The 54270-nt window shown below is 64.6% G+C and carries 60 protein-coding genes (2 of these 60 only partly in view); 51 read left to right on the top strand and 9 right to left on the bottom strand.

Annotated elements, in window-relative coordinates; all coding sequences use genetic code 11:
• From PTT45_RS13905 to flhB, 26 genes are all read left to right on the top strand, one after another.
• Positions 1–121: the 3' portion of a flagellar protein FlaG gene (locus tag PTT45_RS13905; RefSeq protein ID WP_273813946.1), read on the top strand. 245 nt of this gene lie to the left of the window's left edge; the window shows 121 of its 366 coding nt (coding positions 246–366); its start codon lies beyond the left edge, outside the window; its stop codon occupies positions 119–121.
• Between the two features lie 76 nt (positions 122–197).
• Positions 198–1961: a flagellar filament capping protein FliD gene (gene fliD, locus PTT45_RS13900; RefSeq protein ID WP_273813944.1), complete on the top strand. Its 1764-nt coding sequence runs from the start codon at positions 198–200 to the stop codon at positions 1959–1961.
• A gap of 2 nt (positions 1962–1963) precedes the next feature.
• Positions 1964–2365: a flagellar export chaperone FliS gene (fliS, locus tag PTT45_RS13895; protein ID WP_273813942.1), complete on the top strand. Its 402-nt coding sequence runs from the start codon at positions 1964–1966 to the stop codon at positions 2363–2365.
• Positions 2366–2460: 95 nt separating this feature from the next.
• Positions 2461–2841 (top strand): flagellar export chaperone FliS, encoded by a 381-nt coding sequence (gene fliS, locus PTT45_RS13890; protein ID WP_273813940.1) that lies wholly within the window; start codon positions 2461–2463, stop codon positions 2839–2841.
• A 27-nt stretch (positions 2842–2868) separates the two neighbouring features.
• Entirely contained in the window at positions 2869–3165 is a 297-nt protein-coding gene (gene fliT, locus PTT45_RS13885; protein WP_273813939.1) for a flagellar protein FliT, read from the top strand.
• Positions 3166–3344: 179 nt separating this feature from the next.
• Positions 3345–4820 (top strand): sigma-54 dependent transcriptional regulator, encoded by a 1476-nt coding sequence (locus PTT45_RS13880; protein ID WP_273813937.1) that lies wholly within the window; start codon positions 3345–3347, stop codon positions 4818–4820.
• Positions 4821–4978: 158 nt separating this feature from the next.
• The gene (locus PTT45_RS13875; protein ID WP_273813936.1) at positions 4979–6193 is read left to right on the top strand and encodes a sensor histidine kinase; all 1215 of its coding nucleotides are present in this window, start codon (positions 4979–4981) and stop codon (positions 6191–6193) included.
• A 3-nt stretch (positions 6194–6196) separates the two neighbouring features.
• Positions 6197–7633 carry a sigma-54-dependent response regulator transcription factor FleR gene (gene fleR / locus PTT45_RS13870; protein WP_273813934.1) on the top strand — a complete coding sequence of 479 codons (1437 nt, stop codon included), beginning with the start codon at positions 6197–6199 and terminating at the stop codon, positions 7631–7633.
• A gap of 134 nt (positions 7634–7767) precedes the next feature.
• Positions 7768–8097: a flagellar hook-basal body complex protein FliE gene (gene fliE, locus PTT45_RS13865; protein ID WP_273813932.1), complete on the top strand. Its 330-nt coding sequence runs from the start codon at positions 7768–7770 to the stop codon at positions 8095–8097.
• A gap of 17 nt (positions 8098–8114) precedes the next feature.
• A complete protein-coding gene (fliF, locus tag PTT45_RS13860; protein WP_273813931.1) occupies positions 8115–9902 on the top strand; it encodes a flagellar basal-body MS-ring/collar protein FliF in 1788 nt (595 codons plus the stop codon).
• Entirely contained in the window at positions 9895–10911 is a 1017-nt protein-coding gene (gene fliG / locus PTT45_RS13855; RefSeq protein WP_273813930.1) for a flagellar motor switch protein FliG, read from the top strand. Before fliF ends, fliG begins: the two co-directional genes overlap by 8 nt.
• A 3-nt stretch (positions 10912–10914) precedes the next feature.
• A complete protein-coding gene (gene fliH, locus PTT45_RS13850; RefSeq protein WP_273813928.1) occupies positions 10915–11697 on the top strand; it encodes a flagellar assembly protein FliH in 783 nt (260 codons plus the stop codon).
• Complete coding sequence (gene fliI / locus PTT45_RS13845) at positions 11687–13045, top strand: flagellar protein export ATPase FliI (RefSeq protein WP_273813927.1); 1359 nt, start codon at positions 11687–11689, stop codon at positions 13043–13045. Before fliH ends, fliI begins: the two co-directional genes overlap by 11 nt.
• A 3-nt stretch (positions 13046–13048) precedes the next feature.
• Entirely contained in the window at positions 13049–13498 is a 450-nt protein-coding gene (gene fliJ, locus PTT45_RS13840; RefSeq protein WP_273813925.1) for a flagellar export protein FliJ, read from the top strand.
• Positions 13499–13568: 70 nt separating this feature from the next.
• Positions 13569–13874, top strand: a complete 306-nt coding sequence (locus PTT45_RS13835; protein ID WP_043310566.1) for an STAS domain-containing protein — start codon at positions 13569–13571, stop codon at positions 13872–13874.
• A gap of 5 nt (positions 13875–13879) precedes the next feature.
• Positions 13880–15568 (top strand): fused response regulator/phosphatase, encoded by a 1689-nt coding sequence (locus PTT45_RS13830; protein WP_273813924.1) that lies wholly within the window; start codon positions 13880–13882, stop codon positions 15566–15568.
• Between the two features lie 85 nt (positions 15569–15653).
• Positions 15654–16004 carry an Hpt domain-containing protein gene (locus PTT45_RS13825; protein WP_273813923.1) on the top strand — a complete coding sequence of 117 codons (351 nt, stop codon included), beginning with the start codon at positions 15654–15656 and terminating at the stop codon, positions 16002–16004.
• Between the two features lie 79 nt (positions 16005–16083).
• Positions 16084–17385 carry a flagellar hook-length control protein FliK gene (locus tag PTT45_RS13820; RefSeq protein WP_273813922.1) on the top strand — a complete coding sequence of 434 codons (1302 nt, stop codon included), beginning with the start codon at positions 16084–16086 and terminating at the stop codon, positions 17383–17385.
• A 212-nt stretch (positions 17386–17597) separates the two neighbouring features.
• A complete protein-coding gene (fliL, locus tag PTT45_RS13815; RefSeq protein WP_273813921.1) occupies positions 17598–18137 on the top strand; it encodes a flagellar basal body-associated protein FliL in 540 nt (179 codons plus the stop codon).
• An 11-nt stretch (positions 18138–18148) separates the two neighbouring features.
• Complete coding sequence (fliM, locus tag PTT45_RS13810) at positions 18149–19120, top strand: flagellar motor switch protein FliM (protein ID WP_273813919.1); 972 nt, start codon at positions 18149–18151, stop codon at positions 19118–19120.
• 121 nt (positions 19121–19241) lie between these two features.
• The gene (fliN, locus tag PTT45_RS13805) at positions 19242–19715 is read left to right on the top strand and encodes a flagellar motor switch protein FliN (protein WP_273813918.1); all 474 of its coding nucleotides are present in this window, start codon (positions 19242–19244) and stop codon (positions 19713–19715) included.
• A gap of 5 nt (positions 19716–19720) precedes the next feature.
• Positions 19721–20158, top strand: coding sequence for a flagellar biosynthetic protein FliO (gene fliO / locus PTT45_RS13800; protein ID WP_443218195.1), 438 nt, complete (start codon positions 19721–19723; stop codon positions 20156–20158).
• The gene (gene fliP, locus PTT45_RS13795; RefSeq protein ID WP_273813914.1) at positions 20155–20910 is read left to right on the top strand and encodes a flagellar type III secretion system pore protein FliP; all 756 of its coding nucleotides are present in this window, start codon (positions 20155–20157) and stop codon (positions 20908–20910) included. The genes fliO and fliP overlap by 4 nt, the downstream gene beginning before the upstream one ends.
• An 11-nt stretch (positions 20911–20921) precedes the next feature.
• Positions 20922–21191, top strand: coding sequence for a flagellar biosynthesis protein FliQ (fliQ, locus tag PTT45_RS13790; protein WP_273813912.1), 270 nt, complete (start codon positions 20922–20924; stop codon positions 21189–21191).
• Positions 21191–21967 (top strand): flagellar biosynthetic protein FliR, encoded by a 777-nt coding sequence (fliR, locus tag PTT45_RS13785; protein ID WP_273813910.1) that lies wholly within the window; start codon positions 21191–21193, stop codon positions 21965–21967. Before fliQ ends, fliR begins: the two co-directional genes overlap by 1 nt.
• Before the next feature lie 12 nt (positions 21968–21979).
• A complete protein-coding gene (gene flhB / locus PTT45_RS13780; RefSeq protein ID WP_273813908.1) occupies positions 21980–23116 on the top strand; it encodes a flagellar biosynthesis protein FlhB in 1137 nt (378 codons plus the stop codon).
• Between the two features lie 44 nt (positions 23117–23160).
• Here flhB and sodC read toward each other — a convergent pair whose 3' ends face one another.
• Positions 23161–23682, bottom strand: coding sequence for a superoxide dismutase [Cu-Zn] SodC (sodC, locus tag PTT45_RS13775; RefSeq protein ID WP_273813907.1), 522 nt, complete (start codon positions 23680–23682; stop codon positions 23161–23163).
• A gap of 181 nt (positions 23683–23863) precedes the next feature.
• On the opposite strand from sodC, the gene flhA reads away from it, so the two are divergent.
• The 15 genes from flhA to PTT45_RS13700 all read left to right on the top strand — a co-directional run bounded on the left by flhA (position 23864) and on the right by PTT45_RS13700 (position 38626).
• Positions 23864–25987: a flagellar biosynthesis protein FlhA gene (gene flhA, locus PTT45_RS13770; protein WP_273813905.1), complete on the top strand. Its 2124-nt coding sequence runs from the start codon at positions 23864–23866 to the stop codon at positions 25985–25987.
• A 12-nt stretch (positions 25988–25999) separates the two neighbouring features.
• Positions 26000–27325 carry a flagellar biosynthesis protein FlhF gene (gene flhF, locus PTT45_RS13765; protein ID WP_273813903.1) on the top strand — a complete coding sequence of 442 codons (1326 nt, stop codon included), beginning with the start codon at positions 26000–26002 and terminating at the stop codon, positions 27323–27325.
• Positions 27326–27422: 97 nt separating this feature from the next.
• A complete protein-coding gene (gene fleN / locus PTT45_RS13760) occupies positions 27423–28256 on the top strand; it encodes a flagellar synthesis regulator FleN (protein ID WP_273813902.1) in 834 nt (277 codons plus the stop codon).
• Positions 28253–28999, top strand: a complete 747-nt coding sequence (gene fliA, locus PTT45_RS13755; RefSeq protein WP_273813901.1) for an RNA polymerase sigma factor FliA — start codon at positions 28253–28255, stop codon at positions 28997–28999. Before fleN ends, fliA begins: the two co-directional genes overlap by 4 nt.
• A gap of 84 nt (positions 29000–29083) precedes the next feature.
• The gene (locus tag PTT45_RS13750) at positions 29084–29458 is read left to right on the top strand and encodes a chemotaxis response regulator CheY (RefSeq protein WP_171016308.1); all 375 of its coding nucleotides are present in this window, start codon (positions 29084–29086) and stop codon (positions 29456–29458) included.
• Positions 29459–29477: 19 nt separating this feature from the next.
• A complete protein-coding gene (locus PTT45_RS13745; protein ID WP_273813898.1) occupies positions 29478–30266 on the top strand; it encodes a protein phosphatase CheZ in 789 nt (262 codons plus the stop codon).
• A 29-nt stretch (positions 30267–30295) separates the two neighbouring features.
• Positions 30296–32527, top strand: a complete 2232-nt coding sequence (locus PTT45_RS13740; RefSeq protein WP_273813895.1) for a chemotaxis protein CheA — start codon at positions 30296–30298, stop codon at positions 32525–32527.
• A 39-nt stretch (positions 32528–32566) separates the two neighbouring features.
• The gene (locus tag PTT45_RS13735) at positions 32567–33679 is read left to right on the top strand and encodes a protein-glutamate methylesterase/protein-glutamine glutaminase (RefSeq protein WP_273813894.1); all 1113 of its coding nucleotides are present in this window, start codon (positions 32567–32569) and stop codon (positions 33677–33679) included.
• Positions 33679–34419: a flagellar motor protein gene (locus PTT45_RS13730; protein WP_273813893.1), complete on the top strand. Its 741-nt coding sequence runs from the start codon at positions 33679–33681 to the stop codon at positions 34417–34419. The genes PTT45_RS13735 and PTT45_RS13730 overlap by 1 nt, the downstream gene beginning before the upstream one ends.
• A 2-nt stretch (positions 34420–34421) precedes the next feature.
• The gene (motD, locus tag PTT45_RS13725) at positions 34422–35309 is read left to right on the top strand and encodes a flagellar motor protein MotD (protein WP_273813891.1); all 888 of its coding nucleotides are present in this window, start codon (positions 34422–34424) and stop codon (positions 35307–35309) included.
• A gap of 52 nt (positions 35310–35361) precedes the next feature.
• Positions 35362–36150 (top strand): ParA family protein, encoded by a 789-nt coding sequence (locus PTT45_RS13720; RefSeq protein WP_273813888.1) that lies wholly within the window; start codon positions 35362–35364, stop codon positions 36148–36150.
• Positions 36151–36234: 84 nt separating this feature from the next.
• Positions 36235–37083 (top strand): CheW domain-containing protein, encoded by an 849-nt coding sequence (locus PTT45_RS13715; RefSeq protein WP_273813887.1) that lies wholly within the window; start codon positions 36235–36237, stop codon positions 37081–37083.
• A gap of 74 nt (positions 37084–37157) precedes the next feature.
• The gene (locus PTT45_RS13710; protein WP_068830747.1) at positions 37158–37637 is read left to right on the top strand and encodes a chemotaxis protein CheW; all 480 of its coding nucleotides are present in this window, start codon (positions 37158–37160) and stop codon (positions 37635–37637) included.
• A 3-nt stretch (positions 37638–37640) separates the two neighbouring features.
• On the top strand, positions 37641–38045 hold the full coding sequence (locus PTT45_RS13705; protein WP_273813884.1) for a DUF2802 domain-containing protein: 405 nt from the start codon (positions 37641–37643) through the stop codon (positions 38043–38045).
• A 119-nt stretch (positions 38046–38164) separates the two neighbouring features.
• Positions 38165–38626 carry a rhodanese-like domain-containing protein gene (locus PTT45_RS13700; RefSeq protein WP_273813883.1) on the top strand — a complete coding sequence of 154 codons (462 nt, stop codon included), beginning with the start codon at positions 38165–38167 and terminating at the stop codon, positions 38624–38626.
• Here PTT45_RS13700 and PTT45_RS13695 read toward each other — a convergent pair.
• Entirely contained in the window at positions 38586–38924 is a 339-nt protein-coding gene (locus PTT45_RS13695) for an EscU/YscU/HrcU family type III secretion system export apparatus switch protein (protein WP_273813881.1), read from the bottom strand. The genes PTT45_RS13700 and PTT45_RS13695 overlap by 41 nt on opposite strands.
• Positions 38921–40468 carry a flagellar hook-length control protein FliK gene (gene fliK / locus PTT45_RS13690; protein WP_273813879.1) on the bottom strand — a complete coding sequence of 516 codons (1548 nt, stop codon included), beginning with the start codon at positions 40466–40468 and terminating at the stop codon, positions 38921–38923. Before fliK ends, PTT45_RS13695 begins: the two co-directional genes overlap by 4 nt.
• Positions 40469–40617: 149 nt before the next feature.
• Between fliK and ccmA the strand changes: the two genes are divergently transcribed.
• Genes ccmA through PTT45_RS13640 form a run of 10 tightly spaced genes read left to right on the top strand, consistent with a single transcriptional unit; the run spans position 40618 to position 47825 of the window.
• The gene (gene ccmA / locus PTT45_RS13685; RefSeq protein ID WP_273813878.1) at positions 40618–41253 is read left to right on the top strand and encodes a cytochrome c biogenesis heme-transporting ATPase CcmA; all 636 of its coding nucleotides are present in this window, start codon (positions 40618–40620) and stop codon (positions 41251–41253) included.
• On the top strand, positions 41250–41921 hold the full coding sequence (gene ccmB, locus PTT45_RS13680; protein WP_273813877.1) for a heme exporter protein CcmB: 672 nt from the start codon (positions 41250–41252) through the stop codon (positions 41919–41921). Before ccmA ends, ccmB begins: the two co-directional genes overlap by 4 nt.
• Before the next feature lie 13 nt (positions 41922–41934).
• Positions 41935–42693 (top strand): heme ABC transporter permease, encoded by a 759-nt coding sequence (locus PTT45_RS13675; RefSeq protein ID WP_273813876.1) that lies wholly within the window; start codon positions 41935–41937, stop codon positions 42691–42693.
• Positions 42690–42866 carry a heme exporter protein CcmD gene (ccmD, locus tag PTT45_RS13670; RefSeq protein WP_192320659.1) on the top strand — a complete coding sequence of 59 codons (177 nt, stop codon included), beginning with the start codon at positions 42690–42692 and terminating at the stop codon, positions 42864–42866. Before PTT45_RS13675 ends, ccmD begins: the two co-directional genes overlap by 4 nt.
• Positions 42863–43318: a cytochrome c maturation protein CcmE gene (gene ccmE / locus PTT45_RS13665; RefSeq protein WP_273813874.1), complete on the top strand. Its 456-nt coding sequence runs from the start codon at positions 42863–42865 to the stop codon at positions 43316–43318. Before ccmD ends, ccmE begins: the two co-directional genes overlap by 4 nt.
• A gap of 11 nt (positions 43319–43329) precedes the next feature.
• A complete protein-coding gene (locus PTT45_RS13660; RefSeq protein WP_273814256.1) occupies positions 43330–45303 on the top strand; it encodes a heme lyase CcmF/NrfE family subunit in 1974 nt (657 codons plus the stop codon).
• Positions 45300–45833 carry a DsbE family thiol:disulfide interchange protein gene (locus PTT45_RS13655; RefSeq protein ID WP_273813873.1) on the top strand — a complete coding sequence of 178 codons (534 nt, stop codon included), beginning with the start codon at positions 45300–45302 and terminating at the stop codon, positions 45831–45833. Before PTT45_RS13660 ends, PTT45_RS13655 begins: the two co-directional genes overlap by 4 nt.
• Positions 45830–46312 carry a cytochrome c-type biogenesis protein gene (locus PTT45_RS13650; protein ID WP_273813872.1) on the top strand — a complete coding sequence of 161 codons (483 nt, stop codon included), beginning with the start codon at positions 45830–45832 and terminating at the stop codon, positions 46310–46312. The genes PTT45_RS13655 and PTT45_RS13650 overlap by 4 nt, the downstream gene beginning before the upstream one ends.
• Positions 46312–47508 carry a c-type cytochrome biogenesis protein CcmI gene (gene ccmI / locus PTT45_RS13645; protein ID WP_273813870.1) on the top strand — a complete coding sequence of 399 codons (1197 nt, stop codon included), beginning with the start codon at positions 46312–46314 and terminating at the stop codon, positions 47506–47508. The genes PTT45_RS13650 and ccmI overlap by 1 nt, the downstream gene beginning before the upstream one ends.
• Positions 47508–47825, top strand: a complete 318-nt coding sequence (locus tag PTT45_RS13640; protein WP_273813869.1) for a hypothetical protein — start codon at positions 47508–47510, stop codon at positions 47823–47825. The genes ccmI and PTT45_RS13640 overlap by 1 nt, the downstream gene beginning before the upstream one ends.
• 165 nt (positions 47826–47990) lie before the next feature.
• On the opposite strand, the gene PTT45_RS13635 is transcribed toward PTT45_RS13640, so the two are convergent.
• The 6 genes from PTT45_RS13635 to gcl form a co-directional block, all read right to left on the bottom strand.
• A complete protein-coding gene (locus PTT45_RS13635) occupies positions 47991–48896 on the bottom strand; it encodes an urea transporter (protein WP_273813868.1) in 906 nt (301 codons plus the stop codon).
• A 4-nt stretch (positions 48897–48900) separates the two neighbouring features.
• The gene (gene pyk / locus PTT45_RS13630; RefSeq protein ID WP_273814255.1) at positions 48901–50316 is read right to left on the bottom strand and encodes a pyruvate kinase; all 1416 of its coding nucleotides are present in this window, start codon (positions 50314–50316) and stop codon (positions 48901–48903) included.
• The gene (locus tag PTT45_RS13625) at positions 50316–51587 is read right to left on the bottom strand and encodes a glycerate kinase type-2 family protein (RefSeq protein ID WP_273813866.1); all 1272 of its coding nucleotides are present in this window, start codon (positions 51585–51587) and stop codon (positions 50316–50318) included. The genes pyk and PTT45_RS13625 overlap by 1 nt, the downstream gene beginning before the upstream one ends.
• A 195-nt stretch (positions 51588–51782) precedes the next feature.
• The gene (locus tag PTT45_RS13620) at positions 51783–52679 is read right to left on the bottom strand and encodes a 2-hydroxy-3-oxopropionate reductase (protein WP_273813865.1); all 897 of its coding nucleotides are present in this window, start codon (positions 52677–52679) and stop codon (positions 51783–51785) included.
• Between the two features lie 15 nt (positions 52680–52694).
• Entirely contained in the window at positions 52695–53477 is a 783-nt protein-coding gene (hyi, locus tag PTT45_RS13615; protein WP_273813864.1) for a hydroxypyruvate isomerase, read from the bottom strand.
• 48 nt (positions 53478–53525) lie between these two features.
• Positions 53526–54270, bottom strand: the final stretch of a protein-coding gene (gcl, locus tag PTT45_RS13610; RefSeq protein ID WP_273813863.1) for a glyoxylate carboligase. Its footprint extends 1031 nt past the window's final position; the window shows 745 of its 1776 coding nt (coding positions 1032–1776); its start codon lies off the right edge, out of view; it ends in the stop codon at positions 53526–53528.

Here is a 54270-nt window from a genome sequence, read left to right as displayed (position 1 = left end):
GGTCAAGGTCACCGACGCCGATTCCGGCAATGTGATCCGGCAGATTCCTTCCGAGGAGGCTCTCCAGTTGGCTGAGAGTCTGGAGGAGGTACGCAGTCTGTTGTTCAAGGCCGAGGCTTGACGCTAAGCGTTGGCATGGCTTTTGACTGTTAAGCGCTCACAAGGTGTTTAAAGTCATTTTTTTGGCGAGGTGATATATGGCAGGAATCCTGGGCGTTGGATCGGGCATTACCGATATCGACAGCATAGTGACCGCGCTGGTGGCGGCCGAAAAGGCACCAAAGAGCCAGCAGCTAGATCGCCTCGAGACCAAGACCACCTCGCGCTTCTCTGCCTTGGGCTCGCTTAAGGGCTCGCTCAGCTCGTTGCAGACGGCTATCCAGAGCCTCAACAAGGCTTCTGTTTTCGAGAGCCGAACTGCTACTAGCACCAATACCAGTGTGATCACTGCCAAAGCTGGCACGTCTGCAATCGCTGGTAAGTACAGCATGCAAGTGCAGCAACTCGCCACCAGCAGCAAAGTGGGGTTGCAGTCGGTTGCTTCCAGCTCAACCACCTTCAATAGCGGAAAACTGACTATTTCGGCGGGTTCATCCAGCTTCGATGTGAATGTGACCGACGATAACAACACTCTCGCGGGGTTGCGTGACAGTATTAACTCGGCAGGCAAGAGTGCGGGTGTTTCTGCCACTATTGTCTCCGACTCCTCCGGCTCTCGTCTGGTATTGAGCTCCAGCAAGACAGGAGAGGGCAATGACATCAAGGTAGTGGCTACCGAAGATGGCGTGACTAGCGGTACTGCAGCCCTGACCACGCAATCCTTCCAGCCCTCAGTCAGTCTGCAGCTCCCTGCTATCGCCGGTGGCGCAACCACCACCTTCCAGGCTGGTGATCTCTCCATCAATGCTGGCGATGTCAATTTGAATGTGTCCATTCCGGATGGCTTCACGCTTGAAGACGTCCGCGACATGATCAACATCAATGGCAACTCGCAAGGTATCTCTGCAGCCATTCAGACCGACTCTTCGGGGGCTCGGTTGGTGCTGAGCTCTACTAACGGTTCTTCCTTGACGACCAGTGTCACTTCCAGTGGTGGCAGTGTTGGTAGTACGGCATTGACTGCGCTTAATCCGGCTACTGGAGCTGTAGCTACCAGCTCGGGGCCCAACTCGACTAGCGGTGCGGCAGGGGTCATCAGTCAGGCAAAGTCAGCTGTGCTCTTTGTTGATGGATTGAAGGTTGTCAGTGATAGCAACTCGGTAACGACCGCTATCGATGGCGTGACCCTGAATCTGGTGAGTGCTCAGAGTGAGTCCGACATCTTGGCGGGCAAGACTGTAGATATCACCGTTGGGGTCGATAAGGCCACGGTCAAGACCAATCTGCAGAAATTTGTTGATGCCTATAACAGCCTGATGACTACCGTAGGGCAGCTGACGGCAGTGGTCCCCATGGGGGAGGACGAGGCGCCAGTTGCTGGTGCACTGGTTGGCGATGCGACTACTCGTGGGCTTGTGTCAGGGCTGCGCAGCGAACTGGTTAAAATGGCTGGCTCGGGCGGAATTCAGGCATTGGCTCAGCTGGGTATTACCACTCAGAAAGATGGCACGCTGAAGATCGACGACACTACGTTTTCCGCTGCTCTGGATAGTGATTTCGATAAGGTCGCCGAGTATCTGGCAGGTGATAATGGCCTGATGGGGCGTTTGGAAGCGAACGTCAACAATTACCTTAAGAGCGACGGCATCCTCGATCAGCGCACTAAGGCACTTCAAAGCACACTGACTAATATCGATGACCAGCGCGAGGCTCTCGATCTGCGCATCGCGAAGGTTCAGGAGCGCCTGGTGGCCCAATACACCGCCATGGATCAACTGGTCTCTACCCTGCAGAGGACCAGTGAAAGCCTTACCAATCAATTGGCAAGCCTGCCCGGCTTCGTGAAGAAGAGTTCTAGCTAGCTATGAGCAAGAAACCCATCGATACCTACAAGCAGATCAAGACTAGCCAGGAGGTCTCGCCCTATCGTGCGGCTCAGTTGCTGCTTGAGGGGGCTCTGGAGCGCGTGCTACTGGCTCGTCAGGCTCAAGCCGAGGGTAATGTAGAAATCCGCGGCATGGCTGTAGGCACTACCATCACTATTATCGGCGTGCTGCAGTCGAGCTTGGATCATGAGCTTGGGGGGGAGATCGCCGGTAATCTGGATGCGCTCTATGACTACATGGCTCGCCGCCTCGCGGGAGTTGCTCTGGATGACACCCCGCGGAGCCTTGATGAGGTGTACCACCTGCTCTCGCAGATCAAGACGGCTTGGGATGCTATTGGTCCAGAGGTAGAGCCGACAGCCGCTCCCCAAGAGCGATAGCCCTGACTGCTAACTTTCTGCCGTTGCGACACTAAAGCCACCGATGTCATTGCCGATACAGAGAGTGTTCCCAGGCAATACTCAGTGGAGTGATCATGAACGCAATGGCGGCCCTCAGGCAGTATCAAACCGTCAATACCCATGCCCAAGTGAGCGATGCTAGCCCGCACCGGCTAATTCAGATGCTCATGGAGGGCGGCCTCTCACGCCTGGCGCAGGCCAAAGGAGCCATGTTGCATGGCCAGCAAGCGGGTAAAGGCGAGCTGATCAGCAAGGCCATTGGTATTATTGGTGGCCTGCGCGAGAGCTTGGATCTGCAGAAGGGTGGCGAGGTTGCCGCTAACCTGGATCGCCTATACGAGTACATGGTCTCGCGCCTCCTAGAGGCCAACATCAGCAATGACGCAGCATTGATCGACGAAGTGGCGGAGTTGCTGCGCAACGTAAAATCCGGTTGGGATGCTATCAGTCACTGAGCATCTGCGTGTGAAGGGGAAGTACCCATGAGTTCATCCGTCCAGCTTCTTGAGGCCACTGGCAACGCCCTGCGCGATGCGCTCGCACGCCGTGATTGGGCAGCCATCGGCGAGCTCGATATGCAGTGCCGTCAGGCTGTCGATGAGGCTATGGTTGAGGCGGAACGCGACGAAGGTACGCTGCGTGATCGTATGCAGACACTGCTTGATCTCTATCGCGAGTTGGTGATGACCTGTCAGGCGGAACAGCGCCGTCTGGCCGGTGAGCTGGTGCAGCTCAACCAGTCTCAGCAGGGCGCCAAGGTCTACCAGCTGTTCACTTGATGCGTCGCGCGCCTCTTTAGTCCCTCAGGGCCTCTGCACACGCAGTAGAGGCCCGCATGAATCATAGAAAAATTACGCCATAAAATTGACTCTTGTCTGATTTTTGACTTTACTAGTGGCCAATTGCCGTTTCTGCTCGGCGACCTCCTTCTCCAGCCCGCGAGCCAGACCAGAATAAGATGTGGCGTGAAACCAAGATTCTCCTGATTGACGACAATGCCGAGCGCCGCCGTGACCTGGCGGTGATTCTCGGTTTCCTGGGCGAAGACCACCTGGCCTGCGGCAGCAATGACTGGCGTCAGGCGGTCGACAAGCTCGAGTCCAGCCGTGAAGTACTCAACGTTCTGCTCGGCGAGGTTTCTGCCAAGGGCGGTGCTCTGGAGCTGGTCAAGCAGATCAGTGCCTGGGACGAGAACCTGCCGTTGCTGCTGATCGGCGATCCTGTGCCTACCGACTGGGCCGAGGATCTGCGCCGCCGTGTGCTGGCCAGCCTGGAGATGCCGCCCAGCTACAACAAGCTGCTCGACTCGCTGCATCGCGCCCAGGTCTACCGCGAGATGTACGATCAGGCCCGCGAGCGCGGCCGCCAGCGTGAGCCCAACCTGTTCCGCAGCCTGGTCGGCACCAGCCGTGCCATCCACCAGGTTCGCCAGATGATGCAGCAGGTGGCCGACACCGAGGCCAGCGTGCTGATCCTCGGCGAGTCCGGCACTGGCAAGGAAGTAGTCGCGCGCAACCTGCACTATCACTCCAAGCGCCGTGACGCGCCCTTCGTGCCGGTCAACTGCGGCGCGATCCCGGCTGAGTTGCTGGAGAGCGAGCTGTTCGGCCACGAGAAGGGGGCCTTCACCGGCGCCATCACCAGCCGTGCTGGTCGTTTCGAGCTGGCCAACGGCGGCACGCTGTTCCTCGACGAAATCGGCGATATGCCGTTGCCGATGCAGGTCAAGCTGCTGCGCGTGCTGCAGGAGCGCACTTTCGAGCGCGTCGGCAGCAACAAGACCCAGTCGGTGGATGTGCGCATCATTGCTGCCACCCACAAGAATCTGGAGAAGATGATCGAGGAGGGGACCTTCCGCGAAGATCTCTACTATCGCCTCAACGTCTTCCCCATCGAGATGGCGCCGCTGCGTGAGCGTGTCGAGGATATCCCTCTGCTGCTCAATGAGCTGATCTCGCGCATGGAGTTCGAGAAGCGCGGCTCCATTCGCTTCAACTCCGCTGCCATCATGTCGCTGTGCCGTCACGACTGGCCGGGCAACGTGCGTGAGCTGGCCAACCTGGTCGAGCGCATGGCGATCATGCACCCCTACGGCGTGATTGGCGTTGGCGAGCTACCGAAGAAATTCCGTCACGTCGATGACGAGGACGAGCAACTGGCCATCAGCATCCGCGAGGAGCTGGATGAGCGTGCTGTGATTGGTGCGGGTCTGCCGGGCATCTCCAATACCGCGATGCTGCCGCCGGAAGGGTTGGATCTGAAGGATTACCTGGGCAACCTCGAGCAGGGGCTGATCCAGCAGGCGCTGGACGACGCCGGTGGCGTAGTAGCGCGGGCCGCCGAGCGCCTGCGTATCCGCCGTACCACGTTGGTGGAGAAGATGCGCAAGTACGGCATGAGCCGTCGCGACGAGGAGGGCGGTGACGAGGACTGATCCTTCGTTCACCCGCCACAATAAAGCCGGAGCTTTGACGCAAGCTCCGGCTTTATTTTTTAAGTCATTGAAAAATATGAATTAATTTTTAGGCACGGGGATTGCTATGTCTCTCTCGACCGACCGTTTACCGACGGTTCGACAGTTGAGAGAAGAACATGAGCCAAGCCGCCCCGTTGCCCGCCACCCCTGAAGCCGCTGCCGACGCGCCTGTCGAGCAGGCCAGCCGTGCCAGCCTGGAGCAGGCCTTCGCCCTGTTCAATCAGATGTCCACGCAGTTGAGCAGCTCCTACAGCATGCTCGAGGCGCGGGTGAACGAGCTCAAGGGCCAGTTGGCGCTGGTCAGCGCCCAGCGTATGCAGGAGCTGGCGGAGAAGGAGCGTCTGGCCCAGCGCCTGCAGAGCCTGCTCGACCTGCTGCCGGGTGGTGTCATCGTCATCGACGGTCAGGGCGTAGTGCGTGAGGCCAACCCGGTGGCGCGCAGCCTACTCGGACGCCCCCTGGTGGGCATGCTTTGGCGCGAGGTTATCGCGCGCAACTTCGCGCCGCGCGAGGATGACGGTCACGAGATTTCCCTCAAAGATGGGCGCCGCCTGTCTATCGCTACCCGTTCGCTGCAGGGCGAGCCGGGCCAGCTGGTGTTGCTGACCGACCTGACGGAAACCCGTCGCCTGCAGGACCAGCTGGCTCGCCACGAGCGGCTGTCTTCGTTGGGGCGCATGGTTGCCTCGCTGGCTCACCAGATTCGTACGCCGCTGTCTGCTGCTTTGCTCTATGCCAGCCACCTGGCGGAGCAGGAGCTGCCGTTCGAGCAGCAGCAGCGCTTCGCTGGGCGTATCAAGGAGCGCCTGCACGAGCTGGAGCATCAGGTGCGCGACATGCTGGTGTTCGCCCGCGGCGAGCTGCCGCTGCCGGACCGCATTGCGCCAAATGCCTTCTTCGATGCGCTGCGTCGTGCTGCCGAGCCACATGTGCTGGGCATGAGCGTGCGCTGGCAATGCGACGCTCGTCTGGGTGAGCTGCTGTGCAATCGCGACACCTTGGTCGGCACCGTGCTCAACCTGATCGAGAACGCCATCCAGGCCGCTGGCCGGGAGGCGCGTCTGAAGATCCATCTCTATGCGCGCGGCAACAGCCTGCGCCTGTGCGTCAGCGACAACGGCCCGGGTATCGACAAGGCCACCCTAGCTCGCCTCGGTGAGCCTTTCTTCACCACCAAGACCACCGGCACCGGGCTGGGTCTGGCCGTCGTGCAGGCGGTAGTGCGCGCCCACCAGGGCGAAGTGAATTTGCGTTCGAGTGTCGGTCGCGGCACCTGCGCCACCCTCGTACTGCCGCTGATCAACGCGGCACAACCGAATATTCAGGAGTAAGCCATGACCGCCAAGGTTCTGCTGGTCGAAGACGACCGTGCGCTGCGCGAGGCCCTCGCCGATACCCTGCTGCTGGGCGGCCATGATTTCCGCGCCGTGGAGTGTGCCGAGGATGCCGTCGAGGCGCTGGCTGAGGAGGCCTTCAGCCTGGTGATCAGCGACGTCAACATGCCGGGCATGGACGGCCATCAGCTGCTCGGCCTGATCCGCAGTCGTTACCCACAACTGCCGGTGCTGCTGATGACGGCATACGGCGCCGTCGAGCGCGCCGTCGATGCGATTCGCCAGGGCGCAGCCGATTACCTAGTCAAGCCCTTCGAGCCGCGCACGCTGCTCGAACTGGTGGCTCGCCATGCCTTGGGGCGGTTGAGTGCGAGCGAAAGCGACGGCCCTGTGGCCAGCGAGCCTGCCAGTCGCCAACTGCTGGAGTTGGCGGCGCGGGTGGCGAAGAGCGATTCCACCGTGCTGATCTCCGGCGAGTCCGGTACCGGCAAGGAAGTGCTGGCGCGCTATATCCATCAGCAATCCACGCGTGCGGACGGTCCGTTCATCGCTATCAACTGCGCGGCGATTCCGGACAACATGCTCGAAGCCACGCTGTTCGGGCATGAGAAGGGCGCGTTCACCGGCGCCATCGCTGCCCAGCCAGGCAAGTTCGAGCTGGCCGATCGCGGCACCATCCTGCTCGATGAAATCTCCGAGATGCCGCTGGGCCTGCAGGCCAAGCTGCTTCGTGTGTTGCAGGAGCGCGAGGTGGAGCGCGTTGGCGCGCGCAAGCCGATCAGCCTGGACATCCGCGTGCTGGCCACTACCAACCGCGATCTGGCCAGCGAAGTGGCCGCCGGGCGTTTCCGCGAAGACCTCTACTATCGCCTGTCGGTGTTTCCGCTGGCCTGGCGTTCCCTGCGGGAGCGGCCTGCCGACATTCTGCCGCTAGCGGAGCGCTTGCTGGCCAAGCACGTCAAAAAAATGAATCACGCAGCCGTGCAGCTTTCGCCGCAGGCCAGTGCTGCTCTGGTGGCCCATGCCTGGCCGGGCAATGTGCGTGAGCTGGACAACGCCATCCAGCGCGCGCTCATCCTCCAGCAGGGCGGCCTGATCCAGCCGCATGACCTGTGCCTGACCGCGCCTATCGGCATGGCGCCGATGCCGGCCATTCCGGTCGTGAGCCTGGTGGCTTCCACGCCGACGGTCAGCCATCCTGTCAGCGGGGCGCTGCCGGTCGAGGAGGCGTTCGCCGCGGCGGACAATGCTGGCGCACTGGGCGAAGACCTGCGGCGCCGCGAGTTCCAGATGATCATCGATACCCTGCGGGCCGAGCGCGGCCGGCGCAAGGAGGCTGCCGAGCGCCTCGGCATCAGCCCGCGGACCCTGCGCTACAAGCTGGCCCAGATGCGCGACGCCGGCATGGACGTAGAGGCTTATCTCTACGCCAGCTAAGCGCCGCCGCAGGTCTTTCCCGAACCCTCTCTTGGCCCGCCTCGTGCGGGCCTTCTTTTTTGGCACTGTGCTTGCACATACCCCTGCAAAGGCCGCGTAGCGTCAAAAAACTGCGGCTGTTGGAGGAAAGGGTCATGAGCCAGGGTGTCGAATTCAATCGCCTGATGTTGGAAATGCGCTCCATGCAGATGGAGGCCATGGCCAAGCAGAAGCCTGCCGTCAGCGCGCCGGAGCCCGGTGCGCCGAGCTTCTCGGAGATGCTCGGGCAGGCGGTGAACAAGGTGAGCGAGACCCAGCAGGCCTCCAGCCAGCTGGCTACTGCCTTCGAGATGGAGCAGGGCGGCGTCGACATCACCGACGTGATGATCGCCTCGCAGAAAGCCAGCGTTTCCTTCCAGGCCATGACCCAGGTGCGTAACAAGCTGGTTCAGGCCTATCAAGACATCATGCAGATGCCGGTTTAACAGGGCGGATTTGAAACATGGCTGAAGCTGTCGCTGCAAACGTACCCGCCACCACCGGCGCCGACGAACCGAAGAAGCCGCTGCTCGGGCTGGCATTCCTGGAGAATCTCTCGGAAATGTCCATGCTGCGTCAGATCGGCCTGCTGGTCGGCCTGGCTGCCAGCGTGGCCATCGGCTTCGCCGTCGTGCTCTGGTCGCAACAGCCGGACTACAAGCCGCTGCTGGGCAACCTGGCGGGTATGGACAGCAATCAGGTGATGGACGTGCTGAATGCCGCCGACATCACCTACACCGTCGAGCCGAACTCCGGTGCGCTGCTGGTCAAGTCCGAAGACCTCGGCCGCGCGCGCATGAAGCTGGCCGCCGCTGGCGTGGCGCCGAGCGACGGCAACGTCGGCTTCGAGATTCTCGACCAGGAGCAGAGTCTGGGCACCAGCCAGTTCATGGAGGCCACTCGCTATCGCCGTGGCCTGGAAGGCGAGCTGGCACGCACCATCTCCAGCCTGAACAACGTCAAGGGTGCCCGCGTGCACCTGGCCATCCCGAAGAGCTCGGTGTTCGTTCGTGATGAGCGCAAGCCCACCGCGTCCGTACTGGTCGAGCTGTACCCGGGCCGCACCCTTGAGCCGAGCCAGGTGATGGCCATCGTCAACCTGGTGGCGACCTCTGTGCCGGAGCTGACCAAGTCCCAGGTCACCGTCGTCGACCAGAAGGGCAACCTGCTGTCTGACCAGCAGGAGCTGTCCGAGCTGACCATGGCTGGCAAGCAGTTCGATTACACCCGCCGCATGGAAACCCTGTTCACCCAGCGTGTGCACAACATCCTGCAGCCTGTGCTGGGCAGCGGCCGCTACAAGGCTGAGGTGTCCGCCGATGTCGACTTCAGCTCGGTGGAGTCCACCTCTGAGATGTTCAACCCCGACCAGCCGGCGCTGCGCAGCGAGCAGCAGGTCAACGAACAGCGCTCCAGCAGCCTGCCGCCGCAGGGCGTGCCGGGCGCGCTGAGCAACCAGCCGCCGGGCGCCGCCAGTGCGCCGGAGCAGGCCGCTGCCGCTCCGGCTCCGGCCGGCCCGGTCGCCGCCGGCCAGCCGCTGCTGGATGCTAATGGCGCGCAGATCATGGACCCTGCCACCGGCCAGCCGATGCTGGCGCCGTATCCGGCGGACAAGCGCGAGCAGTCCACCCGCAACTTCGAGCTGGACCGCTCGATCAGCCACACCAAGCAGCAGCAGGGCCGCCTCAAGCGCCTGTCGGTCGCCGTGGTGCTGGATGACAAGGTCAACATCAACGCCGAGACCGGCGAGGTCACCCGCGCGCCGTGGGGCGCCGATGACCTGGCCCGCTTCACCCGTCTGGTACAGGACTCGGTGGGCTTCGATGCCAGTCGCGGCGACAGCGTCAGCGTGATCAACGCGCCGTTCTCCGTCGAGACCGGCGAGGAAAACATCGAAATTCCGTTCTATTCGCAACCTTGGTTCTGGGACATCGTCAAACAGGTACTGGGCGTGCTGTTCATCCTGGTTCTGGTGTTCGGCGTGCTGCGTCCGGTGCTGAACAACATCACCAACCCGGCTCGCGCCGGCGGTGCCGAGGGTGGCGATGGCGACGTGGAGCTGGGCGACATGGGTGGCCTGGAAGGTGAGCTGTCCTCTGATCGCGTGAGCCTGGGCGGACCGCAGAGCATCCTGCTGCCCAGCCCCTCCGAGGGGTATGATGCACAACTGAACGCCATCAAGAGTCTGGTGGCGGAAGATCCGGGTCGCGTGGCCCAGGTAGTCAAAGATTGGATCAACGCCGATGAGTGACAATCGCACCGCCGTCAAGCTGAACAAGGTCGACAAGGCCGCCATCCTTCTGCTGTCCCTCGGCGAGACCGATGCCGCGCAGGTGCTGCGCCATCTCGGGCCGAAGGAAGTGCAGAAGGTAGGCGTGGCCATGGCTGGCATGCGCAACGTGCAGCGCGAGCAGGTCGAGCAGGTGATGGGCGAGTTCGTCGAGATCGTCGGCGACCAGACCAGCCTGGGCGTCGGCTCCGATGCCTACATCCGCAAGATGCTCACCGCCGCGTTGGGCGAGGACAAGGCCGGCAACCTGATCGACCGCATCCTGCTCGGCGGCAGCACCAGCGGCCTGGACAGCCTGAAGTGGATGGAGCCGCGCGCCGTGGCCGACGTGATCCGCTACGAGCACCCGCAGATCCAGGCCATCGTGGTCGCCTACCTCGACCCGGACCAGGCCGGCGAGGTGCTCAGCCACTTCGATCACAAGGTGCGCCTGGACATCATCCTGCGCGTTTCCTCGCTGAACACCGTGCAGCCGGCGGCGCTCAAGGAGCTCAACCAGATCCTCGAGAAGCAGTTCTCCGGCAGTGCCAACACCACCCGCGCCAACCTGGGCGGCGTGAAGCGCGCGGCGGACATCATGAACTTCCTCGACAGTTCGGTGGAGGGCCAGCTGATGGACTCCATCCGCGAAGTGGACGAGGACCTGTCCAGCCAGATCGAGGACCTGATGTTCGTCTTCGACAACCTGGCCGATGTCGATGACCGTGGCATCCAGGCGCTGATGCGCGAGGTGTCCTCGGACATCCTGGTGCTCGCGCTCAAGGGCGCCGACGACGGCATCAAGGAAAAGGTGTTCAAGAACATGTCCAAGCGTGCCGCCGAGCTGCTGCGCGACGACCTGGAGGCCAAGGGCCCGGTGCGCGTCAGCGAAGTCGAGACGGCGCAGAAGGAAATCCTCACCATCGCCCGGCGTATGGCCGAGTCCGGCGAGATCGTCCTCGGTGGCGCCGGCGGCGAGGCGATGATCTAAGTCATGGCTCCCAAGGACGCACAGAGCGAGCTGATTCGCGCCAAGGACGTGTCGGCGTTCGACCTCTGGTCGCTGCCCAGCTTCGACCCGGAGGTCGAGGCGCCGCCGGAGCCGGAGCCTGCGCCTGTTGTCGAACCCGAAGTGGCCGAGCAGCCGCAGGTCGAGGAGGTGGCGGTCGAGGACGTCAAGCCGCTGACGCTGGATGAACTCGAGGCGATCCGCCAGGACGCCTACAACGAGGGCTTTGCCACCGGCGAGAAGGACGGCTTCCACGCCGGCCAACTGAAGGCCAAGCAGGAGGCGGAACTCGCCCTGGCCGACAAGGTGGCCCAGCTGGAACAGGTCATGGCGCACCTGCTGGAGCCCATCGCCGAGCAGGACCAGGAGCTGGAGAAGGCGCTGGTCAACCTGGTCAGCCAGATGACCCGTCAGGTGATCCAGCGCGAGCTGGCCACCGACTCCAGCCAGATCCGCCATGTGCTGCGCGAGGCGCTGAAGCTGTTGCCCATGGGCGCGAGCAATGTGCGTATCCATATTCACCCGCAGGACTTCGAGCTGGTGAAGGCCCTGCGTGAGCGTCATGAGGAGACCTGGCGCATCCTCGAGGACGACTCCCTGCAACCCGGCGGCTGCCGGGTCGAGAGCGAGCACAGCCGCATCGACGCCAGCGTCGAGACGCGCATGGCCATGGCCCTCAAGCAGCTGTTCGAGCAGCAGCGGGCGCAGGTGAGCAACCCGCCGGAATCCGATATCCAGGTCGACCTGGAGTCCCCCGATGCGCCTTGAGCGCACCAGTTTCGCCAAGCGACTGGCTGGCTACAGCGAGGCCGTCGAGCTGCCGACGCAGCCGGTGGTGGAGGGTCGCCTGCTGCGTATGGTCGGCCTGACCCTGGAGGCCGAAGGCCTGCGCGCCGCCCTCGGCAGCCGCTGCCTGGTGATCAACGACGACAGCTACCACCCGGTGCAAGTAGAGGCCGAGGTGATGGGCTTCGCCACTGGCAAGATCTATCTGATGCCGGTCGGCAGCCTGGCCGGCATCGCCCCTGGCGCCCGTGTGGTGCCGCTGCCGGACACCGGCCGTCTGCCCATGGGCATGTCCATGCTCGGTCGCGTGCTGGATGGCGCCGGCCGCGCTCTGGATGGCAAGGGTGGGATGAAGGCCGAGGACTGGGTGCCGATGGACGGCCCGACCATCAACCCGCTCAACCGTCACCCGATCAGCGAACCACTGGACGTCGGTATCCGCTCCATCAACGGCCTGCTTACCGTTGGCCGCGGCCAGCGTCTGGGCCTGTTCGCTGGTACCGGCGTCGGTAAGTCAGTGCTGCTGGGCATGATGACGCGCTTCACCGAGGCGGAAATCATCGTTGTCGGTCTGATCGGCGAGCGGGGCCGCGAGGTCAAGGAGTTCATCGACGAGATCCTCGGCGAAGAAGGCCTCAAGCGTTCCGTAGTGGTTGCTTCGCCGGCAGACGAGGCGCCGCTGATGCGCCTGCGCGCCGCGCAGTACTGCACGCGCATCGCCGAGTACTTCCGCGACAAGGGCAAGAACGTCCTGCTGCTGATGGATTCGTTGACCCGTTACGCCCAGGCCCAGCGCGAGATCGCCCTGGCCATCGGCGAGCCGCCGGCGACCAAGGGTTATCCGCCGTCGGTGTTCGCCAGGCTGCCCAAGCTGGTGGAGCGTGCCGGTAATGCCGAGGAGGGTGGTGGTTCGATCACCGCCTTCTACACCGTGCTTTCCGAGGGCGACGACCAGCAGGACCCGATCGCCGACGCCGCACGTGGCGTGCTCGACGGCCACTTCGTGCTGTCCCGGCGCCTGGCCGAAGAGGGACACTATCCGGCCATCGATATCGAGGCTTCGATCAGTCGGGTCATGCCGCAGGTGGTCAGCCCCGAGCACCTCAAGCTGGCCCAGCGTTTCAAGCAGCTGTGGTCGCGCTACCAGCAAAGCCGCGATCTGATCAGCGTCGGCGCCTATGTGGCCGGCGGCGATCCTGATACCGACCTGGCCATCGCGCGCCAGCCGGCCATGGCCCGCTACCTGCGCCAGAGCCTGGGCGAAAGCGTGTCCATGAACGACAGCGTCGGCCAGTTGGCGCAGGTGTTCAATCCGCAGGCGCAGGCCTGATAGATGGCCAACAGTCGTGCCGCGCGCCTGGCGCCGGTGGTGGAGATGGCCGAGCGCGCCGAGCGCGAAGCGGCCCGGCAGATGGCCCACATGCAGGGCCTGCTGGCCAAGGCCGAGGCCCAGCTGGGCGAGCTGGAGCGCTACCGCGGCGACTACCAGCAGCAGTGGATCACCGAAGGCAGCAAGGGCGTTTCCGGCCAGTGGCTGATGAACTACCAGCGCTTTCTCAGCCAGCTGGAAACGGCCATCGGCCAGCAGCTGCAGAGCATCAACTGGCACCGCCAGAACCTGGAAAAGGCGCGGGCCATCTGGCAGCAGCGCTATGCTCGTGTCGAAGGGTTGCGTAAGCTCGTGCAACGCTACCTGGATGAGGCGCGCGCCGCCGAGGACAGGCGCGAGCAGAAGCTGCTCGATGAGCTTGCACAACGTCTACCTCAACGCGATCAGGGTTGATCGCGGTTGCCGCCGTCATCGGCGGGTGCTAAATCTTCTTTCTGCACAAAGAACCAACAAGGAGTGCTACATGGCTATCACCGCGCTGCCCTCGGGCGACGGACAGGAGCTGACCATTCAGATCCAGGGTCGCTTCGATTTTTCCGCGCACCAGGAATTTCGTGATGCCTACGAGCGAGTAAGCGCTACTCCCAAGCGCTATGTGGTGGATCTCAAGGGGGCCACCTACCTGGACAGTTCGGCACTCGGCATGCTTTTGCTGCTGCGTGATCACGCCGGCGGCGACCATGCCCGTATCAGCCTGGTCAACTGCAATCCCGATGTGCGCAAGATCCTGTCCATCTCCAACTTCGAACAGCTGTTCCAGATCGGCTGATCGCCATGCCCAGTCGCCTGTCCATTCTGATCGCCGAGGACAGTGCGGCGGACCGCATGCTGCTGTCCACCATCGTCAGCCGCCAGGGCCACCGCGTACTCACTGCGAGTAACGGCCTGGAGGCAGTGGCGCTGTTCGAGCAAGAGCATCCGCAGCTGGTGCTGATGGACGCCATGATGCCGGTGATGGATGGCTTCGAGGCGGCGCGGCGGATCAAGGAAGCGGCCGGCGAGGCGCTGGTGCCGATCATCTTCCTCACCTCGCTGACCGAGAACGAGGCGCTGGTGCGCTGCCTGGAGGTCGGTGACGACTTCCTCGCCAAGCCCTACAACCAGATCATCCTGCAGGCCAAGATCAGCGCGATGGACCGGTTGCGCCGCCTGCAGCAGACGGTGCTGCAGCAGCGCGACCTGATCGCCAAGCACAACGAGCACCTGCTGACCGAGCAGCGGGTGGCCAAGGCGGTGTTCGACAAGGTGGCCCACTCCGGCTGCCTGAGCGCCGCCAACATCCGTTATCTGCAGTCACCTTTCGCCCTGTTCAACGGTGACCTGCTGCTGGCCGCGTTCAAGCCCTCCGGTGGCATGCACGTGTTGCTCGGCGACTTCACCGGCCATGGCTTGCCGGCGGCCATCGGTGCCATGCCCCTGGCCGAGGTGTTCTACGGCATGACCGCCAAGGGCTTCTCCATGGCGGAAGTGCTGCGCGAGATGAACGCTAAGCTCAAGCGCATCCTGCCGGTGGGCGTGTTCTGCTGCGCCACCATGCTCAACCTGAGCTTCCAGCGCCGGGTGGTGGAGGTGTGGAACGGCGGCCTGCCCGACGGCCACCTGCTGCGTGCGGCGAGTGGCGAGCGGGTGCCGCTGGTATCGCGCCACTTGCCCCTGGGGGTCTTGGACCCGGCGTCGTTCAACGAGTCTTATGAGGTACACCCGCTGCAGCTGGGGGATCGTATCTTCCTGCTGACCGATGGCGTGCTGGAGACCCGCGATGCGGCCGAGCAGCTGTTCGGCGAGGAGCGCCTGCTGCAGGTGTTCGCCGCCAGGCATGCGCCGGAGCGCCTCTTCGATGAGATCCAGGCGGCGCTGGTGGCCTTCCGTGGCGAGGCGCAGGACGACGTCAGCATGATCGAGCTGAGCATGATCGACGACGTCGCGCTGGCTCGGCCGCCGCTGGCCTTCTCCGACAGCGGCCAGAGCAGCCCGCTGGACTGGTCTGCAGGGTTCGAGTTCCGGGCGGCGGCGCTCAAGCGTTTCAATCCGCTGCCGTTCCTGCTCCAACTGCTGATGGAGGTGCGCGGCCTGCGCGCGCAGGGCGGTGCGCTCTACACGGTCATGGCCGAGCTCTACTCCAACGCCCTGGAGCATGGCGTGCTGGGGCTGGACTCGGGGCTCAAGTCGGATGCGCAGGGCTTTGCTCAGTACTACCGCGAGCGTGGTCAGCGCCTGTTGGCATTGACGGACGGCTTCGTGCGTTTCGACCTGGAGCTGCTGCCGGAGGAAAACGGCGGCTGCCTGCGGATCCGCGTGCAGGACAGCGGCGCGGGCTTCGACGTGGCGCGGGCCATGGCCAAGGATCGGGGCAGCGAGTGCCTCAGTGGCCGCGGTCTGCACCTGATTCGCCAATTGACCGATCAGTGCCAGTGGTCGCCGGATGGCCGCGGCGCCATGGTGGAGTTCCGCTGGTCGGCATGATGGGAGCGACCGGCGCTGATGGCGTATGGCCAATACGCGCTTGTTCTCAGGCATAATCGCCGCTTCCCGATCATGGAGTGAGCCGGTGTCCGATATTCACCTCGATCAGAACGTGTTGGCTGCCCTGCTGGATGTCATGGGGGAGGAATACCCCGTGCTGCTGGATACGTTCGTCGTCGATTCGGAAGAGCGCCAGCGCCACATCCACGAGGCCATGATCGCTGCCGACCCGCAGGCGCTGCGCCTGGCCGCCCATAGCTTCAAGGGCAGCTGCAGCAACATGGGCGCGCCGCTGCTGGCCGGGCTGTGCAAGCAGCTGGAGGAGGCGGCCCGTCGCGAGCTGCTGGAGGAGGCGCCTGCCCTGATCGAGCAGATTGGCCGCGAGTTCGCCATCGTCCGTATCCTGCTCAAGTCCGAGCGCCAGCGTCATAGCTGAGTGCTCGACGGGCCATTTGCAAAGTTGGCCCGCGCCTTGCTCTGTCCCCGGTACGATCCATCCCTAACGGAGAGTACCCATGTCCGTTGCACCCGATTTCCTTCTCCAGTCCGCGCCCGAGGTACGGCCCAAGGCGGCTGCCGCCAAGGCGCCTGCCAGTGCGCCGGAACCCAGTAACAATGAGGCTTCCAGCTTTGCCGAGGTGTACGCCAAGGAGCGTCAGGCCAAGGCGGCCGAGCGCAAGGAGGCCAGCGCCAAGGCAGCCGAGGAGCGCTCCGCCGATGCTAAGCCGGCCGGCGAGCCCAAGGCCGATGCTGCCGCTGAAGAGCCTGCGGTTGCCGAAAGCGGCAAGGGCTTGCCGGAGGAAACCGCCGATGCAGGTGAGGAGGGCGTCGACCCGCTCCTGCTGATGGCGATGACCGGCCAGCTGCCCACTGCCGAGAGCGTCGACCCGGCGCTGACCGGTGAAGCTGATGCCACGGGTAGCGAGACCGATCCGTTGCAGCAGGTCAGCCTGCTGCTGAGCGCCAACGCTGCGCCCGCGGCTTCCACCGAAACCGGAGCAGAGCCTGAGGTGGATCTGTTCGCCGGCCTGCCAGGCGCGAAGCTGGCCCTTGACCTGGATGCACAGGCTCAGGCTTCGGCTCAGCAGCAGTTGAGCCCCGGGGCGGTGGCCGCGGAGAAGTCGGCGAATGCCAGCCAGGGCTTCGCCAATGCCATGGCGGCGTTCGCAGGTGACGCGGTACCCAGCGAGGAAGCTCCTACGGAAAGCCTGGAGAGCGATTTGCTCGGCGAAGGTCTGGATACCGTGAGTAGCGCCCGCGAAGGGCAGAGCGATGCCCGCGCCGAGGCGTTCGCCAGCAAGCTCAGCGCGCTGAGTCAGGCCATCAACCAGCAGGCCAATGCCGCCCAGCGCTTGCCGTTGGTGCCTGGTCAGCCGGTGCAGGTCGGTCATCCGGGTATGAGCGAGGCGGTGGTCGACAAGGTGATGTGGCTGTCGAGCCAGAACCTCAAGTCCGCAGAGATTCAGCTCGATCCCGCCGAGCTGGGGCGCTTGGAAGTGCGCATCGAGCTGAACAAGGATCAGGCCGCCCAGGTCACCTTCGTCAGCGCCAACCCCAACGTGCGTGATCAGCTGGAAGGCCAGGCGCACCGGTTGCGCGAGCTGTTCGCTCAGCAGGGCATGAACCAACTGGATGTGAACGTCTCCGACCAGTCCATGGCACGTAGCTCCCAGGGTGGCGGTGAGGAAGGCCAGCGTCGCTCTGGTGGTCGCGGCCTGAGCGGCTCCGGCGATGAGGAAGTGCTCAGCGGTGTCAGCGAGATCCGTACGTCGTCCGGCGGTGCTGCGCCGCGTGGTTTGGTGGATTACTACGCCTGACGTATTTGCTACAGGCATGCAAGAAGCTGCGCCCCGTGCCGATAAAAGCACGGGGCGCAGTCGTTTTCGGGTGACAGGCGGTCGTTGCCTTGGTATATCGGCAGCCTGTGTCGGGGCGTGCAGGAGGGACTATCTTGTTTACAAGGTGGCATAACACTTGCTCCTAAGCCCTTGACTGTGGACAAAACACCGAAAAACGACGGATTTCTGGCATGGCAAAGAAACAGGCTCCTAAACCCCCGGCGGGCGATGGCGGCGAAAAAGCCGGCGGTAAGGGCAAGCTCAAACTCATCATCCTGATCGTCGTCATACTGTTGCTGGCAGTCGGTGGCTCGGTGGGCGCGACCCTGTTCTTCCTCGGCAAGGACAAGGGTGCGGAAGAAGAGAAACCGGCAGAAGAGGCGAGCAGCGAAAGCGCCGCCCCGGTCAAGCTGCCGGCGCTGTACGAGGCCATCGCCCCGGCCTTCATCGCCAACTACAAATTCCAGGGCCGGCAGCGCTACATGCAGGTCAGTGTGGCGCTGATGGCGCGCAACCAGGCGGAGCTGGATGCGCTCAAGGTGCATATGCCGCTGATCCGCAATCGCCTGGTCATGCTGTTCTCCGGCCAGGACTTCGGCGCGCTGATGACGCCGGTCGGCAAGGAGATGCTGCGTAGCCAGGCCACTGCGGTGGTGCAGGAGCTGGCGCAGAAAGAAACCGGCAAAACTGTGGTCGAACAGGTTCTGTTCACCAACATCGTGTTGCAGTAGCGGGAGCCATCATGGCCGTACAAGACCTGCTGTCACAGGACGAAATCGACGCGCTGTTGCACGGCGTGGACGATGGCCTGGTCGAGACCGAGGACGCCGGCGATCCCGGTAGTGTCAAAAGCTATGACCTGACCAGTCAGGACCGCATCGTCCGCGGACGCATGCCGACCTTGGAGATGATCAACGAGCGTTTCGCCCGCTACACCCGCATCAGCATGTTCAACCTGCTGCGTCGCTCCGCCGACGTGGCCGTGGGCGGTGTGCAAGTCATGAAGTTCGGCGAGTACGTGCACTCGCTGTATGTACCGACCAGTCTCAACCTGGTGAAGATGAAGCCGTTGCGCGGTACCGCGCTGTTCATCCTCGACGCCAAGCTGGTGTTCAAGCTGGTGGACAACTTCTTCGGCGGCGACGGTCGCCACGCCAAGATCGAGGGTCGTGAGTTCACGCCCACCGAGCTGCGTGTGGTGCGCATGGTCATCGACCAGGCGTTCATCGACCTGAAGGAAGCCTGGCACGCCGTGCTGGACGTCAACTTCGAGTACATCAACTCGGAAGTGAACCCGGCCCTGGCCAACATCGTCAGCCCCAGCGAAGTGGTGGTGGTGTCCACCTTCCACATCGAGCTGGACGGCGGCGGCGGCGATCTGCACATCACCATGCCGTATTCGATGATCGAGCCGATCCGCGAGATGCTCGATGCCGGCTTCCAGTCCGACGTGGACGACCAGGACGAGCGCTGGATCAAGGCGCTGCGCGAGGACATCCTCGACGTCAACGTGCCGCTCGGCGCTACCCTGGCACGGCGTGAGCTGAAGCTGCGCGACATCCTGCACATGCAGCCCGGCGACGTGATCCCGGTGGAGCTGCCGGAGCAGATGATCATGCGCGCCAACGGCGTGCCGGCCTTCAAGGTCAAGCTGGGCGCCCACAAGGGCAACCTGGCCCTGCAAGTTCTCGAGCCCGTGGAGCGCCTGCGCTGAGGCGCAGCGTTGCCACAGACGTGTCGCCCCTCACCAGGTGGCGGCAAATAGATAAGGTGGTTGGCTGGGCTACAGGTCCGGCCAGCCAGACACCAGATGAATAGCCAGCCGAGGTAGAGCGATGGCAGACGAAAACGAAGGCAGCAGCCCAGAAGAGCAGGCCCTGGCCGACGAATGGGCCGCGGCCCTGGCCGAGGCTGGCGATGATGCTGGTCAGGCCGATATCGATGCGCTGATGAACCAAGGTGCAGCGGCCGCTCCGGCGGCTCCGCGCATGGCCATGGAAGAGTTCGGCGCGGCGCCCAAACCGGGTAACGGTCCGGTGGCCCTGGAGGGCCCCAACCTGGACGTGATTCTCGATATTCCGGTGTCCATCTCCATGGAGGTGGGCAGCACAGAGATCTCCATCCGCAACCTGCTGCAGCTCAACCAGGGCTCGGTGGTGGAACTGGATCGTCTGGCTGGCGAGCCGCTGGATGTGCTGGTCAACGGTACCCTGATCGCCCACGGCGAGGTGGTGGTGGTCAACGAGAAGTTCGGCATCCGCCTGACCGACGTGATCAGCCCCAGCGAACGTATCAAGAAGCTGCGCTAACCATGATGCGTGCAATCTGCAGTCTTTCCCTGCTGGCGCCGCTGACCGCGCTGGCGGCCGAGCCCGCGACCAAGGCGGTCACTGCGCCAGTTGCCGGTAGCGATATCGGCGGCCAGCTGGTGCAATTGATGCTCGGCCTGTTGCTGGTGGTGGGGCTGATCTTCGCTCTCGCCTGGCTGCTGCGCCGGGTCCAGCAGATCGGCCCGCGCGGCAATCAGGCGATCAAGCTGGTGGCCAGCCAGGCACTGGGGCCGCGCGATCGGCTGCTGCTGGTGCAGGTCGGTGGCGAGCAGATCTTGCTGGGCATCAGCGCCGGTCGCATCTCTCCGCTGCATGTGCTCAAGGAACCGGTGATCGTCGGCGACGCCGAGCCGGCCGCGCCGGAGTTCGCCCAGCGCCTGATGGAGCTGCTCGGCAAGGACCAGAAGGACCACAAGGAATGAGCGCCTGGCGCATTCTGCTGACGCTGTTGTTGGTCATCGCCGCGCCTCTGGCGTTTGGTGCCGACGATCCCCTGTCGATTCCCGCCATCACCCTGAGCACCAACGCCGAGGGTCAGCAGGAGTACTCGGTCAGCCTGCAGATACTGCTGATCATGACGGCGCTGAGCTTCATTCCGGCGTTCGTCATGCTGATGACCAGTTTCACCCGGATCATCATCGTCTTCTCCATCCTGCGTCAGGCGCTGGGCCTGCAGCAGACGCCGTCGAACCAGATACTCATCGGCCTGGCGCTGTTCCTGACCATGTTCATCATGGCGCCGGTGTTCGACAAGATTAACCAGGACGCCCTGCAGCCCTACCTCAACGAACAGTTGCCGGCGCAGCAGGCGATTGCCAAGGCCGAGGGGCCGATAAAGGAGTTCATGCTGGCGCAGACCCGTGCCTCGGACCTCGAGCTGTTCGTGCGCCTGTCCAAGCGCACCGACATCGCAAGCCCCGAGGCCGCGCCGCTGACCATCCTGATCCCGGCCTTCGTCACCTCCGAGCTGAAAACTGCGTTCCAGATCGGTTTCATGATCTTCATTCCATTCCTGATCATCGACATGGTGGTGGCGAGTATCCTCATGGCCATGGGTATGATGATGCTGTCGCCGCTGATCATTTCCCTGCCGTTCAAGATCATGCTGTTCGTCCTGGTTGATGGCTGGGCGCTGATCATGGGTACGCTGGCCGGCAGTTTCGGCACCATATAGAGGGCGCGCAGATGACTCCGGAAATCGCCGTCGACCTGTTCCGCGAAGCGCTTTGGCTGACCGCCCTGATCGTCGGCCTGTTGGTGCTTCCCAGTCTGCTGGTGGGCTTGCTGGTAGCCATGTTCCAGGCCGCCACGCAGATCAACGAACAGACCCTGAGCTTCGTCCCGCGTCTGCTGGTGATGTTGCTGACCCTGATCTGGGCCGGTCCCTGGCTGGTGCGCGAGCTGATGGAGTACACCCAGACGCTGGTGCAGAACATTCCGCTGTTGATCGGCTGATGCTCGAGCTGACCAATGCGCAGATCGGCGGCTGGGTAGGCCAGTTCCTCCTGCCGCTGTTCCGCATCGCCTCCATGCTGATGGTCATGCCGGTGATTGGCACCCAGCTGGTGCCGGCGCGCGTGCGCCTGTATCTGGCGCTGGCCATCTGTCTGGTGCTGGCGCCCAACCTGCCGCCGATGCCGCAGGTGGACTCCATCAGCCTGCAGTCGATGCTGCTGATTGGCGAACAGGTGCTGATCGGGGTGATGTTCGGCTTCATGCTGCAGCTGTATTTCCACCTGTTCACCGTGGCCGGTCAGATCATCGCCATGCAGATGGGCCTGGGCTTCGCCTCCATGGTCGACCCCTCCAATGGTGTGTCGGTGCCGGTGCTCGGCCAGTTCCTGTTGATGCTCGTCACGCTGTTGTTCTTGGCCATGAACGGCCATCTGGTGGTGTTCGAGGTATTGGCCGAGAGCTTCGTGACCCTGCCGGTGGGCGAGGGGCTGCTGCTCGATCATTACTGGACGCTGGCTGGCAAGCTGACCTGGGTGATCGCCGCCGGCCTGTTGATGGCGCTGCCGGTGGTGACTGCGCTGCTGATCATCAACCTGGCGTTCGGTGTGATGACCCGTGCGGCGCCACAGCTGAACATCTTCTCCATCGGCTTCCCGCTGACCCTGGTGCTGGGCTTGTTCATCTTCTGGGTGGGGCTTTCCGACTTCCTCGCGCAGTTCCAGGTGCTGACCAGCGAGGCCCTGCAACAACTGCGCGAACTGGCGCGCGTTCGCTGAGGAGGCTCCGGCATGGCAGAGAGCGAAAGCGGCGCAGACAAGAGCGAGGAACCCACTAGTAAGCGCCTGGAAGAGGCGCGCAAGAAGGGGCAGATCGCTCGCTCCAAGGAGCTCAGCACCCTGGCGGTGACATTCGGCGGCGCCGCGGCGCTGCTGATCTTCGGTGCTGACATGGGCCAGGCGATGCTGGACCTGATGCGTGGCAACTTCGCTCTGCCGCGCGAGGTGCTGCTGGACGATGGCTCCATGGCCCGCTACCTGCTGCGCACCGGCATGGAGGCGCTGCTGGCTCTGCAGCCATTCCTCGTGGTCATGCTCATCGCTTCCATCGTCGGCCCGGTGGCCCTCGGTGGCTGGTTGTTCTCCGCCGAGGCGCTGCAGCCCAAATTCAGTCGCATGAACCCGCTGGAGGGGCTCAAGCGCATGTTCTCCACCAAGGCGCTGGTGGAGCTGCTCAAGGCCCTGGCCAAGTTCGTGCTGATACTGCTGGTGGCCCTGGCGGTGCTCAAGTCCGACCAGGACGACCTACTGGCCATCGCCAACGAGCCTATCGAGTCGGCGATCCTGCATGCCATGAACGTGACCGGCTGGAGCCTGCTGTGGATGGCCTGCGGGCTGATCCTCATCGCGGCGGTGGATGTGCCGTTCCAGCTCTGGGATACCAAGCAGAAGCTGATGATGACCAAGCAGGAGGTCAAGGACGAGTACAAGGACAGCGAGGGCAAGCCCGAGGTCAAGTCGAAGATCCGCCAGTTGCAACGGCAGATGGCCGAGCGGCGGATGATGCAGCAGGTGCCCGAGGCCGACGTGGTGATCACTAACCCGACGCACTTCGCCGTGGCGTTGAAGTACGACCCGGCCAAGGGCAATGCACCGATGTTGCTGGCCAAGGGTGGCGATTTCCTGGCGCTGAAGATTCGCGAAATCGCCCAGGAGCACAAGGTCACGTTGCTCGAGTCGCCGGCCCTGGCGCGGGCGGTGTTCTATTCCACCGAAGTGGATCAGGAGATTCCTGCCGGTCTGTACCTCGCCGTCGCGCAGGTCCTGGCGTACGTCTATCAGCTCAAGCAGTTCCGCACCGGCAAGGGCAAGCGCCCTGGGCCGCTGCCTGATCTGCCGATTCCGCCGGATCTGCGGCGCGACGAGTAAGTGGCCTCGTTGGGCGGCGCTGAATGCCAGCGCCGCCTAGGCAGTCAGCGAATTACGCCGCAGGCCACGCGGGCACCACCACCGCCGAGTGGTTTGGGGTGGTCGGCGTGGTTGTCGCCGCCGGCGTGGACCATCAGGGCATGCCCCTTCAGTTCATCAAGGCTCTTCAGGCGCGGTGCCAGCACGGGCTGTTCGGCCTTGCCTGCGGCATCCACGTATAGCGGTGGCAGGTCGCCACGGTGAGCGTCGTCCTGCCAGGGCGTGCCGTGCTTGCCGATGCCATCCGGATCCCAGTGGCCGCCGGCCATCTCGGCTGCCGATGGCTGGCCATCCTTGCTGCCTGGCGCGCAGTCCGGGTTGGTGTGCAGATGAAAGCCGTGGATTCCCGGCGCCAGGCCGGACAGGGCGGGGGTGAAGACCAGGCCGTAACGGCTCTGTTCGACCTGAATGGTGCCGACAGGCTTGCCGATGCCGCTGCTGTCCACGGCATTCAGCGGGATGGATAGCGGGGCGGCTTGCACGCCGCCGGCCGCGACAAGGAGGGCGGCTAGGGTCCATTGGCGCATGGGGAGGTTCTCCTGGTGTGGCTGGAAAACTTCTGACTTCCGCATCCCGCCATGGTTTCCTCCTTCTGGTGTAACTCATTGTTTTTCAATGTCTTGGAAAACATGGCCGACTTCTTGCTCTGACCCCCGCACGGCGCCTTTTGCGTCAAAAGATTGAACTGGCTGGGGTAATCAAGTGGCAGTGGATCGGGCGCAAATCATCGGTGATGTACGCAGCAATCTGGCGGGGTTGCGCCACGGCAATCTGGGCATTCCGCTGCTGCTGCTGGTCATGCTCGCCATGGTCATGCTGCCGATCCCGCCGTTCCTGCTCGACGTGCTGTTCACCTTCAGCATCGCGCTGTCCATCGTGGTTCTGTTGGTCGCCATCTACTCGCTGCGCCCGCTGGATTTCGCCGTTTTCCCGACCGTTCTGCTGGCGGCGACGTTGCTGCGCCTGGCGTTGAACGTGGCGTCGACCCGTGTGGTACTGCTGCACGGCCAGGACGGGCATGACGCCGCGGGCAAGGTGATCCAGGCCTTCGGTGAGGTGGTGATCGGCGGCAACTACGTGGTCGGTGCCGTGGTGTTCGCCATCTTGATGATCATCAACTTCGTGGTGGTCACCAAGGGCGCCGGGCGGATCTCCGAGGTGAGCGCGCGTTTCACCCTGGACGCCATGCCTGGCAAGCAGATGGCCATCGACGCCGACCTCAACGCCGGCCTGATCGACCAGGCCGAGGCCAAGAAGCGTCGCGCCGAGGTGGCCCAGGAGGCCGACTTCTACGGCTCGATGGACGGTGCCTCGAAATTCGTTCGTGGTGACGCCGTCGCCGGCCTGCTGATCCTCTTCATCAACCTGATCGGCGGCATGGCCATCGGCGTGCTGCAGCACGACCTGGCGTTCGCCGAGGCGGGGCGCATCTACACCCTGCTGACCATCGGTGACGGCCTGGTGGCGCAGATCCCGTCGCTGCTGCTGTCCACCGCCGCGGCCATCATGGTGACCCGTGTCTCGTCTGCTGAGGACATGGGCCAGCAGATCAACCGGCAGATGTTCGCCTCGCCCAAGGCTCTGGCCGTGTCCGCTGCGATCATGATTGCCATGGGCCTGGTGCCGGGCATGCCGCACGTGCCCTTCATCGGCCTCGGCCTGGTGGCCGCGGGCGCGGCGTACTGGATCGCGCACAAGCAGCGCAAGCTCAAGGTGGTGGCCGAGCAGGAAACCAAGCGCCAGCAGGAGCTGCTGCCGGCGCAGAAGGCCCAGGAGGTCAAGGAGCTGGGCTGGGACGACGTCACCCCGGTGGACATGGTCGGCCTGGAAGTGGGCTATCGCCTGATCCCGCTGGTGGACCGCAACCAGGGTGGCCAGTTGCTGGCGCGGATCAAGGGCGTGCGCAAGAAGCTGTCGCAGGAAATGGGCTTCCTGATGCCGTCCGTGCATATCCGCGACAACCTGGACCTGTTGCCGAATGCCTATCGTCTGACCCTGATGGGCGTCAGCGTGGCCGAGGCCGAGGTGTATCCGGAGCGCGAGCTGGCGATCAACCCGGGCCAGGTGTTCGGCACCCTCAATGGCATCGCCGCCAAGGATCCGGCGTTCGGCCTGGAGGCGGTGTGGATCGACCCGTCCCAGCGCGACCAGGCGCAGTCCCTTGGCTACACCGTGGTCGACGCCAGTACCGTGGTCGCCACGCACCTCAATCAGGTCTTGCACAAGCATGCCCATGAGCTGCTCGGCCATGAGGAGGTCCAGCAACTGCTGCAATTGCTGGCCAAGAGCTCGCCGAAGCTGGCCGAGGAACTGGTGCCGGGCATGGTCTCGCTGTCGACCCTGCTCAAGGTGTTGCAGACCCTGCTGGCCGAACAGGTGCCGGTGCGCGACATCCGCAGCATCGCCGAAGCCATCTCCAACGTCGCCGGAAAGAGTCAAGATCCCGCCGCGATGGTCGCTGCGGTTCGCGTCGCGCTTTCTCGCGCAATCGTGCAAAGCATTGTGGGACTAGAGCCGGAGCTGCCTGTCATCACTCTGGAACCCAGGTTGGAACAGTTATTGCTCAATAGCCTGCAGAAGGCCGGTCAGGGCTCCGAGGATGGCATCCTCCTCGAGCCTGGCATGGCGGAGAAGCTGCAACGCTCCCTGGTGGAAGCGGCGCAGCGCCAGGAAATGCTCGGCAAGCCAGTGATCCTGCTGGTAGCCGGCCCGGTTCGGGCGATGCTCTCGCGCTTTGCGCGGCTCGCTGTTCCCAGCATGCACGTACTGGCCTACCAGGAAATACCGGATAACAAGCAGGTCACGATCGTCGCCACGGTCGGCCAGAACTGAGGGTTCTAAGCCATGCAAGTCAAACGCTTCTTCGCCGCCGATATGCGTACCGCCATGAAACTGGTGCGCGATGAACTGGGCGCCGATGCCTCGATCATCGGCAACCGTCGCGTGGCCGGCGGCGTGGAGCTGACCGCTGCCCTGGATTACCAGCCGACCGCTCCGGCGCGTCAGCCCAATCCCGCGCTGGAGGCCGAGCTGCGCAAGACCCAGGCGAAGATCGCGACTGCTCAGGCCGAGCTGACCGTCCGCGCAGTGGCCGACGAGCGCAAGGATCGCCAGCTGTTCGCCAACGAGTCGCTGATCGCCCCCGAGCTGCCGGCCACTGCGGTCAAGGCCCAGCGCCCGGTGGCTGCCGCCCAGCCTGCAGTCAAACCGACAGCCGCCGCGGTCGATCAGCGTGCCCTGGATGCCATGCGTTTCGAGCTGCATGGCCTGCGTGAACTGATCGAAGTGCAGCTGGGCTCTATTGCCTGGGGTCAGCTGCAGAATCGTCGTCCGCAGCAAGCCAACCTGTGGCGCCGCCTGCAGCGCATGGGCCTGTCCGCCGAGCTGTCCAAGGCTCTGCTGGAACGCGTGGCCAAGGTCGCCGATCCGCGTCAAGCCTGGCGCATGCTGCTGGCCCACCTCGCTCATGCAATCAAGACGCCTGCTGTAGAGCCGCTGGAAGAGGGCGGTGTGATCGCCCTGGTCGGTCCCGCCGGCATGGGCAAGACCACCACCCTGGCTAAGATGGCGGCGCGTTATGTGCTGAAATACGGCCCGCAGAGCATTGCGCTGGTCAGCATGGACAGCTTCCGCATCGGCGCCCAGGAGCAGATCAAGACACTCGGCCGCATCCTCAACGTGTCCGTGACTCAGGTCGATCCGGGCCAGTCGCTGGTTCAGGCCCTGGCGCCGCTGGCGCGTAAGAAGGTCGTGCTGATCGATACCGCTGGCCTGCCGGGCAATGATCCGGCCCTGCGCATGCAGTTGGAGAGTCTGGCTGCGCGTGGTGTCAAATCGAAGAACTACCTGGTGCTGGCCGCTACCAGCCAGGCGCAGGTGCTCAAGGCCGCCTATCACAGCTACCGGATCTGCGGCCTCGCCGGGTGCATCCTGAGCAAGGTGGACGAGGCGGCTAACCTGGGTGAAGTACTGGGGCTGGCTATCAGCCAGCATCTACCGGTAGCCTATCTGGCAGATGGGCCGAAGATTCCGGACGATCTGCATGTGCCGCGCAGCCACCAGCTGGTGAGTCGCGCCGTGAGCCTGCAGACTCCCGAAGATCCGAGCGAGGAGGCCATGGCGGATATGTTCGCCGGCCTGTACCACCATCCGGCGCGTCGCGCGGGATAGGGCAGGCGGCACCGTACAAGGCGTTCTAGTGTTAGGAAAGGGTCGGTGTAGTTGCCCGACCAGCCCAGAGCAGGCAAGACAAGGGTAAGAGAAGAACATGGGTAGTATGCATCCCGTACAGGTGATCGCAGTCACTGGCGGCAAGGGCGGTGTCGGCAAGACCAATGTGTCGGTGAACCTGTCGCTGGCCCTGGCTGACCTTGGTCGCCGGGTCATGCTGATGGACGCCGACCTTGGCCTGGCCAACGTCGACGTCCTGCTCGGCCTGACCCCCAAGCGCACCCTGGCCGACGTGATCGCCGGCGAGTGCGACCTCAAGGACGTGCTCCTGCAGGGGCCCGGCGGCATTCGCGTGGTGCCGGCCGCATCAGGCACGCAGAGCATGGTGCAGCTGTCGCCGGTGCAGCACGCCGGCCTGATCCAGGCCTTCAGTGACATCAGCGACAACCTTGATGTGCTGGTAATCGATACCGCCGCCGGCATTGGCGACGGCGTGGTCAGCTTCGTGCGCGCGGCGCAGGAGGTGCTGGTGGTGGTCTGCGACGAGCCGACCTCGATCACCGACGCCTATGCGCTGATCAAACTGCTCAATCGCGACTACGGCATGAGCCGCTTCCGCGTGCTGGCCAACATGGCCCACAGCCCGCAGGAAGGACGCAATCTCTTTGCTAAGCTGACCAAGGTAACCGACCGTTTTCTTGATGTGGCCCTGCAGTACGTCGGCGCCGTCCCCTACGACGAGTCCGTACGCAAGGCCGTGCAGAAACAGCGCGCGGTATACGAAGCCTTCCCGCGCTCGAAATGCGCACTGGCGTTCAAGGCGATCGCCCAGAAAGTCGACACGTGGCCGCTCCCGGCCAACCCGCGCGGCCATCTGGAGTTCTTCGTCGAGCGTCTGGTGCAGCAGCCGATCGCGGGTACGGCGGTATGACAGCAGCCAGTGGACTTCGCATGTACAACAAGGCGCAGGCGCAGGATTCCCAGCACCAGTTGATCGAGCGCTACGCGCCTCTGGTCAAGCGCATCGCCTATCACCTGTTGGCGCGTCTACCGGCCAGCGTGCAGGTCGACGACCTGATGCAGGCGGGCATGATCGGTCTACTGGAAGCGTCAAAAAAATACGATGGCACTAAGGGTGCCAGCTTCGAGACTTATGCCGGCATCCGCATCCGCGGAGCCATGCTGGATGAGGTGCGCAAGGGCGATTGGGCGCCGCGTTCGGTGCACCGCAATACTCGGATGGTCAGCGACGCTATTCGTGCAATCGAGGCTCGCACGGGAAGAGACGCTAAAGATCAAGAGGTTGCGGCCGAACTCCAATTGAGTCTCGAGGATTACTACGGCATCCTTGGCGACACTTTGGGCAGCCGCCTGTTCAGTTTCGACGACCTGGTGCAGGACGGTGAGCAGGGTGGATTGCACGAGGATGTCAGCAGCAGTCACGGCGGGCCTCTGCATGGCCTGGAAGACGAGCGGTTTCAGGCGGCGCTGGCCGACGCCATCGCCCATCTGCCGGAACGCGAGCGCCTGGTGCTGTCGCTGTATTACGACGAAGAACTGAATTTGAAGGAAATCGGCGAGGTACTGGGGGTCAGCGAATCCCGGGTCAGCCAGTTGCACAGCCAGTGCGCCGCGCGTTTGCGGGCCCGGTTGGGTGAGTGGCGAGCCAGCTGACGGGCTGGCCGATTTCATGATTTACGGCGTTTCCGGGCCACCGGGTGCGCTTAGGACTGTACGGAGGTCGACTTGGACAAGAACATGAAAATCCTCATCGTTGACGATTTTTCGACGATGCGACGGATCATCAAGAACCTCCTGCGTGATCTGGGGTTCACCAACACCGCAGAGGCAGACGACGGCAATACCGCGCTGCCTATGCTGCAGAGCGGCAGCTTCGACTTCCTGGTAACCGACTGGAACATGCCTGGCATGACCGGTATCGATCTGCTGCGCGCGGTGCGTGCCGATGATCGCCTGAAGACCCTGCCGGTACTGATGGTGACTGCAGAAGCCAAGCGCGAGCAGATCATCGAAGCCGCCCAGGCCGGTGTAAACGGGTACGTGGTCAAGCCGTTCACCGCCCAGGTACTGAAGGAGAAGATCGAGAAGATCTTCGAACGGGTTAACGGCTGATGATCGCCGCGAGGGCGCTATGGCACACGATGATTCACATCTGGGCGAACTCGAATCGACCCTGAAGCAGCATGCCACTCAGCTTGTCGAGAGCCTTGAAAAAGGGAATTTCGGTGAGGCGGTTGGCCTGATTCACGAGCTCAACAAGGCTCGTGATCATGGCTTGTACCAAGAGGTTGGCAAGCTCACCCGCGAATTGCACAACGCGATCGTCAATTTCCAACTCGATCCGCACAACCCGCACGCCCAGGAAATCTCGCAGATCACCGACGCCACCGAGCGTCTGTCCTATGTGGTGCAGATGACCGAGAAAGCGGCCAACCGCACCATGGACCTGGTCGAGCAGAGCGCGCCGCTGGTCAACGATCTGGGTGACGAGGCCAAGACGCTTTCGGCGGAGTGGGGCAAGTTCATGCGCCGCGAGATGGGCGCCGACGCCTTCCGCGACTTGGCCAAGCGTATCGAGCTGTTCCTCGCGCGTAGCGAGCGTGACAGCCAGAAGCTGTCCGGGCATCTGAACGACATTCTGCTGGCGCAGGACTTCCAGGATCTCACCGGTCAGGTGATCAAGCGCGTGACGCAGCTGGTCACCGAGGTCGAGCGCGACCTGCTCAAACTGATGCTGATGGCCAGTCATGTCGACCGCTTTGCCGGCATCGAACATGACATGGAAGAGTTGCGCGCCGAGCAGCAACAACAAAAAGAGCCTTCCAAGGGTGAAGGTCCGCAGATACATGCCGATAAGCGTGAAGACATCGCTTCCAGCCAGGACGATGTCGACGATCTGCTGTCCAGCCTTGGATTTTAGGGCTCTAACAGAGCCTTTGGAGCGCACCGATGAGCTTCGACGCCGATGAAGAAATCCTCCAGGACTTCCTGGTAGAGGCCGGCGAAATTCTAGAGTTGTTGTCCGAGCAACTGGTCGAGCTGGAGAGCCGACCAGATGACATGGACCTGCTCAATGCCATTTTCCGTGGTTTCCACACCGTCAAGGGTGGCGCGGGCTTCCTCCAGCTCAACGAGCTGGTCGAGTGCTGCCACATCGCGGAAAACGTCTTCGACATCCTGCGCAAAGGCGAACGCCGCGTTAACGCCGAGCTGATGGACGTGGTCCTGCAGGCGCTGGATGCGGTCAACGAGATGTTCAGCCAGGTACGTGAGCGTACCGAGCCCACGCCGGCATCCCCGGAACTGCTGGCCGCGTTGTCGCGCCTGGCCGAGCCGGAAAGCGCCGACGAGCTGGCGACAGAGTCGGAGCCGGAAGCGGAAGCTGCCGAAGCGCCTGCCGCTGGTGATGACATTACCGACAGCGAGTTCGAGCAGCTGCTGGATGCCATCGGCGATCAGCCGGCAGCAGAGGTTGAGGCGCCAGTCGCCGGTGGCGGCGATGAGATCACCGACGACGAGTTCGAAGCTCTGCTCGACCAGCTGCACGGCAAGGGCAAGTTTGTCGGCCCGGCCGATGAGCCGGTTGCGCCTGTCAAGCCTGCAGCAGCCCCGGCTGCCAGCGGTGGCGACGACATCACCGACGATGAATTTGAAGCGCTGCTCGACCAGTTGCATGGCAAGGGCAAGTTCACCGGCCCGGCCGACGAGCCGACCGCGCCAGCCAAACCCGCAGCTGCGCCTGCAGCGTCCGCTGCCGGCGGCGACGACATCACCGACGATGAATTCGAAGCGCTGCTCGACCAGTTGCATGGCAAGGGCAAGATCACCGGGCCGGCCGAGGAGGCTGCTGCAGTAGCTGCTCCGGTTGCGGCCGCACCAGCCAAGAAGGCCGAGCCGAAGAAGGTCGAAGCCGCCAAGCCTGCCGCAAAACCGGCAGCCAAGGCAGAACCGGCTAAGGCTGCAGCGCCAGCACCGGCAGCTGCCGGTGGTGCTCCTGCGCCAGCTGCCAGCGAAGCGGAGACCACCGTACGGGTCGACACCGCGCGCCTGGACGAGATCATGAACATGGTCGGCGAACTGGTGCTGGTGCGTAATCGCCTGGTCCGCCTGGGTCTGAACAGTGGCGACGAGGCCATGGCCAAGGCCGTGTCCAACCTCGACGTGGTCACCGCGGATCTGCAGACCTCGGTCATGAAGACCCGCATGCAGCCGATCAAGAAGGTGTTCGGGCGTTTCCCGCGCCTGGTTCGCGATCTGGCCCGCAACCTGAAGAAAGAGATCAACCTTGAGCTGGTCGGTGAAGAGACCGACCTCGACAAGAACCTGGTCGAGGCTTTGGCCGACCCGCTGGTGCACTTGGTGCGCAACGCGGTCGACCATGGCATCGAGGGGCCTGACGAGCGCGAGGCCGCCGGCAAGGCGCGGGCGGGCCGCGTGGTGCTGTCCGCCGAGCAGGAGGGTGATCACATCCTGTTGTCGATCTCCGACGACGGCAAAGGCATGGACCCGGAGATTCTCCGCGCCAAGGCGGTGGAGAAGGGCCTGCTGGACAAGGATGCGGCCGACCGCCTGAGCGAGACCGAGTGCTACAACCTGATCTTCGCTCCGGGCTTCTCGACCAAGACCGAGATTTCCGACGTGTCCGGCCGCGGTGTGGGCATGGACGTGGTGAAAACCAAGATTTCCCAGCTCAACGGCATCATCAACGTGCATTCGGCCAAGGGCCAGGGCTCGAAGATCATCATCAAGGTGCCGCTGACCCTGGCGATCATGCCGACCCTGATGGTGATGCTGGCCAACCAGGCTTTTGCCTTCCCGCTGGTCAACGTCAACGAGATCTTCCACCTCGACCTGTCGCGCACCAACGTGGTAGACGGCCAGGAAGTGGTAATCGTGCGCGACAAGGCACTGCCGTTGTTCTACCTCAAACGCTGGCTGGTCGTCGGCGCGTCCAACGAGGAGCAGCGCGAGGGTCACGTGGTCATTCTTACCGTCGGTAGCCAGCGCATCGGCTTCGTGGTCGACCAACTGGTTGGTCAGGAAGAGGTGGTGATCAAACCCCTCGGCAAGATGCTGCAGGGCACGCCCGGCATGTCTGGCGCTACCATTACCGGTGACGGGCGCATCGCCCTGATCCTCGACGTGCCGAGCATGCTCAAGCGTTACGCGCGTCGCATCTGATCGAATGCGGCTGGCCAGGCCAGCCGCTCTGGAGTGTTTATGGCAGTCAAGGTCCTGGTGGTGGATGACTCCGGCTTCTTCCGCCGCAGGGTCTCGGAAATCCTCTCCGCCGATCCCGATATTCAGGTAGTCGGTACCGCCACCAACGGTCGCGAGGCTATCGATCAGGCTCTGGCCCTCAAGCCGGACGTGATCACCATGGATTACGAGATGCCGATGATGGATGGCATCACGGCAGTGCGGAACATCATGCAGCGCTGCCCGACGCCGGTCCTGATGTTCTCCTCGCTGACCCACGAGGGTGCTCGTGTCACCCTGGATGCGCTGGACGCCGGTGCGGTTGACTACCTGCCGAAGAACTTCGAGGACATCTCGCGCAACCCTGACAAGGTCAAGGCCTTGCTGTGCGAGAAGGTCCACACCATCGCTCGCAGTAATCGTCGCTACAGCACCTTCAGTGCCCCTGCGGCCAGCCCGTCGCCGGCCGCCGCGCCTGCCGCGCGGGGAGCTGCTCCGGCTCCTGCACCGGTCAGCCGGCCCAGCGCTGCTCCGGCGGCACCGGCTTCCAGTGGTGGTGCCCCAAAGCGTAAATCGTACAAGCTGGTGGCCATCGGCACGTCCACCGGCGGGCCTGTGGCTCTGCAGCGGGTGCTTACCCAGCTGCCAGCCAATTTCCCGGCGCCCATCGTATTGATCCAGCACATGCCGGCGGCGTTCACCAAGGCCTTTGCCGAGCGCCTGGACAAGCTCTGCCGGATTACCGTCAAAGAGGCCGAGGATGGTGATGTGCTGCGCCCCGGACTGGCGCTGCTGGCTCCTGGTGGCAAGCAGATGATGGTCGACCCGCGCGGCGCGGTGAAGATCCTGCCCGGTGACGAGCGTCTGAACTACAAGCCTTGCGTCGATATCACCTTCGGCTCGGCCGCCAAGTCGTTCAACGACAAGGTGCTGGCCGTGGTGCTCACCGGCATGGGCGCCGACGGCCGTGAGGGCGCGCGCCTGCTCAAGCAGAGCGGAAGCCAGGTGTGGGCCCAGGATGAGGCCAGTTGCGTCATCTACGGCATGCCCATGGCGGTGGTGAAGGCCAACCTGGCTGATGCCGTGTATGGGCTCGATGAGATTGGCCGCCACCTGGCCGAGGCCTGTATCTGATGGATGTACTCAGCCTCATCGGCGTCATCCTGGCCTTCGTCGCCATCATTGGCGGCAATTACCTGGAGGGTGGCCACGTCGGGGCTCTGATCAATGGCCCGGCGGCGCTGATCGTGATCGGCGGCACCTTGGGCGCGGCTTTCATCCAGGCGCCGATGCACGTGTTCAAGCGTGCCCTGGCGATTCTGCGCTGGATCGTTTTCCCGCCGCGCATCGATCTGGCTGGTGGCATCAACAGTGTGGTCGGCTGGAGCATGGCGGCGCGCAAGGAAGGCCTGCTTGGCCTCGAGCCTGTTGCCGACAACGAGTCTGATCCTTATGCCCGCAAGGGCTTGCAGCTATTGGTGGATGGCGCCGAGCCGGAAGCCATCCGCAGCATTCTCGAAGTCGATCTCTACAACCAGGAAGCCCGCGATATCCAGGCGGCCAAAGTGTTCGAGAGCATGGGCGGTTATGCGCCGACCATCGGCATCATCGGTGCGGTGATGGGCCTGATCCACGTGATGGGCAACCTGGCCGACCCGAGCAAGCTGGGTAGCGGCATTGCCGTTGCGTTTGTGGCCACCATCTACGGCGTGGCGTTCGCCAACCTGTTGCTGCTGCCGGTGGGCAACAAGCTGAAGGCCGTTGCCATGCGCCAGTCGCGTTACCGTGAAATGCTGCTGGAGGGCATTCTGTCCATCGCCGAGGGCGAGAACCCGCGCTCCATCGAGCTGAAGCTGCAGGGCTTCATGGACTGACCATGGCCCGTCGGCGCAACCACGAAGAGCACGAGAATCACGAACGCTGGCTGGTGTCCTACGCGGACTTCATCACCCTGCTGTTCGCCTTCTTCGTGGTGATGTATTCGATCTCCTCGATCAACGAGGGCAAGTACAAGGTGTTGTCGGAGAGCCTGGTCGGCGTGTTCAGCGAGCCGGAGCGGGCGATCAAGCCGATCCCCATCGGTGACGAGAAGCCGCGCACCACAGAACCTGACCGCTCGATGATCGAGGACAACCCGAACAGCAGCACCTCCAGCGATGATCCGGCCAACGATCCGCTGCAGCAGATCGCCACCAGCATGCGCGACGCTTTCGGCGATCTGATCGCCAACGAACAGCTGACCGTGCGCGGCAACGAGCTGTGGGTGGAGATCGAGCTCAACTCCAGCCTGTTGTTCCCCAGCGGCGATGCAGTTCCCAACGAGATGGCCTTCACTCTTATCGAGAAGGTCGCAAAGATATTGGCGCCCTATGAAAACCCGGTGCATGTCGAAGGCTTCACCGACAACCTGCCGATCAACACCGCGCAGTACCCGAGTAACTGGGAACTTTCCTCGGCGCGGGCGGCCAGCATAGTGCGGATGCTGGCGATGGACGGGGTGAATCCCGGGCGTATGGCCGCAGTCGGCTATGGCGAATTCCAGCCGGTGGCGGACAATGCCACGGCAGAGGGACGGGCACGCAACCGCCGGGTGGTGCTGGTGGTGTCGCGCAACCTCGACGTTCGGCGTAGCGTGAGTGGTGTGGGTAGCAGCAATGCCAAGCCTGATGCCGCATTGCAGCGTGCTGGCACGCAACCTGCACCGGCACAGCCACAGGCGGCACCGGTGACCGGGCCCGCCAATATTTCGACGCCTACACCCTGAGGCGTCACCCAGTTCTCGGCAGGGGGACGGCCAGGCCGGGAGGACGAAGAATATGAAAGTCTGGGCAGTAGCCAATCAAAAAGGTGGGGTCGGCAAGACCACCACATCCATCGCCCTGGCGGGCCTGCTGGCTGATGCCGGCAAGCGCGTGGTGGTGGTCGACCTCGACCCGCACGGGTCGATGACCAGTTATTTCGGCCATGATCCGGACACCCTGGAACACAGCAACTTTGACTTGTTCCTGCATCAGGGCGTCGTGCCCCAGGGGTTGCCGGCCAGCCTGCTGCTGCCAACCAGCCATGAGAGTATTTCCCTGCTGCCGTCGAGCACCGCGCTTGCCACCCTGGAGCGCCAGTCGCCCGGGCAGAACGGTCTGGGCCTGGTGATCGCCAAAAGCCTGGCGCAGCTGTGGGACAAGTTCGACCACGCCATCATCGACAGCCCTCCCTTGCTCGGCGTGCTGATGGTCAATGCGCTGGCTGCGAGCCAGCAGCTGGTGATTCCGGTGCAGACCGAGTTCCTTGCCGTGAAGGGCCTGGAGCGCATGGTCAGCACCCTCAATATGGTCAATCGTTCGCGCAAGCAGCCTTTGCCGTACACCATCGTTCCGACCCTGTTCGATCGGCGCACCCAGGCCTCGTTGAATACCCTGCGGGTGCTGCGCAACACTTATCCGGAGCACCTCTGGCAGGCCTATGTGCCGGTGGATACCCGTCTGCGTGATGCCAGCAGAGCAGGGCGGACGCCCTCGCAGTTCGATGGCAACAGTCGCGGGGTCATCGCCTATCGCGCGTTGCTCAAGCACTTGCTGGCGGGCCAGCCGGCGACTCAGGTAGCCTGATGGGCCGGCTATGCTGAACGGACAGGTTCAAGTCATCGGCCAGCCCTGCCGATAGTCTGTACAGACTCTCTCGTGGAACACTTTATGAGCCGCACCGCCACCGCCGCCATTCGACCTCAGCAGGCCTTGCAGTCCTACCTGGATGCACTGTTGCAGGAGGCCGCCGTCGAACTGGAGGAGAGCCTCGATTTCGACGAGTTCGAAGCAGCCGTGCTCGAAGAGCAGGTGCGCGATGCCCGCCGTGAGGAGACGCCGCCGGTAACTCTCAGACCCCTGGCGCTGGCCGAGGCCAAGCCACAGGTGCTGCCGACCATCGATCTGCGTCTGCCTGAAGTGGCTCCGCTGGTGGAAGTCGAGATCGAGATCCCGGCTCCGGCCCCGGTGGCGGAGATCGAGCCGCAAGTAATCGTGCAGACCGAGCAGGAGCTGCAGCCCGCCGCAGTGCCCAGCCTCGACGGCCGCCCGGATTGGGCCGAAGAGCCTTTCGAGTGCCTGCTGTTCGACGTGGCCGGCCTGACCCTGGCGGTTCCGCTGGTGTGCCTGGGCTCCATCTACCCGTTGGCCGATACCGAGCTGACCCCGTTGTTCGGCCAGCCGGACTGGTTCCTTGGCATACTGCCGAGCCAGGCGGGCAACCTGAAGGTGCTGGATACCGCGCGCTGGGTGATGCCCGAGCGCTATCGCGAAGATTTCCGCGAGGGCCTGCAGTACGTGATTTCCGTGCAGGGCTACGAGTGGGGCCTGGCGGTACACCAGGTCAGCCGCTCGATCCGCCTGGTACCGGATGAGATCAAGTGGCGCAGCCAGCGCTCGCAGCGCCCCTGGCTGGCCGGCACGGTGATCGAACACATGTGCGCGTTGCTCGATGTCTCGGCCCTGGCCGAGCTGATCGCCAGCGGCGCCACGCGCAGCGGAGCGATCCGCGCACACTGAATGCAACGCCCCGTTCGCGCGGGGCTCTATAGTTAACGACAAGCGGGTAGACCCGCGAACTTGAGGCTAGGGACATGAAGAAATCGTCAGCGCAAGGTTCCGAAGATCCGATTCTGCAGTGGGTGACCTTCCGTCTGGATAACGAGACCTACGGCATCAACGTGATGCAGGTGCAGGAAGTGCTGCGTTACACCGAGATCGCTCCGGTTCCAGGGGCTCCGGCCTATGTGCTCGGCATCATCAACCTGCGCGGCAACGTGGTCACCGTGATCGACACCCGCCAGCGCTTCGGTCTGTCGCCGGCACCGGTTACCGACAACACCCGTATCGTGATCATCGAGGCGGACAAGCAGGTGGTCGGCATCCTGGTCGATAGCGTTGCCGAAGTGGTCTACCTGCGCCAGTCCGAGGTAGAGACCGCGCCGAACGTCGGTAACGACGAGTCCGCCAAGTTCATTCAGGGAGTGTGCAACAAGAACGGCGAGCTGCTCATCCTGGTCGAGCTGGACAAGATGATGACCGAGGAAGAGTGGTCCGAGCTGGAGAGCATCTGACCCATGCTAGAGATCGCGGTGGCCGTGCTCGGCCTGTTCTGCGTGCTGCTTGCCGGCGCTTGCTATCAGCTTTCGCTGAAGCTGCGCCAGCAGGCTGAGCTGCAGAAAGAGCGCGACGCCCTCCGTGATCAGCGGCTCAAGGAGGTGTCGCGCCGCCTGGATGCCTACCTCACCGGAAGCATTCGCATGGGTGAGGAGCTCCACGAGCTGCGCCGGGTAGTGGCTCCACTGCCGGACAAGCTCAACCAGATGGAGCAGCGCGATCCTTCCAGCCTGTCCTTCACCCAGGCCGCGCGCCTGGCGGGGATGGGCGCCAGCGTTGATGATCTGACGCATTCCTGTGGCCTGAGTCAGGCCGAGGCCGAGCTGGTCAGCCGCCTGCATATGGCGCAAAAGCAGCGTTCTTGAGCCTTCCCTTACATCCTTAAGTTCTGTTTCCTCGCCCGCGCGACCTTAATGGTTCCAAGCATGGGGCGCCCGCCTGCCTAAGCTGAACTCATGGAGCTGACTTCTCGAGGAGGTCCACCATGCGTTTTGCATTGATGTTGCTGCTGTGCCTGGTCATGCCGAGTGTGGGAGCCAGCGAGGCTCCACTGGAAGTCAGAGGGGCGACGACGGTGAATGCCGTGCAGGCTCGCCAGCTCTACGAATACGGTGTGTTGTTCATCGACGTGCGCCCGTCCCGCGAGTGGGGCTGGGGGCATGTGCACGGAGCGCTGCACCTGGCACTGGACCAGCGTTTCGAGGAATTGTCCGGGCCGGACTGGCCGCGCAACATGCCGATAGTGCTGTACTGCGACAGCGAGGTCTGTCCACACAGTGCCGAGGCCGCACGCCGCGCCGTCGGTTGGGGCTTCCAGCAGGTGTACTACTTCCGCACCGGCTACTTCGCCTGGCAGCTGCTGGACTTCCCCCAGGGCAAGGGGCAGGAGGGCGAGTTGTTCGCCTTCATTCTCGAGGGGCAGCCAACCGCGGCTGGGATGGACTGATATCACGCTCCGCCGGGTCCTCGACGAAGCCGGCCGGGCGTTTGCCCTTGAGATACCAGGCGAAGGCGATGATCTCGGCGATGGTGCGATACAGCGGTTCGGGAATCGCATCGCCCAGTTCCAGGCGCGCCAGCAGGCGCACCAGCTCGGCGTTCTCGTAGATCGGGACTTCATACTCGCGGGCGATGGCCAGGATGGCCTCGGCCAGTTCGTCGTCGCCCTTGGCCGTGAGGCTGGGGGCATTGGCGCCGTCGTAGGAGAGGGCGATGGCCTGGCGGGGTGCCTTGTCCTGCTTCATGCGGTCTCGTCCACCCAGCGTTGCTCCAGATGTGTCTTGGGTCCTTGCGGCGGCATGCCCTGGCGGCAGCTCAGTTCACCGACTTCGAGACCGGCGCCGAGCAGGCGCTGGCGTAGATTATCCAGTTCCTGGTCGATCAGCAGAGCAGTGTCGGCGCGCTCGGCCCACAGCTGGCTGGACAGGCTGCCGCGCAGCAGCTGTGCCTGCACCTGCAGCGGCCCCAGCGGGTAGAGATCGAAGGCCAGATCGATGCGCCACAGGGTTTCCTTCTGCTCCTTGCGGGTCTCGGCTCCGGACTCTTCGCGCTGCAGCTTGACCTGCAGCGGCACCACGTCGTGCTGGTTGCGCATCGGCAGCTCCAGCTGCCAGGTGGTCAGCAGGTTGCCTTCCGGCGTCACCTGGGTCTGCGCCAGGCTCGACAGCTGATGGGTCTGCAGGCGCGACACGGCGGCGGCGGCCAGTTTGAGCAGGGTCTCCAGGTCCGCCTCTTCATCCATCGACTGCAGCAGGCGCGAGGGCAGGGGGAAGCTCATGGCCTGCTGGCGCAGGCTGACCTGGCCGAGTGCGCCGAGCGCGTTGCGGACGAACGAGGGCAGGGCCTGGGCCAGCGCGTTGCTGGCGCTGGCAGCGGGCATGGGGGCACCGCCAGGCAGGTTGGGTAGCAGTTGCGCCACGAGGCGCAGCAGGCTGGCCTTGAGATCCTGCGGCAATTGCTGCGCCTGACCGCCGAGCATCTTGGCCTCGAGGAACACACCACTCTGCTCCATGGCCTTGGCCAGGCCATCGGGGCTGCTGAGTTGCTTGCCGTCAGGGAATAGGCCAAGCAGCTTGTCGATGCTGGTGCGCAGCTCGCTCGGCAGCCCATCCTGCTGGGCCATGCCTTGCAGGCCCTTGAACAGTCCTTCCAGGGAACCCTGGCGGCTTTGCTGGGCGGCCAGCTGCTGGCCCAGCACCAGTTGGTCCAGGCGCCCGCTCAGGGGCAGGAAGGCGAGGTTCTGGCTGCCCTGCACCTGCGCGGTGAGCAGGCTGCCGATGGGCAGCGGTAGCGGTGTCTCGACGCTCAGCTTGCTGCCGGACAGCGAGGTGTTGAGCAGATTGACCACTACCCGGTACAGAGTCTGTTGGGCCTTGAGCTGGGCGATCTGCTCACGGGATTCGACCTTGCCTTGCAGCAGGGTGCCAACGGGAAGCTGGTCGAGATCCAGGCTGGTGAGCAGACGCGTATCGCCACCTTGCAAGGCAACGGCCAGACGGGTTTCCGAGAGCGCGGTGACGGCCAGGGTGGTGCCCTGGGCCAGCGGGCGTGAGCTGCTGGCTTCGAGGGTGGCCTGCTTGCCGCTGTCCAGGGTCAGCTTGAGCAGCAGCTGGAAGCTCTGCGCCGTTTCCTTGGCTGCCAGCACCTCGGCCTTGGCTGTCTCGCCTGCCGCGAGCATGCCTTCCAGCGGCTGCAGCAGCTTCACCGCCAGATCGGCCGCGGGGTTCGCGGCGGGTCGGGTGGTCGGCGTCGCCGCGGGAAGCGGGCGAGTACTGCTGATTTCTGCCATGGCCGGGTCACACCCTGTCAAAAAGCCGGCTTCGGAGGGCGAAGCCCGGCATGTATAATGCCGCCCCGTTCGGGCTGGCTGTACGGTCAACTTGCACCAGTATAGCGGCCAGCCCCCCTCCGACTTGAACCCCTCCGGGATGCCATGCAGTGACCAGTCCACGACTCCAAGCCGTTGCCCTCGCCTGTGAGCGGGATTGGCGCCTGCTGTTCGAGGGTCTGGATTTGGACCTCGGCGGCGGCACCCTGTTGCAGGTGGCTGGTCCCAACGGCAGCGGCAAGACCAGCCTGCTGCGCCTGCTCGCCGGGTTGATGCAGCCAACGGCCGGCGAGGTGCTGTTGAATGACAAGCCGCTGGCCCGCCAGGGCGGCGAACTGGGTAGCAGCCTGCTATGGATCGGCCACGCTGCCGGTATCAAGGGGCTGCTCACCGCCGAAGAGAACCTAGCCTGGCTCTGCGCCCTGCACCGGCCGGCCGATCGCGAGGCGATCTGGCAGGCGCTGGAGGCCGTCGGTCTGCGTGGTTTCGAGGATGTGCCTTGCCACACCCTGTCCGCCGGCCAGCAGCGCCGCGTCGCGCTGGCCCGTCTGTATCTGGATGCGCCGCCGCTGTGGATTCTCGACGAACCCTTCACCGCCCTGGACAAACAGGGCGTGGCGCAGCTGGAAGCCCATCTGGCCCAGCACTGCGAGCGCGGCGGCCTGGTCGTGCTGACCACTCACCACACGTTGCAGCAGGTGCCGTCCGGCTATCGCGTGCTCGACCTGGGGCAGCGCGCAGCATGAACAGCGTCTTCCTCCTGCTGCTGGCCCGCGAGGCGCGCCTGCTGTTTCGTCGTCCGGCCGAGCTGGCCAACCCGCTGGTGTTCTTCGCCATCGTCATCGCCCTGTTCCCGCTGGCGGTCGGTCCTGAGACCAATCTGTTACAGACCTTGTCGCCCGGGCTGATCTGGGTAGCGGCGCTTTTGGCCGTGCTGCTCTCGCTGGACGGGCTTTTCCGCAGTGATTTCGAGGATGGTTCGCTGGAGCAGTGGGTCCTTTCGTCGCACCCGCTGCCTCTTCTGGTGCTGGCCAAGGTGCTGGCACACTGGCTGTTCTCGGGCCTGGCCCTGGTGCTGCTGGCGCCGCTGCTGGCGCTGATGCTCGGCCTGCCGGGGCGCTGCCTGCCGGTACTGCTGGCGTCGCTGCTGCTCGGTACCCCGGTGCTGAGCCTGCTCGGCGCTGTCGGCGCGGCGCTGACCGTCGGTCTCAAGCGCGGCGGCCTGCTGCTGGCGCTACTGATACTGCCGCTGTACATCCCGGTGCTGATTCTCGGCACCGGGGCGCTGCAAGCAGCCCTGCAAGGATTGCCGGCGGCCGGTCACCTGTTGTGGCTGGCCAGCCTGACCGCCCTGGCGGTCACCCTGACACCCTTTGCAATCGGCGCCGGGCTGAAGATCAGCATCGGCGAATAACTAAAGAGTCACCGTGATGAGATGGACCTGGTTTCACCAGTGGGGTTCGCCCAAGTGGTTCTATGAGCGCAGCGGCCGTTGGCTGCCCTGGCTGGCTGCGGCAGCCGTCGTGCTGCTTGCCGTCGGCATCGTCTGGGGGCTGGCCTTCGCGCCGCCGGAGAAGTACCAGGGCAATAGCTACCGGATCATCTACATCCACGTGCCGGCGGCGTTCCTCGCCCAGTCCTGCTACCTGCTGATGGCGGTGGCCGGCATCGTCGGCCTGGTATGGAAGATGAAACTGGCCGACGTGGCGCTGCAGCAGGCCGCGCCGATCGGCGCCTGGCTGTGCTTCGTCGCGCTGGTCACCGGCGCCATCTGGGGCAAGCCGACCTGGGGCACCTACTGGGTGTGGGACGCGCGCCTGACCTCGATGCTGATCCTGCTGTTCCTCTACTTCGGCGTCATCGCCCTGGGCAATGCGATCAGCAACCGCGACAGCGCGGCCAAGGCCTGCGCTGTGCTGGCGCTGGTCGGCGCGGTGAATATCCCGATCATCCAGAAGTCGGTGGAGTGGTGGAACACCCTGCACCAGCCGGCCACCTTCAAGGTCACCGGCAAGGCCAGCATGAACGTCGAGATGTGGCTGCCGCTGCTGCTCTGCGTGCTGGGCTTCTACTGCTTCCTCGGCGCCGTGCTGCTCTATCGCATGCGTACCGAAGTGCTCAAGCGCGAGGCCCGCAGCAGCTGGGTGCGCGCCGAAGTCGCGCGTCTGGTGGAGGGCAGGGCATGAGTTTCGCCTCTTTCAGCGAATTCCTCGCCATGGGTAGCCATGGCGCTTACGTGTGGTCGGCCTACGGCATCAGCCTGGCGGTGCTGGCCCTCAACGTCGTGCTGCCGATCCTAGCGCGCCGGCGTTATCTGCAAGACGAGGCGCGTCGTTTGCGCCGGGAGAAACAACAGTGAACGCGGTCCGCAAGAAACGCCTGTACATCATCCTGGCCATCCTGGTCGGTGTCTCTGCCGCCGTGGGCCTGGCCCTCAGCGCGTTGCAGGAGAACATCAACCTGTTCTACACCCCGACCCAGATCGCCAATGGTGAGGCGCCGCAGGACACCCGTATCCGCGCCGGCGGCATGGTCGCCAAGGGCTCGGTCAAGCGTTCCGCCGACTCGCTGGACGTCGAATTCGTGGTCACCGACTTCGCCAAGAACGTGACCATTCGATACCGCGGCATCCTGCCGGACCTGTTCCGCGAGGAGCAGGGCATCGTCGCCCTCGGCAAGCTCAACGCAGAGGGCGTGCTGGTCGCCGATGAGGTGCTGGCCAAGCACGACGAGAACTACATGCCGCCGGAAGTGACCAAGGCGCTCAAGGAGAGCGGCAAGCTCCCGGCCGAAGGCGAGGCCAAGCAATGAACGCCGCGCTGATGATTCCCGAACTGGGGCATGTGGCCCTGATCCTCGCCCTGTGCCTGGCCATCGTCCAGTCGACCCTGCCGCTGATCGGTGCCTGGCGCGGTGATCGCCAGTGGATGGGCCTGGCCCAGCCGGCGGCCTGGGGCCAGTTCATCATGCTGGCGTTTTCCTTCGCCTGCCTGACCTGGGCCTTCATGGCCGACGACTTCTCCGTGGCCTACGTGGCCAGCAACTCCAACAGCGCCTTGCCCTGGTACTACAAGTTCAGCGCCGTATGGGGCGCGCACGAGGGCTCGCTGCTGCTGTGGGCACTGATCCTCGGCGGCTGGACCTTCGCCGTGGCGATTTTCTCGCGCCAGCTGCCGGAAGTGATGCTGGCCCGCGTGCTGGCCGTGATGGGCATGATCAGCGTCGGCTTCCTGCTGTTCCTGATCATCACCTCCAACCCCTTCGAGCGCCTGCTGCCGGACAGCCCCATGGATGGCCGCGACCTCAACCCGCTGCTGCAGGACTTCGGCCTGATCGTGCATCCGCCGATGCTCTACATGGGCTACGTCGGCTTCTCGGTGGCCTTCGCCTTCGCCATCGCCGCGCTGCTGGGCGGCAAGCTGGACGCCGCCTGGGCGCGCTGGTCGCGTCCGTGGACCATCGTCGCCTGGGCTTTCCTCGGCGTCGGTATCGCCCTCGGCTCCTGGTGGGCCTACTACGAACTGGGCTGGGGTGGCTGGTGGTTCTGGGACCCGGTGGAGAACGCCTCGTTCATGCCCTGGCTGGTCGGCACCGCGCTGATTCACTCGTTGGCGGTGACCGAGAAGCGTGGCGTGTTCAAGAGCTGGACCGTGCTGCTGGCCATCGCCGCTTTCTCCCTGAGCCTGCTCGGCACCTTCCTGGTCCGTTCCGGCGTGCTCACCTCGGTGCATGCCTTCGCCAACGACCCGGAGCGCGGCGTGTTCATCCTGGTGTTCCTGCTGATCGTGGTTGGGAGCTCGCTGGCGCTGTTCGCCGTGCGTGCACCGGTGGTCAAGAGTCAGGTCGGCTTCGCCCTGTGGTCGCGTGAAACCTTCCTGCTGGCCAACAACCTGGTGCTGGTGGTGGCGGCCGCGATGATCCTGCTCGGCACCCTCTATCCGCTGGTGCTCGATGCGCTGACCGGCGCCAAGCTGTCGGTCGGCCCGCCTTACTTCAACGCCCTGTTCGTACCACTGATGGCGCTGCTGATGCTGGTCATGGCGGTTGGCGTGCTGGTGCGCTGGAAGGACACCCCGGTCAAGTGGCTGCGCGGCATGCTCACCCCGGTGCTGATCGCCAGCGTGGCGCTGGGCTTCCTCGCCAGCTGGGCCTTCGGCGACTTCCACTGGACCGTGCTGGCGGTGTTCCTGCTGGCCTTCTGGGTGCTGCTGGCCGGCGTGCGCGACCTGCTCGACAAGTGCCGCCACAAGGGCCTGTTCAAGGGCGTTCGCAGCCTCTCCAGCAGCTACTGGGGCATGCAACTGGCACATCTCGGCATCGCCGCGTGCGCGGTCGGCGTGGTGCTGGTCAGCCATGGCAGCGCCGAGCGTGACCTGCGCCTGGCGCCGGGTGAGTCGCTGGAGCTGGGCGGTTACCGCTTCGTCTTCGAGGGGGCGCAGCACTTCGAGGGCCCCAACTTCACTTCGGACAAAGGCACCGTGCGTGTGCTGGAAGATGGCGAGGAAATCGCCGTGCTGCATCCGGAGAAGCGCCTGTATACCGTGCAGCAGATGCCGATGACCGAGGCGGGCATTTCCGCCGGCTTCACCCGTGACCTCTACGTCGCCCTCGGCGAGCCGCTGGAAGACGGTGCCTGGGCCGTGCGCGTGCACATCAAGCCCTACGTGCGCTGGATCTGGCTGGGCGGCCTGATGATGGGCCTCGGCGGCCTGCTGGCGGCCTTCGATCCGCGCTACCGGGTCAAGGTGCGCACCCGCGTGCGTGACGTTCTCGGCCTCGAGGAAGCTGCCGTATGAAGCGACTGATCCTGCTGGTTCCGCTGGCGCTGTTCCTCGGCATGGCGGTGTTTCTCTACAAGGGCCTGTTCCTCGATCCGCAGGAACTGCCGTCGGCGCTGATCGACAAGCCGCTGCCGGCCTTCAGCCTGCCGGACCTGGAGCAGCCGCAGCGTCTGCTGACCCAGGCCGACTTCAAGGGCCCGGCGCTGATCAACGTCTGGGCCACCTGGTGCCCGACCTGCAAGGCCGAGCACCAGATGCTCAACAGCCTGGCCAAGGCCGGCGTGGTGATCTACGGCGTCAACTACAAGGACGACGCCGAGGCCGCGCGCAAATGGCTGAAGGATTACCTCGACCCGTACCAGCTCACCCTGGTCGACGCCAAGGGCAGCCTGGGCCTGGACCTCGGCGTATACGGCGCGCCGGAGACCTTCCTGATCGATGCCCAGGGCATCATCCGCCACAAGTACGTTGGTGCCATCGATGAGCGCGTCTGGCGCCAGGAGCTGGCGCCGCGCTACCAGGCGCTGCTGGAGGCCAAACAGTGAAGCGCCTGCTGCTCGCCTGTTTGCTGGGGCTGTCGCTGATCGGCGTGGCTCGTGCCGCCATCGACACCTACGAGTTCAAGGACGAGGTGGAGCGCGAGCGCTTCCGCAGCCTCACCGAGGAACTGCGCTGCCCCAAGTGCCAGAACCAGAACATCGCCGACTCCAACGCGCCGATCGCCACCGACCTGCGCCGCGAGATCTTCCGCATGCTCGACGAGGGCCGCAGCGACAAGGAGATCGTCGATTTCCTGGTCATGCGCTACGGCGACTTCGTGATGTACAAGCCGCCGCTGGACAGCCGCACGTGGCTGCTCTGGTATGGCCCTTTCGGCCTGCTGGGCCTGGGCGCCATCGGGCTGGTGGTGCTGGTCCTGCGCCGGCGCAAGGTCGAGGCCGCCCCCGAGCGGGTCGCCCTGAGCGCTGCCGAACGTGAGCGTCTCGACGCTCTGCTGAAAGAAAACCGGGATACCCAAGACTGATGATCGAATTCTGGCTCGCCGTCGGCCTGTTGCTGCTGGTCGGCACGGCTTTCCTGCTGATTCCCGTGCTGCGTGGCCGTCGCGCCCAGGCCGAGGAAGACCGCACCGCGCTCAACGTCGCTCTGTACCAGGAGCGCCTGGCCGAACTGCAGGCGCAGCGCGAGGCCGGCACCCTGACCGTCGAGCAGTTCGACGCCGGCCAGGCCGAGGCTGCCCGTGAACTGCTGGCCGACACCGAAGGCGCCGGCAACGGCCGTGTCCAGCGCCTGGGCAAGGCGCTGCCGCTGCTGATCGCCCTGGCCGTGCCCGGCCTGGCCTTCGGCCTGTACTGGCACTGGGGCGCCAGCCAGGAGCTGACGACCATGCAGGACCGGCCGACTATGGACCAGATGACCGCACGCCTGGAGCAGGCGGTGAAGGACAATCCGGAATCGGCCGAGGCCTGGTATTTCCTCGCTCGCATGTACATGAGCGAAGGGCGCGCCAGCGAGGCGGCCAGGGCCTACGAGCAGGCTGTGCGCGTCGCCGGGCGTGAGCCGGAGCTGCTGGGCCAGTGGGCCCAAGCGCTGTATTTCGCCGGCGACAAGCAATGGACCGAGCAGCTGCAGGCGCTGACCGACGAGGCGCTGCAGAAGGACGCGGCAGAAGTGACCAGCCTCGGCCTGCTCGGCATCGCCGCCTTCGAGGACGAACGTTTCGCCGATGCTGTCGAGTACTGGCAGCGCCTGCTGGCGCAGATGCCGGCGGAAGATCCGTCGCGCGCCTCGATCCAGGTCGGCATCGACAAGGCCCGCGAGCAACTGCAGGCCAGCGGCCAGCCGGTGCCCGAGGAGCTGGTGAACAAGTCCATGGCGGTGATCAGCGTCAGCGTTGATCTGGCGCCGGCGCTCAAGGCCAAGGTGCAGCCGGGTGATGCGGTATTCGTCTTCGCCCGCGCCGCCAGCGGCCCGCCCATGCCACTGGCGGTCAAGCGTCTGACCGTGGCCGATCTGCCGGCCAAGGTCGAGCTGAGCGACAAGGACGCGATGATGGAGCAGCTCAAGCTCTCCAGCTTCCCCGAAGTGCAGCTGGTCGCGCGCATCTCGCGCAGCGGCGTGGCCACCAAGGGCGAGTGGGTCGGCCGTGGCCAGCCGATTGCCAGCAGCACCCGTGACCCGCAGACCCTGCTGATCGACAGCCCGGAGCAGGCGCAGTGATGCGCGCAGGGCTGTCCCTGGCCCTGCTGCTGGCATTGAGCGGCTGTGCGCTGCAGCCGGGCGTCACGCCCAAGGGCGGCGAGCCGGCGCACCAGCAGAGCCACCCGCGCTACGCGCCGCCGCCCGGCGGCAACGCGTACTGGGACCCGGCGCTGGGCGTGTACGTGATCCAGGGCGCCAGCAAGCTGTACTACCGCGAGCGCGTCTACTACCGCTGGAACCGTGGCTGGAACTGGGCCAGCAGCCCGAATGGCCCCTGGCAGCCGACCGACAGCAGTGGCGTGCCGGCGGGGCTCGGACGCACCATCGCCGAGTGACAACCTCTCGTTAGTTGGGGCTTAGAACCTGTTCAAAGTCTCGCGAGCTAGAGCCAAGCGGTGGCGGAAATGGCCGAGGGTGCGGAGTTTACGAGTTGTAAATGAGCAGCCCGAGGCCGTTTCCAACGCTGTTTGGCCGACGCGCAGCAGACTTGGAGCAGGTTCTTAGGGTAGGCGGCGCGAGAGCGGCGCTGACTCCAGTGCTGCGCGACGCAGCAACTGGGTGCTCGCCACCACCAGCCAGCAGGCGAGGATGAAGGGCATGGTCAGCGGCGCCAGGCCCAGCGCGGCAAAGCCGGGCTGCAGGAGCAGGCTCAACAACAGTCCGGCCAGCGGCGCCCAGGGGCGGCGATAGGTCTGGGCCAGGGCAATGGCGGCCAATACCGGGCTGTAGCCCAGCAGGCCGGCGAAGGCACTCTCCAGCGGTTGTTCATTCACTACGGCCAATGCCACCGGCAGCGCCGCTGCGCCCAGCGCCCAGGCCGCACTGCGCCTGTTGCACAGCAGCAGACCCAGTAGCAGGCAGAGCCCGGCGAGCGGATGGTCGAGGAAGATCACCTGGCCGAGACCGCGCAGGGTCGCTTCGATGGCGGCCAGCCAGCCATGCTCGATCAGCAGCGTTGCCGCTGGCGCAGATGCCTCCGGCATATCCAGCAGCCTGGCCAGCCAGGGCAGCGCCCAGCCGCAGAGGACGAAGGGCAGGGTGTAGGCGGGTAGCCACTGTTGCGTGCGCGCGGCGTGCAGCCAGGGCCGTAGCAGCAGGCTGGACAGCCCGGCGAGGGTGATCACCAGCAGCGGCAACAGCGGCGCCCAGTCCAGCTTCAGGCTCAGCAGCAGGCCGATCAGCGCACCGTTGTAGCCATACAGCCCGGCGTCGATATCGGCCTGGGCGTAGCCACGCCGTTGCGCCACCAGGTTGCCGGCCAGTGCGCCGAGCAGGGCGTCGCCCAGGAGTTCGGGTGCCCCGATCAGCAGCGCCAGCAGCACCGTCAGGCCAAAGCCCGGACGTTGCTGCAGGAAGATCTGCGCGAAGGCGCAGAGCAGGGCGCGAAAACCACTGGCCAGGGGCATGGCATCAGCCGAGCTGCTCGATGCGCAGCATGTTGGTGCTGCCGGGCTGGCCCAGGGGTACGCCGGCGGTGATCACCAGGGTTTCGCCGCTGCGGGCCATGCCTTGTGCACGGGCGGCCTCCAGGGCGGTGCCGGTGACCTGCTCGGCCTCCTGCAGGCGCTCCTTGACCACCGAATACACGCCCCAGGCCAGGCTCAGGCGGCGGGCCACCTGCAGGCTCGGGGTGAGGCTGAGGATCGGTGCCTTGGGCCGTTCGCGCGAGGCGCGCAGGCTGGAGGCGCCGGACTCGGTGTAGTTGACCAGCGCGGCCACCGGCAGGATGGCGCTGATACGGCGAATGGCGCAGCTGATGGCGTCGCTCACCGTGGCCTCGGCCTGCGGGCGGTTGACGTCGAGCTGGGTCTGGAAGTCCGGGCCGTTCTCCACCTGGCGGATGATCTTGCTCATCATCTGCACGGTTTCCAGCGGGTAGTCCCCGGAGGCGGTTTCCGCCGACAGCATCACCGCATCGGCGCCTTCGGCCACGGCGTTGGCCACGTCGGTGACCTCGGCGCGCGTCGGCGCCGGGGAGAAACGCATGGATTCGAGCATCTGCGTGGCCACCACCACCGGCCGGCCGAGGCGGCGGCAGGTGCGCACGATGTCCTTCTGGATGCGCGGCACGTTTTCCGCCGGTACTTCGACGCCGAGGTCGCCGCGCGCCACCATGATCGCGTCGCACAGGCGGGCGATCTCTTCCAGGTGCTGTACCGCCGAGGGCTTCTCGATCTTGGCCAGCAGGGCGGCCTTGTCGCCGATCAGCGCGCGCGCCTCGACGATGTCCTCGGGACGCTGGACGAAGGACAGGGCGACCCAGTCCACGCCCAGTTCCAGGCCGAAGCTCAGGTCGCGGCGGTCCTTGGCGGTCAGCGGCGAGAGCTGCAACACCGCCTCTGGCACGTTGACGCCCTTGCGGTCGGACAGCTCGCCGCCGGCGATGACCATGGTGTCGATGGCGTCGGCGTGTTTGCTGGTCACCTGCAGGCGCAGGCGGCCGTCGTCCAACAGCAGGCTCATGCCGGGCTGCAGGGCGGCGATGATCTCCGGATGCGGCAGGTTGACCCGCACGTCGTTGCCCGGCGTGTCGTCGAGGTCGAGGCGGAAGGCCTGGCCCTTGAACAGGTGGGTCTTGCCGTCGGCGAAGCGACCGACGCGCAGCTTCGGACCCTGCAGGTCCATCAGCACGCCCAGCGGCGTGTCCAACTGGCGCTCGACCTCGCGCACCCAGCCATGGCGCATGGCATGGTCGGCATGCTCGCCGTGGCTGAAGTTGAGGCGGAACAGGTTGACCCCGGACTCCACCAGGGCGCGGATATCGTCCGCCCCCCGAATGGCTGGACCGAGCGTGGCGAGAATCTTCACTTTCTTGTCGGCGTACATCATTCGTTACTTCCGAGGATGAGAATGGCGCGGAAATCGTTGACGTTGGTGCGGGTCGGGCCGGTGACCACCAGTTCGTCGAGGGCGGCGAAGTAGCCGTAGCCGTTGTTGTTGGCCAGTTCGGCCTCGGCATCCAGCTGTTGCAGGCCGGCGCGGGCGAAGCTGTAGGGCGTCATGATGGCGCCGGCGTTGTCTTCCGAGCCGTCGATGCCGTCGGTGTCGCCGGCCAGGGCGTAGACGCCGGGCAGTCCCTTGAGGCTGTTGGTCAGGCTGAGCAGGAACTCGGCGTTGCGCCCGCCACGGCCATTGCCGCGCACGGTCACGGTGGTTTCGCCGCCAGAGAGAATCACGCAGGGCGGCTTGATCGGCTGGCCATGCAGCAGCGCCTGGCGGGCGATGCCGGCATGCACCTTGGCCACTTCGCGGGATTCGCCCTCCAGGTCGCCGAGGATCAGCGCCTCGAAGCCGGCTTTGCGTGCGCGGGCCGCGGCGGCGTCCAGCGACTGCTGCGGCGTGGCGATGATCTGGAAATGGCTGCGCGCCAGGCACGGATCGCCCGGTTTGACCGTCTCCGAACGCGGGTCCTGCAGCCAGGTGCGCACATTGGCCGGAATGTCGATGGCGTAGCGGGCGAGGATCGCCAGGGCTTCCAACGAGGTGGTCGGGTCGCCGACGGTGGGGCCGGAGGCGATCACCGTGGCTTCGTCGCCCGGCACATCGGAAATCGCGTAGGTGTACACGCTGGCCGGCCAACTGGCCTTGGCCAGGCGTCCGCCCTTGATGGCGGAGAGGTGCTTGCGCACGCAGTTCATCTCGCCGATGGTTGCGCCGGAGCGCAGCAGCGCCTTGTTGATCGCCTGCTTGTCCGTGAGGCTGATGCCCTCGGCCGGCAGCGCCAGCAGCGACGAGCCTCCGCCGGAGAGCAGGAAGATCACCCGGTCGTTCTCGCCGAGGTTGCTGACCAGCTCCAGCACGCGGCGGGCCACGCGCTCGCCGGCGTCGTCCGGCACCGGGTGCGCGGCCTCGACGACTTCGATCTTGCGGCAGTCGGCGCCGTGCTCGTAGCGGGTCACCACCAGGCCGCTGACTTCGCCCTGCCATTCGCGCTCGATCACCGCCGCCATGGCCGCTGCGGCCTTGCCGGCGCCGATGACGATGACCTTGCCGCTGCGGTCGGCGGGCAGGTGGTCGGCCAGCACCTGGTCGGGATGGGCGGCGGCGATGGCGGTGGCGAACAGCTCGCGCAGCAGGCGTTGTGGATCGAGGGTCATGTCAGGCTCCGGGTGCCGATTCTTGTCGTGGTGCGGTCGATTGCACTGCGCAGCCGTCGCGCACGGCGGCTGTGCAGTGGAATCGACCAACCTGGCCCTTGGGCCGTGACTCCGCAGGCCAGGAAGGTCGATAGGGTGTTAGAGCAGGCTGACGAGACCTGCCCCGTCCCTCACCCGATGGGCGAGGGGGTGTTCTTACTCACCGCGAATGTTGAAGTTCGCCATATGCTCCAGGCCCTTGATCAGCGCGGAGTGGTCCCAGTTGCTGCCACCGATGGCGGCGCAGGTGCTGAACACCTGTTGGGCGTTGGCGGTGTTGGGCAGGTTCAGGCCCAGCTCCTTGGCGCCGGACAGGGCCAGGTTGAGGTCCTTCTGGTGCAGGCTGATGCGGAAGCCCGGATCGAAGGTGCCCTTGATCATGCGCTCGCCGTGTACGTCGAGAATCTTCGAGCCGGCGAAGCCGCCGGACAGCGCCTCGCGCACCTTGGCCGGGTCGGCGCCGTTCTTGGCGGCGAACAGCAAGGCTTCGGCGACGGCCTGGATGTTCAGGGCGACGATGATCTGGTTGGCGACCTTGGCGGTCTGGCCATCACCGTTGCCACCGACGCGGGTGATGTTCTTGCCCATGGCCTGGAACAGCGGCAGGGCGCGTTCGAAGGCGTTCGGGCAACCACCGACCATGATCGACAGGGTGGCGGCCTTGGCGCCGACTTCACCGCCGGACACCGGAGCGTCCAGGTAGGCGGCGCCGGTGGCCTTGACCTTCTCGGCGAATTTCTTGGTCGCGGTTGGCGAGATCGAGCTCATGTCGATCACTACCTTGCCGGCGCCGGCGCCGACGCCTTCGGCGATGCCGTCCTTGCGGAACAGCACGTCTTCGACCTGCGGAGTGTCCGGCACCATGACGATGATGAACTCGGCTTCCTGGGCGACTTCCTTCGGATTGGCCAGGGCGATGCCGTTGTCACCGACCAGCTCGGCCGGGGCCTTCTCGAAGTGCTCGGAGAAGAACAGGGTGTGGCCTGCGTTCTGCAGGTTCTGCGCCATGGGTTTGCCCATGATGCCGGTGCCGATGAATCCGATCTTGGCCATGTGAAATACCTCTTGTTAGATGGCGTTATGGGTTTTCAGCCAGCCGAGGCCGGCGGCAGTGGTGGTCTTGGGCTTGTATTCGCAGCCGACCCAGCCCTGGTAGCCGATGCGGTCCAGGTGCTCGAACAGGAAGCGGTAGTTGATCTCGCCGGTGCCCGGCTCGTTGCGGCCCGGGTTGTCGGCCAGCTGCACGTGGTTGATCACGGCCAGGTTGCCTTCCACGGTGCGGGCGAGGTCACCTTCCATGATCTGCATGTGGTAGATGTCGTACTGCAGGTACAGGTTGGCGCTGCCCACGGCCTCGCGGATTTCCAGGGCCTGCTTGGTGGTGTTCAGGTAGAAGCCCGGGATGTCGCGGGTATTGATCATCTCCATGACCAGGCGAATGCCGGCGGCCTCGAGCTTGCTGGCGGCGTACTTGAGGTTGTCGACGAAGGTCTGGCGCACGGTGGCGCAGTCGTAGCCCTGCGGGCGGATGCCGGCCAGGCAGTTGATCTGCTGGTTGCCCAGCACCTGGGCATAGGCGATGGCCTTGTCCACCCCAGCGCGGAATTCCTCGACCCGGCTCGGGTTGCAGGCGATGCCGCGCTCACCAGCGGCCCAGTCGCCGGCAGGCAGGTTGAACAGCACCTGCGTAAGCGCATTGGCGTCCAGCTGAGCCTTGATCTGCTCGGCCGGGTAGTCGTAGGGGAAGAGGTATTCGACACCGCTGAAGCCGGCTTCAGCGGCGGCGGGGAAGCGCTCCAGGAAGTCCACTTCGGTGAACAGCATGGACAGGTTGGCGGCAAAACGGGGCATGTCTTGGCTCCTTGAAACGGCCCCTCTGCGCGAGAGGGGCGCATGGGTTCAGTCCAGCAGCGAGATGGCGGTCGGGGCGTCGATGCCGCGCGCGGCCAGCTCCTCGAACTCGTTGATCGCGTTGATCTCGGTGCCCATGGAAATGTTGGTGACGCGCTCGAGGATCACCTCGACCACCACCGGCACGCGGAACTCGGCCATCAGGCGCTTGGCTTCGGCGAAGGCGTTCTGCAGCTCGTTCGGGTCGAACACGCGGATCGCCTTGCAGCCCAGACCCTCGACCACCGCGACGTGGTCGACGCCGTAGCCGTTGATCTCCGGTGCGTTGATGTTCTCGAAGGCCAGCTGCACGCAGTAGTCCATGTCGAAGCCGCGCTGCGCCTGGCGAATCAGGCCCAGGTAGGAGTTGTTCACCAGCACGTGGATGTACGGCAGGTGGAACTGCGCGCCGACGGCCAGCTCCTCGATCATGAACTGGAAGTCGTAGTCGCCCGACAGCGCCACCACCTGGCGCGACGGGTCGGCCTTGACCACGCCGAGGGCCGCCGGAACGGTCCAGCCCAGCGGGCCGGCCTGGCCACAGTTGATCCAGTGGCGCGGCTTGTAGACGTGCAGGAACTGCGCGCCGGCGATCTGCGACAGGCCGATGGTGCTGACGTAGCAGGTGTCCTTGCCGAACGCCTCGTTCATTTCCTCGTACACGCGCTGCGGCTTGACCGGCACGTTGTCGAAGTGGGTCTTGCGCTGCAGGGTGCGCTTGCGCTCGCGGCAGGAGTCGACCCAGGCGCTGCGG

It is taken from the genome of Pseudomonas sp. Gutcm_11s, assembly GCF_028649395.1.
Lineage (GTDB): Bacteria > Pseudomonadota > Gammaproteobacteria > Pseudomonadales > Pseudomonadaceae > Aquipseudomonas.
Note: the sequence above shows the minus strand (reverse complement) of the source record. Positions and strands in the feature narration are given on the sequence as shown.

What these genes read in the sequence shown, in the direction of transcription:
- fliD (WP_273813944.1), top strand. Translation starts at nt 198, where the DNA reads ATGGCAGGAATCCTGGGCGTTGGATCGGGCATTACCGATATCGACAGC.
- fliS (WP_273813942.1), top strand. Translation starts at nt 1,964, where the DNA reads ATGAGCAAGAAACCCATCGATACCTACAAGCAGATCAAGACTAGCCAG.
- fliS (WP_273813940.1), top strand. Translation starts at nt 2,461, where the DNA reads ATGAACGCAATGGCGGCCCTCAGGCAGTATCAAACCGTCAATACCCAT.
- fliT (WP_273813939.1), top strand. Translation starts at nt 2,869, where the DNA reads ATGAGTTCATCCGTCCAGCTTCTTGAGGCCACTGGCAACGCCCTGCGC.
- PTT45_RS13880 (WP_273813937.1), top strand. Translation starts at nt 3,345, where the DNA reads ATGTGGCGTGAAACCAAGATTCTCCTGATTGACGACAATGCCGAGCGC.
- PTT45_RS13875 (WP_273813936.1), top strand. Translation starts at nt 4,979, where the DNA reads ATGAGCCAAGCCGCCCCGTTGCCCGCCACCCCTGAAGCCGCTGCCGAC.
- fleR (WP_273813934.1), top strand. Translation starts at nt 6,197, where the DNA reads ATGACCGCCAAGGTTCTGCTGGTCGAAGACGACCGTGCGCTGCGCGAG.
- fliE (WP_273813932.1), top strand. Translation starts at nt 7,768, where the DNA reads ATGAGCCAGGGTGTCGAATTCAATCGCCTGATGTTGGAAATGCGCTCC.
- fliF (WP_273813931.1), top strand. Translation starts at nt 8,115, where the DNA reads ATGGCTGAAGCTGTCGCTGCAAACGTACCCGCCACCACCGGCGCCGAC.
- fliG (WP_273813930.1), top strand. Translation starts at nt 9,895, where the DNA reads ATGAGTGACAATCGCACCGCCGTCAAGCTGAACAAGGTCGACAAGGCC.
- fliH (WP_273813928.1), top strand. Translation starts at nt 10,915, where the DNA reads ATGGCTCCCAAGGACGCACAGAGCGAGCTGATTCGCGCCAAGGACGTG.
- fliI (WP_273813927.1), top strand. Translation starts at nt 11,687, where the DNA reads ATGCGCCTTGAGCGCACCAGTTTCGCCAAGCGACTGGCTGGCTACAGC.
- fliJ (WP_273813925.1), top strand. Translation starts at nt 13,049, where the DNA reads ATGGCCAACAGTCGTGCCGCGCGCCTGGCGCCGGTGGTGGAGATGGCC.
- PTT45_RS13835 (WP_043310566.1), top strand. Translation starts at nt 13,569, where the DNA reads ATGGCTATCACCGCGCTGCCCTCGGGCGACGGACAGGAGCTGACCATT.
- PTT45_RS13830 (WP_273813924.1), top strand. Translation starts at nt 13,880, where the DNA reads ATGCCCAGTCGCCTGTCCATTCTGATCGCCGAGGACAGTGCGGCGGAC.
- PTT45_RS13820 (WP_273813922.1), top strand. Translation starts at nt 16,084, where the DNA reads ATGTCCGTTGCACCCGATTTCCTTCTCCAGTCCGCGCCCGAGGTACGG.
- fliL (WP_273813921.1), top strand. Translation starts at nt 17,598, where the DNA reads ATGGCAAAGAAACAGGCTCCTAAACCCCCGGCGGGCGATGGCGGCGAA.
- fliM (WP_273813919.1), top strand. Translation starts at nt 18,149, where the DNA reads ATGGCCGTACAAGACCTGCTGTCACAGGACGAAATCGACGCGCTGTTG.
- fliN (WP_273813918.1), top strand. Translation starts at nt 19,242, where the DNA reads ATGGCAGACGAAAACGAAGGCAGCAGCCCAGAAGAGCAGGCCCTGGCC.
- fliO (WP_443218195.1), top strand. Translation starts at nt 19,721, where the DNA reads ATGCGTGCAATCTGCAGTCTTTCCCTGCTGGCGCCGCTGACCGCGCTG.
- fliP (WP_273813914.1), top strand. Translation starts at nt 20,155, where the DNA reads ATGAGCGCCTGGCGCATTCTGCTGACGCTGTTGTTGGTCATCGCCGCG.
- fliQ (WP_273813912.1), top strand. Translation starts at nt 20,922, where the DNA reads ATGACTCCGGAAATCGCCGTCGACCTGTTCCGCGAAGCGCTTTGGCTG.
- fliR (WP_273813910.1), top strand. Translation starts at nt 21,191, where the DNA reads ATGCTCGAGCTGACCAATGCGCAGATCGGCGGCTGGGTAGGCCAGTTC.
- flhB (WP_273813908.1), top strand. Translation starts at nt 21,980, where the DNA reads ATGGCAGAGAGCGAAAGCGGCGCAGACAAGAGCGAGGAACCCACTAGT.
- sodC (WP_273813907.1), bottom strand. Translation starts at nt 23,682, where the DNA reads ATGCGCCAATGGACCCTAGCCGCCCTCCTTGTCGCGGCCGGCGGCGTG.
- flhF (WP_273813903.1), top strand. Translation starts at nt 26,000, where the DNA reads ATGCAAGTCAAACGCTTCTTCGCCGCCGATATGCGTACCGCCATGAAA.
- fleN (WP_273813902.1), top strand. Translation starts at nt 27,423, where the DNA reads ATGGGTAGTATGCATCCCGTACAGGTGATCGCAGTCACTGGCGGCAAG.
- fliA (WP_273813901.1), top strand. Translation starts at nt 28,253, where the DNA reads ATGACAGCAGCCAGTGGACTTCGCATGTACAACAAGGCGCAGGCGCAG.
- PTT45_RS13750 (WP_171016308.1), top strand. Translation starts at nt 29,084, where the DNA reads ATGAAAATCCTCATCGTTGACGATTTTTCGACGATGCGACGGATCATC.
- PTT45_RS13745 (WP_273813898.1), top strand. Translation starts at nt 29,478, where the DNA reads ATGGCACACGATGATTCACATCTGGGCGAACTCGAATCGACCCTGAAG.
- PTT45_RS13740 (WP_273813895.1), top strand. Translation starts at nt 30,296, where the DNA reads ATGAGCTTCGACGCCGATGAAGAAATCCTCCAGGACTTCCTGGTAGAG.
- PTT45_RS13735 (WP_273813894.1), top strand. Translation starts at nt 32,567, where the DNA reads ATGGCAGTCAAGGTCCTGGTGGTGGATGACTCCGGCTTCTTCCGCCGC.
- PTT45_RS13730 (WP_273813893.1), top strand. Translation starts at nt 33,679, where the DNA reads ATGGATGTACTCAGCCTCATCGGCGTCATCCTGGCCTTCGTCGCCATC.
- motD (WP_273813891.1), top strand. Translation starts at nt 34,422, where the DNA reads ATGGCCCGTCGGCGCAACCACGAAGAGCACGAGAATCACGAACGCTGG.
- PTT45_RS13720 (WP_273813888.1), top strand. Translation starts at nt 35,362, where the DNA reads ATGAAAGTCTGGGCAGTAGCCAATCAAAAAGGTGGGGTCGGCAAGACC.
- PTT45_RS13715 (WP_273813887.1), top strand. Translation starts at nt 36,235, where the DNA reads ATGAGCCGCACCGCCACCGCCGCCATTCGACCTCAGCAGGCCTTGCAG.
- PTT45_RS13710 (WP_068830747.1), top strand. Translation starts at nt 37,158, where the DNA reads ATGAAGAAATCGTCAGCGCAAGGTTCCGAAGATCCGATTCTGCAGTGG.
- PTT45_RS13705 (WP_273813884.1), top strand. Translation starts at nt 37,641, where the DNA reads ATGCTAGAGATCGCGGTGGCCGTGCTCGGCCTGTTCTGCGTGCTGCTT.
- PTT45_RS13700 (WP_273813883.1), top strand. Translation starts at nt 38,165, where the DNA reads ATGCGTTTTGCATTGATGTTGCTGCTGTGCCTGGTCATGCCGAGTGTG.
- PTT45_RS13695 (WP_273813881.1), bottom strand. Translation starts at nt 38,924, where the DNA reads ATGAAGCAGGACAAGGCACCCCGCCAGGCCATCGCCCTCTCCTACGAC.
- fliK (WP_273813879.1), bottom strand. Translation starts at nt 40,468, where the DNA reads ATGGCAGAAATCAGCAGTACTCGCCCGCTTCCCGCGGCGACGCCGACC.
- ccmB (WP_273813877.1), top strand. Translation starts at nt 41,250, where the DNA reads ATGAACAGCGTCTTCCTCCTGCTGCTGGCCCGCGAGGCGCGCCTGCTG.
- ccmD (WP_192320659.1), top strand. Translation starts at nt 42,690, where the DNA reads ATGAGTTTCGCCTCTTTCAGCGAATTCCTCGCCATGGGTAGCCATGGC.
- PTT45_RS13660 (WP_273814256.1), top strand. Translation starts at nt 43,330, where the DNA reads ATGATTCCCGAACTGGGGCATGTGGCCCTGATCCTCGCCCTGTGCCTG.
- PTT45_RS13655 (WP_273813873.1), top strand. Translation starts at nt 45,300, where the DNA reads ATGAAGCGACTGATCCTGCTGGTTCCGCTGGCGCTGTTCCTCGGCATG.
- ccmI (WP_273813870.1), top strand. Translation starts at nt 46,312, where the DNA reads ATGATCGAATTCTGGCTCGCCGTCGGCCTGTTGCTGCTGGTCGGCACG.
- PTT45_RS13640 (WP_273813869.1), top strand. Translation starts at nt 47,508, where the DNA reads ATGCGCGCAGGGCTGTCCCTGGCCCTGCTGCTGGCATTGAGCGGCTGT.
- PTT45_RS13635 (WP_273813868.1), bottom strand. Translation starts at nt 48,896, where the DNA reads ATGCCCCTGGCCAGTGGTTTTCGCGCCCTGCTCTGCGCCTTCGCGCAG.
- pyk (WP_273814255.1), bottom strand. Translation starts at nt 50,316, where the DNA reads ATGTACGCCGACAAGAAAGTGAAGATTCTCGCCACGCTCGGTCCAGCC.
- PTT45_RS13625 (WP_273813866.1), bottom strand. Translation starts at nt 51,587, where the DNA reads ATGACCCTCGATCCACAACGCCTGCTGCGCGAGCTGTTCGCCACCGCC.
- PTT45_RS13620 (WP_273813865.1), bottom strand. Translation starts at nt 52,679, where the DNA reads ATGGCCAAGATCGGATTCATCGGCACCGGCATCATGGGCAAACCCATG.
- hyi (WP_273813864.1), bottom strand. Translation starts at nt 53,477, where the DNA reads ATGCCCCGTTTTGCCGCCAACCTGTCCATGCTGTTCACCGAAGTGGAC.